Annotated in this window: 45 protein-coding genes and 7 pseudogenes; 10 read left to right on the forward strand and 42 right to left on the reverse strand. The window is 58.1% G+C overall.

The genetic code is table 11. The features are described from left to right. The 3 genes and pseudogenes from F0169_RS27940 to F0169_RS20010 all read left to right on the forward strand — a co-directional run. Nucleotides 1-467 (forward strand): HNH/endonuclease VII fold putative polymorphic toxin (locus F0169_RS27940; protein WP_241679148.1); only part of this gene is annotated, 467 nt, incomplete at its 5' end. Beyond that, complete coding sequence (locus F0169_RS20005; RefSeq protein WP_152747432.1) at nt 464-865, forward strand: Imm50 family immunity protein; 402 nt, start codon at nt 464-466, stop codon at nt 863-865. The genes F0169_RS27940 and F0169_RS20005, both read left to right, overlap by 4 nt. Nucleotides 866-1,014: 149 nt before the next feature. After that, nucleotides 1,015-1,245, forward strand: a pseudogene (locus F0169_RS20010) (DUF962 domain-containing protein); the annotation flags it as partial. A gap of 33 nt (nt 1,246-1,278) precedes the next feature. Here F0169_RS20010 and F0169_RS20015 read toward each other — a convergent pair. From F0169_RS20015 to F0169_RS20025, 3 genes and pseudogenes are all read right to left on the reverse strand, one after another. Then, entirely contained in the window at nt 1,279-2,076 is a 798-nt protein-coding gene (locus tag F0169_RS20015) for an acyl-CoA thioesterase (RefSeq protein WP_152747455.1), read from the reverse strand. 89 nt (nt 2,077-2,165) lie between these two features. After that, nucleotides 2,166-2,926, reverse strand: a pseudogene (locus F0169_RS20020) (CHAD domain-containing protein). Nucleotides 2,927-2,949: 23 nt separating this feature from the next. Beyond that, the gene (locus F0169_RS20025; protein ID WP_058412909.1) at nt 2,950-3,228 is read right to left on the reverse strand and encodes a hypothetical protein; all 279 of its coding nucleotides are present in this window, start codon (nt 3,226-3,228) and stop codon (nt 2,950-2,952) included. A 215-nt stretch (nt 3,229-3,443) separates the two neighbouring features. On the opposite strand from F0169_RS20025, the pseudogene F0169_RS20030 reads away from it, so the two are divergent. Beyond that, a pseudogene (locus F0169_RS20030) lies at nt 3,444-4,480 on the forward strand (patatin-like phospholipase family protein). A 132-nt stretch (nt 4,481-4,612) separates the two neighbouring features. Here F0169_RS20030 and F0169_RS20035 read toward each other — a convergent pair. From F0169_RS20035 to kdpF, 6 genes and pseudogenes are all read right to left on the reverse strand, one after another. Continuing rightward, nucleotides 4,613-5,302, reverse strand: a complete 690-nt coding sequence (locus F0169_RS20035; protein WP_058412911.1) for a response regulator — start codon at nt 5,300-5,302, stop codon at nt 4,613-4,615. Between the two features lie 37 nt (nt 5,303-5,339). After that, nucleotides 5,340-7,990, reverse strand: a pseudogene (locus F0169_RS20040) (DUF4118 domain-containing protein). Between the two features lie 97 nt (nt 7,991-8,087). Then, nucleotides 8,088-8,633: a potassium-transporting ATPase subunit KdpC gene (kdpC, locus tag F0169_RS20045; RefSeq protein ID WP_122250470.1), complete on the reverse strand. Its 546-nt coding sequence runs from the start codon at nt 8,631-8,633 to the stop codon at nt 8,088-8,090. A gap of 64 nt (nt 8,634-8,697) precedes the next feature. Beyond that, nucleotides 8,698-10,754: pseudogene (kdpB, locus tag F0169_RS20050) on the reverse strand (potassium-transporting ATPase subunit KdpB). A 14-nt stretch (nt 10,755-10,768) separates the two neighbouring features. Continuing rightward, nucleotides 10,769-12,463: a potassium-transporting ATPase subunit KdpA gene (gene kdpA, locus F0169_RS20055; protein ID WP_152747434.1), complete on the reverse strand. Its 1,695-nt coding sequence runs from the start codon at nt 12,461-12,463 to the stop codon at nt 10,769-10,771. 9 nt (nt 12,464-12,472) lie between these two features. Further along, nucleotides 12,473-12,562 carry a K(+)-transporting ATPase subunit F gene (gene kdpF / locus F0169_RS20060; RefSeq protein WP_003218754.1) on the reverse strand — a complete coding sequence of 30 codons (90 nt, stop codon included), beginning with the start codon at nt 12,560-12,562 and terminating at the stop codon, nt 12,473-12,475. 412 nt (nt 12,563-12,974) lie between these two features. Between kdpF and eat the strand changes: the two genes are divergently transcribed. Together eat and F0169_RS20070 are read left to right on the forward strand one after the other, a co-directional pair. Continuing rightward, nucleotides 12,975-14,339, forward strand: a complete 1,365-nt coding sequence (gene eat, locus F0169_RS20065) for an ethanolamine permease (protein ID WP_122250468.1) — start codon at nt 12,975-12,977, stop codon at nt 14,337-14,339. A gap of 110 nt (nt 14,340-14,449) precedes the next feature. Continuing rightward, nucleotides 14,450-14,617: a DUF2897 family protein gene (locus F0169_RS20070; RefSeq protein ID WP_082649030.1), complete on the forward strand. Its 168-nt coding sequence runs from the start codon at nt 14,450-14,452 to the stop codon at nt 14,615-14,617. Here the strand turns inward: F0169_RS20070 and F0169_RS20075 are convergent, their stop codons facing one another. The 27 genes and pseudogenes from F0169_RS20075 to mtnA form a co-directional block, all read right to left on the reverse strand. Beyond that, nucleotides 14,618-15,472, reverse strand: a complete 855-nt coding sequence (locus F0169_RS20075; RefSeq protein WP_152747435.1) for an urea carboxylase-associated family protein — start codon at nt 15,470-15,472, stop codon at nt 14,618-14,620. It abuts the gene before it with no gap. Between the two features lie 197 nt (nt 15,473-15,669). Beyond that, nucleotides 15,670-16,002 (reverse strand): helix-hairpin-helix domain-containing protein, encoded by a 333-nt coding sequence (locus tag F0169_RS20080; protein ID WP_152747436.1) that lies wholly within the window; start codon nt 16,000-16,002, stop codon nt 15,670-15,672. Between the two features lie 205 nt (nt 16,003-16,207). Continuing rightward, nucleotides 16,208-17,641: a hypothetical protein gene (locus F0169_RS20085; protein ID WP_152747437.1), complete on the reverse strand. Its 1,434-nt coding sequence runs from the start codon at nt 17,639-17,641 to the stop codon at nt 16,208-16,210. 184 nt (nt 17,642-17,825) lie between these two features. Beyond that, nucleotides 17,826-19,820 (reverse strand): polysaccharide biosynthesis protein, encoded by a 1,995-nt coding sequence (locus tag F0169_RS20090; RefSeq protein WP_152747456.1) that lies wholly within the window; start codon nt 19,818-19,820, stop codon nt 17,826-17,828. Between the two features lie 95 nt (nt 19,821-19,915). Beyond that, nucleotides 19,916-20,935, reverse strand: a complete 1,020-nt coding sequence (locus F0169_RS20095; RefSeq protein ID WP_152747438.1) for an MraY family glycosyltransferase — start codon at nt 20,933-20,935, stop codon at nt 19,916-19,918. After that, a pseudogene (locus F0169_RS20100) lies at nt 20,932-21,896 on the reverse strand (UDP-glucose 4-epimerase family protein). The gene F0169_RS20095 and the pseudogene F0169_RS20100 overlap by 4 nt, the downstream one beginning before the upstream one ends. A gap of 13 nt (nt 21,897-21,909) precedes the next feature. Next, nucleotides 21,910-22,830, reverse strand: a complete 921-nt coding sequence (locus F0169_RS20105) for a glycosyltransferase (protein ID WP_152747439.1) — start codon at nt 22,828-22,830, stop codon at nt 21,910-21,912. After that, nucleotides 22,827-23,327, reverse strand: a complete 501-nt coding sequence (locus tag F0169_RS20110) for an LbetaH domain-containing protein (RefSeq protein WP_241679149.1) — start codon at nt 23,325-23,327, stop codon at nt 22,827-22,829. Before F0169_RS20110 ends, F0169_RS20105 begins: the two co-directional genes overlap by 4 nt. A gap of 104 nt (nt 23,328-23,431) precedes the next feature. Next, entirely contained in the window at nt 23,432-24,436 is a 1,005-nt protein-coding gene (locus F0169_RS20115; protein WP_152747441.1) for a glycosyltransferase family 2 protein, read from the reverse strand. Nucleotides 24,437-24,441: 5 nt separating this feature from the next. After that, nucleotides 24,442-25,467, reverse strand: coding sequence for an EpsG family protein (locus F0169_RS20120; RefSeq protein ID WP_152747442.1), 1,026 nt, complete (start codon nt 25,465-25,467; stop codon nt 24,442-24,444). A 151-nt stretch (nt 25,468-25,618) separates the two neighbouring features. Continuing rightward, nucleotides 25,619-26,797 (reverse strand): glycosyltransferase family 2 protein, encoded by a 1,179-nt coding sequence (locus F0169_RS20125; RefSeq protein WP_152747443.1) that lies wholly within the window; start codon nt 26,795-26,797, stop codon nt 25,619-25,621. 5 nt (nt 26,798-26,802) lie between these two features. Next, nucleotides 26,803-27,810: a polysaccharide biosynthesis protein gene (locus F0169_RS20130; protein ID WP_058412928.1), complete on the reverse strand. Its 1,008-nt coding sequence runs from the start codon at nt 27,808-27,810 to the stop codon at nt 26,803-26,805. A gap of 15 nt (nt 27,811-27,825) precedes the next feature. Then, nucleotides 27,826-29,187 (reverse strand): lipopolysaccharide biosynthesis protein, encoded by a 1,362-nt coding sequence (locus F0169_RS20135; RefSeq protein WP_152747444.1) that lies wholly within the window; start codon nt 29,185-29,187, stop codon nt 27,826-27,828. Next, nucleotides 29,184-30,332, reverse strand: a complete 1,149-nt coding sequence (locus tag F0169_RS20140) for a DegT/DnrJ/EryC1/StrS family aminotransferase (protein ID WP_152747445.1) — start codon at nt 30,330-30,332, stop codon at nt 29,184-29,186. The genes F0169_RS20135 and F0169_RS20140 overlap by 4 nt, the downstream gene beginning before the upstream one ends. Nucleotides 30,333-30,346: 14 nt before the next feature. Further along, nucleotides 30,347-31,408 carry a DegT/DnrJ/EryC1/StrS family aminotransferase gene (locus F0169_RS20145; RefSeq protein ID WP_206670181.1) on the reverse strand — a complete coding sequence of 354 codons (1,062 nt, stop codon included), beginning with the start codon at nt 31,406-31,408 and terminating at the stop codon, nt 30,347-30,349. A gap of 45 nt (nt 31,409-31,453) precedes the next feature. Then, complete coding sequence (locus F0169_RS20150; RefSeq protein ID WP_172979493.1) at nt 31,454-32,269, reverse strand: GNAT family N-acetyltransferase; 816 nt, start codon at nt 32,267-32,269, stop codon at nt 31,454-31,456. 294 nt (nt 32,270-32,563) lie between these two features. After that, a complete protein-coding gene (locus F0169_RS20155; protein WP_172979494.1) occupies nt 32,564-33,904 on the reverse strand; it encodes a Wzz/FepE/Etk N-terminal domain-containing protein in 1,341 nt (446 codons plus the stop codon). Nucleotides 33,905-34,264: 360 nt separating this feature from the next. Next, the gene (locus F0169_RS20160) at nt 34,265-34,504 is read right to left on the reverse strand and encodes a lipopolysaccharide assembly protein LapA domain-containing protein (RefSeq protein WP_058412951.1); all 240 of its coding nucleotides are present in this window, start codon (nt 34,502-34,504) and stop codon (nt 34,265-34,267) included. A gap of 29 nt (nt 34,505-34,533) precedes the next feature. Continuing rightward, nucleotides 34,534-34,830 (reverse strand): integration host factor subunit beta, encoded by a 297-nt coding sequence (gene ihfB / locus F0169_RS20165; RefSeq protein ID WP_017848846.1) that lies wholly within the window; start codon nt 34,828-34,830, stop codon nt 34,534-34,536. A gap of 338 nt (nt 34,831-35,168) precedes the next feature. Next, entirely contained in the window at nt 35,169-36,863 is a 1,695-nt protein-coding gene (gene rpsA, locus F0169_RS20170) for a 30S ribosomal protein S1 (RefSeq protein ID WP_017136102.1), read from the reverse strand. Between the two features lie 119 nt (nt 36,864-36,982). Next, a complete protein-coding gene (gene cmk, locus F0169_RS20175; RefSeq protein WP_003172653.1) occupies nt 36,983-37,672 on the reverse strand; it encodes a (d)CMP kinase in 690 nt (229 codons plus the stop codon). Then, a pseudogene (locus tag F0169_RS20180) lies at nt 37,669-39,878 on the reverse strand (bifunctional prephenate dehydrogenase/3-phosphoshikimate 1-carboxyvinyltransferase). The gene cmk and the pseudogene F0169_RS20180 overlap by 4 nt, the downstream one beginning before the upstream one ends. A 28-nt stretch (nt 39,879-39,906) precedes the next feature. Then, nucleotides 39,907-41,019 (reverse strand): histidinol-phosphate transaminase, encoded by a 1,113-nt coding sequence (gene hisC / locus F0169_RS20185; RefSeq protein WP_152747447.1) that lies wholly within the window; start codon nt 41,017-41,019, stop codon nt 39,907-39,909. A gap of 9 nt (nt 41,020-41,028) precedes the next feature. Further along, nucleotides 41,029-42,123 (reverse strand): prephenate dehydratase, encoded by a 1,095-nt coding sequence (pheA, locus tag F0169_RS20190; RefSeq protein WP_058412934.1) that lies wholly within the window; start codon nt 42,121-42,123, stop codon nt 41,029-41,031. Continuing rightward, complete coding sequence (serC, locus tag F0169_RS20195) at nt 42,123-43,208, reverse strand: 3-phosphoserine/phosphohydroxythreonine transaminase (protein WP_058412953.1); 1,086 nt, start codon at nt 43,206-43,208, stop codon at nt 42,123-42,125. The genes pheA and serC overlap by 1 nt, the downstream gene beginning before the upstream one ends. A 109-nt stretch (nt 43,209-43,317) precedes the next feature. Continuing rightward, a complete protein-coding gene (gyrA, locus tag F0169_RS20200; protein ID WP_152747448.1) occupies nt 43,318-45,975 on the reverse strand; it encodes a DNA gyrase subunit A in 2,658 nt (885 codons plus the stop codon). A 419-nt stretch (nt 45,976-46,394) separates the two neighbouring features. Beyond that, nucleotides 46,395-47,465 carry an S-methyl-5-thioribose-1-phosphate isomerase gene (gene mtnA, locus F0169_RS20205; RefSeq protein ID WP_058412936.1) on the reverse strand — a complete coding sequence of 357 codons (1,071 nt, stop codon included), beginning with the start codon at nt 47,463-47,465 and terminating at the stop codon, nt 46,395-46,397. Between the two features lie 109 nt (nt 47,466-47,574). On the opposite strand from mtnA, the gene F0169_RS20210 reads away from it, so the two are divergent. The 4 genes from F0169_RS20210 to F0169_RS20225 all read left to right on the forward strand — a co-directional run bounded on the left by F0169_RS20210 (nt 47,575) and on the right by F0169_RS20225 (nt 51,186). Then, nucleotides 47,575-48,906, forward strand: a complete 1,332-nt coding sequence (locus tag F0169_RS20210; RefSeq protein ID WP_152747449.1) for a TRZ/ATZ family hydrolase — start codon at nt 47,575-47,577, stop codon at nt 48,904-48,906. A 63-nt stretch (nt 48,907-48,969) separates the two neighbouring features. Further along, a complete protein-coding gene (ubiG, locus tag F0169_RS20215; RefSeq protein WP_058412938.1) occupies nt 48,970-49,668 on the forward strand; it encodes a bifunctional 2-polyprenyl-6-hydroxyphenol methylase/3-demethylubiquinol 3-O-methyltransferase UbiG in 699 nt (232 codons plus the stop codon). 4 nt (nt 49,669-49,672) lie between these two features. Beyond that, complete coding sequence (mupP, locus tag F0169_RS20220) at nt 49,673-50,344, forward strand: N-acetylmuramic acid 6-phosphate phosphatase MupP (RefSeq protein WP_058412939.1); 672 nt, start codon at nt 49,673-49,675, stop codon at nt 50,342-50,344. A gap of 101 nt (nt 50,345-50,445) precedes the next feature. Continuing rightward, the gene (locus F0169_RS20225; protein WP_058412940.1) at nt 50,446-51,186 is read left to right on the forward strand and encodes a YciK family oxidoreductase; all 741 of its coding nucleotides are present in this window, start codon (nt 50,446-50,448) and stop codon (nt 51,184-51,186) included. Nucleotides 51,187-51,410: 224 nt separating this feature from the next. Here F0169_RS20225 and F0169_RS20230 read toward each other — a convergent pair whose 3' ends face one another. From F0169_RS20230 to F0169_RS20255, 6 genes are read right to left on the reverse strand one after another with little or no spacing between them, the layout of a single operon-like run. Next, on the reverse strand, nt 51,411-52,925 hold the full coding sequence (locus F0169_RS20230) for an ABC transporter substrate-binding protein (RefSeq protein ID WP_152747450.1): 1,515 nt from the start codon (nt 52,923-52,925) through the stop codon (nt 51,411-51,413). A gap of 35 nt (nt 52,926-52,960) precedes the next feature. Continuing rightward, the gene (locus F0169_RS20235) at nt 52,961-53,932 is read right to left on the reverse strand and encodes an ABC transporter ATP-binding protein (protein ID WP_122251419.1); all 972 of its coding nucleotides are present in this window, start codon (nt 53,930-53,932) and stop codon (nt 52,961-52,963) included. Then, nucleotides 53,929-54,885, reverse strand: coding sequence for an ABC transporter ATP-binding protein (locus F0169_RS20240; protein ID WP_122251418.1), 957 nt, complete (start codon nt 54,883-54,885; stop codon nt 53,929-53,931). Before F0169_RS20240 ends, F0169_RS20235 begins: the two co-directional genes overlap by 4 nt. Then, the gene (locus F0169_RS20245) at nt 54,882-55,739 is read right to left on the reverse strand and encodes an ABC transporter permease (protein ID WP_152747451.1); all 858 of its coding nucleotides are present in this window, start codon (nt 55,737-55,739) and stop codon (nt 54,882-54,884) included. Before F0169_RS20245 ends, F0169_RS20240 begins: the two co-directional genes overlap by 4 nt. Continuing rightward, complete coding sequence (locus tag F0169_RS20250; RefSeq protein ID WP_099238839.1) at nt 55,736-56,683, reverse strand: ABC transporter permease; 948 nt, start codon at nt 56,681-56,683, stop codon at nt 55,736-55,738. Before F0169_RS20250 ends, F0169_RS20245 begins: the two co-directional genes overlap by 4 nt. A gap of 3 nt (nt 56,684-56,686) precedes the next feature. Then, nucleotides 56,687-57,574, reverse strand: a complete 888-nt coding sequence (locus F0169_RS20255; protein ID WP_058412946.1) for a proline iminopeptidase-family hydrolase — start codon at nt 57,572-57,574, stop codon at nt 56,687-56,689. Nucleotides 57,575-57,671 lie beyond the last annotated feature (97 nt).

Genomic DNA, 57,671 nt, shown 5'->3' on the forward strand with positions numbered 1-57,671 from the left:
CGGGGTGGGTTGATCCGCTGGGGCTGAACGCTAATTGCCCGGGTTCAGGAAAGAAAACCCCAACCTGCGCTTCGCGCGCTGCACCGGATACTCCTGATGTCTCGCGTAAAGGGGCGTTTAGAGAAGCGAAGAGAGATGCAAGCATACCCATGTCTCAACAGCCCGACGTGTTAACAGACTCGGACTCAGGATTGAAAAAACAATACAGCAAAGTGCATATGTCAGATATAAATGACCGGAGCATTTTAAATAGTTCAGGAAGACCAATCAGTACGCGGGTGTATCAATATACGAAAGCCGACGGTTCCATGATATTGATCCAAGACCATTCGGCCGGACATAAATTCGGAGATAAAAACAGAATAGGTGATCAAGGAGCCCACTTTAATTTACGCCCTCTTGAGGCACCGCGCACCGGCAACGTCCCTGGAACGAAAGATCACTACTCCTTCAAGGATAAAAAATGAAATATTGGAATGATCTTGACGGAACCATTTTCTTTAACAAAATTTTCAGCCAACCCATAGAAATCGGTGAAATCCTTATACACACATTACGTCTAGAAAATGATCAACCGCTCTTCGGTATTGGCTTTGACATACCCGAATTCCCTGATCGTTTGCCCGAAAAATGGAAAGACGAAGGTTACAACACGTGCAGAATTGGGCTGACCTGCTTCGAAGTAAGCAACCTACAAATAGTAAACCTCCCTTGCAAAGAACTTTTCAGCGTAAAAATAGAAGAGGAGGACGGCTACTTTTTTTTCACTGCAAAATCGAAATCAGCATCCGTTGAACTCAAGAGTAAGTGGTTAACACTGTCTGGCCCATCCGCCTATATGAACGGCCCTGAACCAGAGGATTAAAACCGGTCGGACGAGGTTCCGTAAAAATGAGATAGGGTCCACAGAACGATACCTATGAGCCCCATAGCCAACGCCAATTCGCCGCCCCGCTCACCCGCCGCCTAAACTCTGCCCAACGAGTTGTTTTACCGGACAGAGGATTCACCATCATGGGCAAACGTCATCCTAATCTCCCCGCCTGGCAATGGCGTACCTACCCGCAAAGTCACCAGCACCCGACTAATCTGGCGCTGCAACTGATTGCCGTGCCGCTGATTATCATCGGGTTTCTGTTGATTGTGTCTGCGGCATTCAGCCCAAGCCTGGCGAGTTTTGCCGTCGGCGTTGTCGGCCTGCTGGCGGGTCTGGCGTTGCAGCGTCAGGGCCATCGTCTGGAATCAACCAACGACCGTTTGGAGGTTTAGCCATTAGGGTCAGGCGAACACCACCACGGTCTGGCGGCTGATCGCGATCAGTTCGCCGGTCGGGCTCCACAGTGCGGCGGCGGCATGGCCATAGCCGTCGCGGGCGTGTTCGATGTTGACGTGGTACTGGCACCAGTCGAGGGTGGTCAGGTTTGGCTGCGGCTGGATGAATTCGACGGTCCAGGTCAGTGTGCTGCCTGGCGCCGGTTGAGTCAGGTGAGGCAGCAAGGCCGGGGGCCAGGCGTCTACCAGTGCAAGAATATGCGACACGCTCAGCGGTTCTTCCTTAACATCCCCACGCAGGCGCACCCAACCGCCCATCTCGCGTGATTTGTTGCCGGTAAACGGTAGCCCGCCGACACTCCAGCGCATTGCCAGGTGCCGCATGAACTCCGGCGTGACGTCCTTGATATAGGGCAATTCCTGGCATTCGTCCCAATGTTTGAAGGTGGGCGGTGCCTCGCCGGCAACCACGATCTGCGACTCACGCGCCGAGCCAAAGCTGGCCTGTACCAGCGTCGCCACTTCGCCGCTCTGCACCACGCGGCCGAGCAACTGGCTGACGGCCTTGCCTTCGCGCAGCACTTCAACCTGGTAACTGGCCGGCACCTGCGGCGCAACGGGGCCTACAAAGGTCACGGCCATCGAGCGCAAAGGGCGCTCTGCCGGCACTTGGGCGCGCAAGGCTTCGTATTGCAACGCGGCAACCAGGCCACCAAAGGTCGCGCGGCCCTGCGCCCAGTCGGCGGGGATGGTCACGTCCAACGGGTTGCGACGGGCGGCGTCGAGTAAATCACTAAAGCGCATGGCGACCTCACAGAAGAATACCGATGCGAGGATCTTAACCATCAGGTCAATCCGGTACAGCGCCTATTCCGGCCAAAAACCGGACCGGGCTAGAAAAAATCCGCGCTGAGTTTGTCGAGCACCCGATCCGCTCGGCCTTCAGCCTTGGCCATGGTGCGATGCCATACCGCAACGCACGGCTGCAAGTCTGGCTGGTGCTCGGCCTGCGCCAACCACTGCCAGCAATCGTGCCAATCGCCCAACACACCTTGGGCTTTTTTCAGCTGCGACGTTGCGTCAGCAGGCAGCTTGTCCAGTTCCGGGTAGGCCTCGGCGGCGTAGCGCACTCGCTTGATCAGCAGCCGCAGGCGGTGGCGATCATGGCCTTCTTCCTGCAAGGCTTCAGCGAGTTTTTGCGCTTGTTTAGTCAGACGCTTCTTGATGCGCGTGCGTAAGCCCTTGAGCAATTTCTGGTGTTCAGAGGCGCGAATAAAGCGTGGGAATGCATCGAGAATCAACAACAGATGCGCCAGTTCCGCGCTTTGCGCAACGTGGCGATAGGCATCGGGTTGGAAGCGCTGGCGCCGGTCGGCGGCAGCGTGATGGCCCTGCGCGTGCAGGTACGCCGCCAGCACCTCGCGGTCGCGCAGCGGCGTGGTCAATTGGCCGACCGCGCGCGCCGAGACTTCAAGCTGTTCAACACCGGGCAAGCCACGCAAAGGCCGCAACAGGCTACGCAAGCGCGCACGGTGGTGCGCAGATCATGCAGGGCTTCATCGTCGGTGACGGCGCCGAGCCGAGCCTGGCAGCTCAGTAACCCTACTTCCAGGCCAATGACCTGAGCGACTAACTGATCAACCAACGCTGACATTGCGGTTCCCCCGACGATGAAATTTAGCGCCCGGCGCGCGACTCACGAATATAGAAGCGGGCTTTCTCGGCCTTGTTGGAGCAGCCTTCAAAGGCTTCGAATTGCTGCTGGGTCTTGGCGCCGGTCAACAGCGACAGGGCCTTGGAGTAGCTCACGGTACCGGCGAAACCTTCGGCCTTGGCCAGGTCCAGTTCATGCCACGCCGCGTCCAATTGCGTGCCACAGCTGTCACGGTATGCGGTTTTCCCGGCACAACCCGCCAGGGCCAACATGATCACAGGCACACACATCCAGGCTTTCATCGATGACACCTCAAATTAACAAAAATTGTCGTAGCGTGTAGACGTTGCCTACACCGAAAAGTGCCTTGTACGCAGCCTCAAATCAAAAGCGCTTATAGCCAAAGCATACCCGAGCACCGGCGTAATCCTGGAAAAATATTGCAGTCGCCGACGAAGATTGAAGCGGCCCCCTTAAAGGGTGCATTGTGGGCGTCTGCCTTGCGAAGGACTGGACCATGAAGAAACGTGTTGCCTTGGTGCTGGGCTCCGGTGGTGCCCGGGGCTATGCCCATATCGGCGTGATCGAAGAGCTCGAACGGCGCGGCTACGACATCGCCTGTATCGCCGGTTGCTCGATGGGCGCCGTGGTGGGCGGGATCTACGCCGCCGGCAAACTCGACGAGTATCGAAACTGGATCGAAAGCCTGGATTACCTGGATGTGCTGCGCCTGGTCGACGTGAGTTTTCGGCTGGGCGCGATTCGCGGCGAAAAAGTCTTCGGACAGATCCGCAAGATCGTCGGCGAGATCAACATTGAAGCGCTGCGCATTCCCTACACCGCCGTGGCCACGACCTGACCAACCAGCAGGAAATCTGGTTTCAGGAAGGCTGCCTGCACCAGGCCATGCGGGCTTCGGCGGCAATTCCCAGCTTGTTCACGCCGGTGATGCAAGGCAACCGCATGCTGGTGGACGGCGGCCTGCTCAACCCTTTGCCGATCGTGCCGGTGGTGTCGAGCCATTGCGATTTGATCATCGCGGTCAACCTCAACGCCACCCATCAAAAGCACTACCAACTGCCGGTGATCCAACGTCCGCCAGCGTTCAAGAGCCGCTTTAACAGCCTGGCGAAATCATTGGGTTCACACCTGCCGTTTCGCCGTAAACAAGCCGAGCAATTGATGAAGCTCGAACAAGAGGCATTGCACGCTCAGGCCGCCGAGTTCAACCCGTGGCTGGACTCGGCCGAGCCACAAATCCAGCAGCCCGCCGCCGCGCCGGAAAAGCCCGGGGCACCGAAGTCGGCCACCGGTTCGTTCATCATCGATAACGTCGGCCCGGCGTCGTTGCTGGACCTGATCAACCAGAGTTTTGAGGTGATGCAAACCTCGCTGGCGCAGTACAAAATCGCCGGTTACCCGCCGGATGTGCTGATCAACGTGCCGAAGCGGGTGTGCCGGTTTTTCGAGTTTTACAAGGCGCCGGAGTTGATCGCGCTGGGGCGCGAAATTGCCAGTGATACGCTGGATCGGTATGAGCGTGAGCAGGGCTGAGTTTGCGGGTGGGGCTGATGGCCTCGTCGCGAGCAAGCCCGCTCCCACATTCGAGCGCATTCCATAGTTGGAACTCAGTCAACTGTGGGAGCGGGCTTGCTCGCGATGAGGCCAACCCAGGCGCCGACGCACTCAGGCATTCAACAACCGATAGCCAACCCCAGGCTCGGTCACGATAAACCGTGGTTGCGTGGGATCATCCGCGAGCTTCTGGCGCAGGTGGCCCACCACGATGCGCAGGTAATGGCTGTCTTCGGTGTGGGTCGGCCCCCAGATGTCTTTGAGCAATTGCTGCTGGGTAATCACTCGGCCGGGGTGTCGCGCCAGTTGCGCCAGCACGGCGTATTCCTTGCGAGTCAGCGCCACTTCGGCGCCGTCGAGCAGCACCCGGCGATAGGCGAGGTCGACCGTCAATGGGCCAAAACTCAACGCCGCTTCCTGGGCCTCGCCCGTCGGCGCCTGGCGCAGCAACGCGCGAACACGCGCGAGAAACTCCTGGATGCCGAAGGGTTTGGTCACGTAGTCATTGGCGCCGCCGTCCAGCGCTTCAACTTTCTGCCCTTCACTGGCGCGCACCGACAGCACCAATACCGGCACCGTCGACCACTCGCGAAATTCGCGCAGCACTTGCTGGCCGTCCATGTCGGGCAGGCCAAGGTCGAGCACCAGCAAATCCGGTTTGCTCAAGGCGGCCTGGGCCAGGCCTTCGTTGCCGGTGCCGGCCTCGATGACTTTGTAGCCTTGGGAGGCCAGGCTGATGCGCAAGAATTTGCGAATTTGCGGCTCGTCGTCGATGACTAAAATCGTCGCAGTCTGGCTCATGGTGCCCCATCAAAATGCGTGTAGAAAACAGGGTAGCTCAAGGCTCGCGCTCCAGGCCAGGCTGGGTTGGCAAGGGCAGGAATAAGCTGATGCAGGTGCCCCGCCCTTCAATGCCCTCGGCGACGCTGATATGCCCACCGTGCGCGCCGACCATGCCCTGACAAATCGCCAGGCCGAGGCCGGTGCCCTGCCCGCCCCGATCACCGCGCGCGGCGGTGTAGAACATATCGAAAATTTTTGCGCGCTCGTCTTCGGGAATCCCTGGCCCCTCATCGGCCACCGCGAAAAATACCTGGTCATCGGCCACCCCGGCACTCACCTGTAAACGCCCTTGGGGCGGCGAAAACCGCGCGGCGTTTTCCAGCACATTAACCAAGGCTTGCTCGATCAACGCGGCGTGCACGTACAGCAACGGCAATTGCGCAGGCACTTGCGTCGCCACCTGCAACGGCGCCAGCACCGCGCGCAAACGGCCAAGCGCACTGCCGACAATATCGCCCGGCGAGACCCAGTCGCGCGCCAGCTTGAGCGCGCCGTGGCCGAGTCGCGTCATGTCGAGCAGGTTCTGGATATAACGATCGAGGCGTTCGGCTTCATCGCGGGTGCCTTCGAGCAATTCGCGGCGGTCCTCCAGCGGGATCGCTTCGCCAAGCGCCAACAAGCTGTCGATGCTGCCGCGCATCGAGGTCAACGGTGTGCGCAAATCATGCGACACCGAGGCCAGCAAGGCGCTGCGCAGTTGCTCGGTTTCGCCGTGCAGGCGCGCCGACTCCAGCTCCTGCGCCAGTTGCGCGCGAGCCAAGGCCTGCGCCAGCGGCTGGCTTAAGGCGGTGAGCAAACGCCGGCGCTGGCCGGTCAATTCCAGGCCGGGTTTGGGGCTGACGCCGAGCAAACCCAGCGGCCCCTCTTCGCCCGACAACGGCCACCACCACCAACGCCCGAACGGCAAGGTGCCGGTGCCCATGCCGGCCGGTTGATCGTGCTGCCAGGCCCACTCGGCGGCGGCGCTTTCGGCTTCGGTGAGGTTCAGCGCCGCGCCGGTCTCGACCTTCCAGCCGCCCTGGCCGTCACGATTGACCAGGCACAGATCGAGGTCGCTCCAGCCTTGCAGATGATGCGCCGCCGCGCTGATCACCGCCTGACGGTCAGTAGCGGCCGTGAGTTTGCGCGACAGGTCGAGCAGTTCGCTGGTTTCCTCCTGAGTATCGCGCAACGCTTGCAACTGCCGACGCTGGCGCGCGGCCAGGTTACCGGTCAGCGCCGCCATCAGCAGGAAAAATAACAGCGTCAACACGTCTTCTTCGCGCTGGATGGCGAAGGAAAAATTCGGCGGAATAAACAGAAAGTCATACGCCAAAAACGACAGCGCGGCGCACACCAGCGACGGCCCGAGGCTACTGCGCACGGCCACCAGCAAGACCGCCGCGAGAAACACCAGCGAGATATTCGGCAACGGCAATACGCTGGCCACCGCCCACGCCACCGCCGCCGCTACCACGGTTGCCACCACCGCCAGGCCGTAATCGAACCACACCAGGCCGCGCACATCCGGCATACGCGGCGGTGCGGGCATGTCGTCGCTGTCGAGGACGTTGATTTCCAGGCCGCGTGCATTGCGCAGCAAGCGCGCCGCCAACCCGCCGCCGAACAAACGGCGGCGCCAGCGCATGCGCGACTGCCGACCAACAGCAGGCTGGCGCGGCGTTCAGCGGCATGCTGGATCAGCGTCTTCGCCACCTCGCCCGCGCGCAGCAACACCACTTCGCCGCCGAGCCGCTCGGCCAGTTGCTGGGCATTTTGCAGGCGCAGGCGCGATTGCTCATCGCGCGCGCTGCCGTTATCGATATGCACCAGGCTCCACGGCAAATGCCGACGCTGGGCCACGCGGCTGGCGTGACGCACCAGCCGTTCGGCTTGCGCATCGCCGTCCACACCGACCAGCAAGCGGCCGCGCACCGCTGGCGCGGCCTGGCCGAGTTGGCGATAGCCTTGGGCCAAATCGTCGTCGACATGGGCGGCGGCGGTTTGCATCGCCAGCTCACGCAGGGCCATCAGGTTGGTCTGGGTGAAAAACGCGTCGATGGCGGCGCGCGCCTGTTCCGGCACATAGACCTTGCCGTCGCGCAGGCGCTCCAGCAGCTCACGCGACGGCAAATCGATCAGCAGCAGTTCATCGGCTTCTTGCAGCACCCAGTCCGGCAGGGTTTCACGCACCTGCACGCCAGTGATACCGCGCACTTGATCATTCAGGCTTTCGAGGTGCTGCACATTGACCGTGGTAAACACGTTGATGCCAGCGGCGAGCAGTTCCTGGATGTCTTGCCAACGCTTTTCATGCCGGCTGCCCGGCGCGTTGCTGTGCGCCAACTCGTCGACCAACACCAACTTGGGCTTGGCCGCGAGCAGGCCGTCGAGGTCCATTTCTTCAAGCATCACACCGCGGTATTCGCTGCGCAATAACGGTTGCTGCGGCAAGCCGCTGAGCAAGGCTTCGGTCTCGGCGCGGCCGTGGGTTTCGACCACCCCTGCGATCAGCCGCACGCCCTGGCGCAGTTGCGTGTGGGCGGCCTGGAGCATCGCGTAGGTCTTGCCCACACCCGGCGCAGCGCCGAGGAACACTTTGAGCCGGCCACGGCCATCGCGTGGCAGGTCGGCTAACAGGGCATCGGCGCGGCCGGAGTCGCTCATGCGTTGGGCATCCTTCACGTGTTTATGTCGAGTCTCTCACCGGTGAAATGCATTCCACCGGCGGGAGCGGGCTTGCTCGCGATGGCGACATCACGGCCTATAACTTTTCCAGCGCCATGTTCAACGCCAGCACGTTGACGACCGGCGGCCCCACCAGCGGGCTCTCGGTGTGTTCATCGAGCAGGCGCTGCAATGTAGCCACCGGCACATTGCGCGCTGCCGCCACCCGCGCCAGTTGATAGGCAATCGCCGGTGGTGGCAAGTGTGGATCAAGACCGCTGCCGGAGGTAGTCAGCAAGGCCAAAGGCACCGGCCCCTGGCCTGGCACGCGTTGCTTGTTGGCATCTTCGATAATACGCGTCGCCAGTGCCGGGTTGCTTGGGCTCAAGTTACTCGCACTGCTGGAAACCGTCGCAAACGCGCCGGCCGAGGGGCGCGGGTGAAACCAGTTGTCACCGGTAAAATCCTGGGCGATCAAACGCGAGCCGCGCACTTTGCCCTCGGCGTCGTGCACCAGGCTGCCGTTGGCCTGGTCCGGGAAAGCGACTTGGGCGACGCCGGTGACCACCAATGGGTACGCGACGCCGGTAATCAGGCTCATGAGAACCAGCAGGCTCAGGGCCGGGCGGATCATGTTGGACATTTCAGGTTCCTCAATTCGGTCATTGCAACCTGTGGGCACCGGCCTGGCGCCCACAGGATTCGGGTCACACCAGGTGCAGCGCAGTCAGCAACATGTCGATGGCCTTGATGCCCACGAACGGCACCAGAAGCCCGCCCAAGCCATAGATCAGCAGGTTGCGCCGCAGCAACGCCGCCGCGCTCGCGGCCTGCACGCGCACACCGCGCAGCGCCAGCGGAATCAGCACCACGATGATCAGCGCGTTAAACACGATGGCCGACAGAATCGCGCTTTGCGGGCTCTGCAAGTGCATCACGTTGAGCACACCCAATTGCGGGTAGATCGAGGCGAACAGCGCCGGCAGAATCGCAAAGTATTTGGCCACGTCGTTGGCGATCGAAAACGTTGTCAGCGCGCCACGCGTGACCAGCAATTCCTTACCGATTTGCACCACGTCCAGCAGTTTGGTCGGGTCGCTGTCGAGGTCGACCATGTTGGCGGCTTCGCGCGCCGCTTGCGTGCCGTCGTTCATCGCCATGCCGACGTCGGCCTGGGCCAGTGCCGGGGCGTCGTTGGCGCCGTCGCCGCACATCGCAACCAGGCGGCCGTCGTTCTGCTCGTGGCGAATGCGCGCGAGTTTTTTCTCCGGCGTGGCTTCGGCCAACACGTCATCCACACCGGCTTCGGCAGCAATCGCGGCCGCGGTCAGCGGGTTGTCGCCGGTGACCATCACCGTGCGAATCCCGAGTTTGCGCAGCTCGGCGAAGCGCTCACGAATGCCCGGCTTGACCACGTCTTTCAAGTGGATCGCACCGAGCAACTTGCCATCGGCGCACACCAGCAATGGGGTGCCGCCGCTCTGCGCGATTTTGTCGATTTCGCGTGAGAGCGCCGGCAGCAGGTCGCGGCGCTGTTGGCCGATAAACGCCAGCAGCGAATCGACCGCGCCTTTGCGGAACACCCGGCCCTGGTAGTCGACGCCGGACAGGCGCGTTTCGGCACTGAACGGCACCGAGGTCAGTTGCTCCACGGCAGGCTCGGCCTGCGGGTGTTGGCTGCGCAGGTATTCGACAATGGATTTACCTTCCGCCGTGTCGTCCGCCAGCGAGGCCAACAGCGCGCCTTCGGCCAACTCGCGGCCACTCACGCCCGGCGCTGCAATCACCGCTGTGCAGCGACGGTTACCGAAGGTGATGGTGCCGGTTTTGTCGAGCAGCAACACATGCACGTCGCCCGCCGCTTCCACCGCACGGCCCGACTTGGCGATCACATTGAGGCGCACCAGGCGGTCCATACCGGCAATACCGATGGCCGACAACAAGCCGCCAATGGTGGTCGGAATCAGCGTCACCAGCAGCGCGACCAGAAACACCAGCGGCAAGCTGCCATTGGCGAAGTGGGCGAACGGCTGCAGGGTGACAACCACCAACAGGAAGATCAGGGTCAAGCCGATCAGCAGAATATCCAGCGCGACTTCGTTAGGGGTTTTCTGGCGTTTGGCGCCTTCTACCAGGGCGATCATACGGTCCAGTGTCGACTCGCCGGGGTTGGCGGTGATGCGGATCAACAACCAGTCCGAGACCAGGCGCGTGTTGCCGGTGACGGCCGAACGGTCGCCGCCGGACTCGCGGATCACCGGTGCGGATTCGCCGGTAATCGCGGCCTCGTTGACGGCCGCGATGCCTTCGACGACCTCGCCGTCACCGGGGATCATTTCCCCGACGACCACGCGCACTACGTCACCTTTACGCAGGCTGGTGGCGGGCACGACTTTGAAGCTGCCATCGGCCTCTTTGCGGCGTGCACTGAGGCCTTCGCTGCCAGCCTTGAGGCTGTCGGCGCGGGCCTTGCCGCGACCTTCAGCCAAGGCTTCGGCAAAGTTGGCAAACAACACGGTAAACCACAACCACACGGCAATTTGCACGGCCACAAAGGTCGGTACAGCAGTGTCGGGCACAAAGCACAGCACGGTGGTGAGGATGGCGGTCAGTTCGACCACCAGCATCACGGCGAGCGTTGCAGTTGGCGCGGGTCCAGCTTGACGAACGCCTGGCCCAGCGCCGGGCGCCACAGGGCGGAAATCGAAGTTTTTTGCGGGTCCTGGGTTTTCACCGGGGCAGCATTTTTTGCAGGCATATTCATTTTCATATCCCCCTTCAGAAGCCCATGCTCAAGTGTTCAGCGATGGGGCCCAGCGCCAGCGTTGGCAGGAAAGTCAGGCCGCCCACCAGCAAAATGGTCACGGTCAACAGGGTCACGAACAGCGCGCCATGGGTCGGGAAGCTGTTCTGGCCGATCGGTGCGGTCTTCTTCATCGCCAGGCTGCCGGCCAGGGCCAGCACCGGGAGGATGTAGCCAAAGCGGCCAAGCAACATCGACAGGCTCAACATCAGGTTGTGGAACGCGGTGTTGGCACTGAAACCGCCGAACGCCGAGCCGTTGTTGGCACTGGCCGAGGTGTAGGCATAGAGCAACTGGCTGAAGCCGTGCGGGCCAGGGTTGCTGATCGCACCCGCCGGGCCAGGCAGGCTGGCGGCAATAGCGCCGAGCACCAGCGTGCCCACCGGCATCACCAGCAACGTCACCACGAGCAATTGCACTTCCTTGGCCTGTAGCTTTTTGCCGAGGTATTCCGGGGTGCGGCCGATCATCAAACCGGCGAGGAACACTGCGATCAACACGTTAAGCAACATGCCGTACATGCCGGCGCCGACGCCGCCGAAGATCACTTCGCCGACCATCATGTTGACCAATGCCACCATCCCGCTCAGGGGGTTGAGGCTGTCGTGCATACCGTTGACCGAGCCGTTCGATGCTGCGGTGGTGGTCACTGACCAGAGCACGGTGGCGGTGGTGCCGAAGCGCGCCTCTTTACCTTCCAGCGGTGCGGTTTGCTCGACGGCCGGGTTGTTCAGGGTCGGGTTGGGTTGGTATTCGGCCCACAGCGAGGTGGCGCCGCCGATCAGGAACAGTGCCAGCATGCAACCGAGGATAGCCCGACTCTGGCGCAGGTCTTTCACGTAGTGGCCGAAGGTAAACACCAGCGCCACCGGGATCAGAATAATCGCGCCCAGCTCAAACAGGTTGGCCCACGCAGTCGGGTTTTCGAACGGATGCGCCGAGTTGACGCCGAAGAAGCCGCCGCCATTGGTGCCCAGTTGCTTGATTGCTATCTGGCTGGCCGCAGGACCGAGCGGGATCACCTGATCAACACCTTGCAGGGTCACCGCATTCACATAATGCGCGAAGGTTTGTGGCACGCCCTGCCACACCAGGAACAAGGCCAACACCAGGCACAACGGCAGCAGGCCGTAGAGGGTGGCGCGGGTCATGTCGACCCAGAAGTTGCCCAAGGTCTGGGTCGACTTGCGACCGATGCCACGGCACAAGGCGACCAGTACGGCGAGGCCCGTGGCCGCGCTGACGAAGTTCTGCACGGTCAGGCCGACCATCTGGCTGAGGTAGCTCAGGGACGCCTCACCGCTGTAGGACTGCCAGTTGGTGTTGGTCATGAAACTGATCGCGGTATTGAAGGCCAGCGTCCATTCCTGGCCGGGCAATTTCTGCGGGTTCAGTGGCAGATAGTCCTGGAACAACAGGATCGCGAACAACAGCACAAACCCTGCGAGGTTGAACACCAGCAACGCCAGCGCGTATTTCTGCCAGCTCTGTTCCTGATGTTCATCCACGCCCGACAGGCGATAACACGCGCGCTCGACGGGGCCGAACACCGGCGTAAGCCAGGTGCGCTGACCTTCCATCACGTTGTAGTAGAACCGCCCCAGAAACGGTGCCGGCACCAGCACCACGGCAAAGAAGGCGATGATCAGCCAATAGTCATAACTGTGCATAGCCTGCTCCTAGTTCCGATCCGCGCGTAACAGCGCAACCAGCAGATAAATGAACAGCGCCACGGCCAATAGCAGTGACACCCCGTCCAGAACGCTCATGGAAGTTTCCCCGTTTTGCGGCGGTTGCCGCGTGTGGGTCAATTGTCGGCAGGAGTGGTGTAAAGGAACGAGAGCGAGGGTGTGGGTGGGGCGTAAAGACGGCGTAAAGAGTGGGTTTATGCCGGGTTTACAGTTGGGTTTGTGGTGGCTGGGTGGGCCTCATCGGGAGCAAGCCCCCTCCCACATGATGATCAGTGCTGGTCATAACAACCCAGTCACATCTGGGAGGGGGCTTGCTCCCGATGGCGCCAGTCAAGGCACCCTCGCACTTATCTGGTGCGCCTTCAGCGACGTTCAAACGCCAAACCATTCCCCAAACGACACCCGTGCGGCTTTACGACAATGATTCTCAGGCTGGCATGGCCGCTGCAACACCTTGAATCATTCCGAACCGTTCAGGGAGAGCAACACAATGAACACACAACTCAAACCTACCTTGGGCACCCTGCATTTGTGGGGCATTGCTGTAGGGCTGGTGATTTCCGGCGAGTACTTTGGCTGGAGCTACGGCTGGGGCGTCGCCGGTACGCTGGGCTTTTTGGTGACCTCGTTGATGGTCGCCGCGATGTACACCTGCTTTATATTCAGTTTCACCGAACTGACAACTGCGATTCCCCATGCCGGCGGACCCTTTGCCTACAGCCGCCGCGCCTTTGGCGAGAAAGGCGGTTTGATCGCCGGGCTGGCCACCTTGATCGAATTTGTATTCGCCCCGCCGGCGATCGCCTTGGCCATCGGCGCTTACCTCAACGTGCAGTTTCCGGCACTCGACCCGAAACACGCGGCCGTCGGTGCCTACATCGTGTTTATGGGCCTGAATATTCTTGGGGTAAAACTCGCGGCCACTTTCGAACTGGTGGTGTGCGTACTCGCCGTCGCCGAACTGCTGGTGTTTATGGGCGTGGTCGCGCCAGCGTTCAGCTTCAGCAACTTTGCCATGAATGGCTGGGCCGGTTCCGACACCTTTGGCGCGCCGGCGATTGCCGGGATGTTCGCCGCGATTCCGTTTGCCATCTGGTTCTTCCTCGCCATTGAAGGCGCCGCCATGGCCGCCGAAGAAGCCAAAGACCCCAAGCGCACGATTCCAAAAGCCTACATCAGCGGCATCCTGACCCTGGTAGTGCTGGCCATGGGGGTGATGTTTTTTGCCGGCGGCGTGGGCGACTGGCGCACCCTGTCGAACATCAACGACCCGTTGCCGCAAGCGATGAAAACCGTCGTGGGTGACAGCTCCGGCTGGCTGCACATGTTGGTGTGGATCGGCCTGTTCGGGCTGGTGGCGAGCTTCCACGGGATCATCCTGGGCTACTCGCGCCAGTTCTTCGCCCTCGCGCGCGCCGGTTACCTGCCGGCTTTCCTGGCCAAACTGTCGCGTTTTCAAACACCGCACCGGGCAATCATCGCCGGTGGCGTGGTCGGCATCGCGGCCATCTACAGCGACGGCCTGATCAACCTGGGCGGTATGACGTTGACCGCTGCGATGATCACCATGGCGGTGTTCGGCGCCATCGTGATGTACATCATGAGCATGCTCAGCCTGTTTAAACTGCGCAAGACCGAACCGCTGCTGGAACGTACCTTTCGTGCGCCGGGCTACCCGATCGTGCCAGGCATCGCGCTGGTGTTGGCGGTGGTGTGCCTGGTGGCCATGGCCTGGTTCAACGCGCTGATCGGGCTGATCTTCCTGGGCTTTATGGCAGTGGGGTTCATCTACTTCCAGTTGACCGCGCAAGACCGCGCCGACGCACCGGCGGATGCGATGTTGACCGGGCAATAAGCGTATCGGGGCAGAACGGAGCTACACTGAACTACTCATAAAGCCCGTTGCTCAAAGCAGCAATGACCGTGGGAAATTCTCCCACGGTTTGCTGCTCCAAGGAGAGCCCTATGCCGTGGTATGCCTGGTTGATTTTAGTGGTCGCGATCGGTTCGATTGTCGGTGGCCTGTTAATGCTGCGCGACAGCGCCAACAAGGTTGAACTGACCGATGAGCAGCGCAAGCGTGTGGCCGAGCGCAATGCTCAGGCCGACGCCAACGACGCGCAAAACCGCTAGTTACGCTGACTCCCATTCCGCCTTGGCAATCTGCAAGCCGTGCTGCCCGTTGTAGGCAGCACGCTCAGGCGAGCTCCAGCCCTGCAGTAACTCACCCTCCAACCGATAAATCTCGACACCGAGCGGACGACACACCGTCAGCGGGTCTTGCGCGTCCGGCCCCCACATCGGCAGCGACAAATCCCCACCAGGGCACGTCGACAGCGCGCAGAGCAGATCAATCTCGGCAAAAAATTCCAGGTAGTCGCCCTTCTGCGCCGGGCAAGCTTTCATGAAGTACATGTCGTCATGATTCAGGCCGGTGCATTGGAAGATGTTCAGCACGTCATGCACATCGAATTCGGTCAGGCCATGCGGCAGCACCGCCCGAGTCAAGTTTGAATGGCAATGGTGATGGAAGTCTTCGCCAGTCAGCATGCGGTTTACATAGGGGTCGCAGCGCGTGCCGAGCAAATCGTGCAAGCGCCCGCCGTGCTCATCGATACCGTACCCCGACAGGCTGTCATCGGTAATCGTCACCAAAGGCCGCAAAAACGGCAGGTTCGACCACAACCGGTCGTGGGTGCTGACATGCGCGCCTTGCAACTGCCGCGTGCGCGCCGCCCATAGCCGCTCGCGCGGGTCATTCGCGTTCCACACGTTGAAGTCACCCACCTGCGGGCCCACCGGGGTAGTGACGCGGAACACATGCCCGGCCGGCACCTTCCACGCCCTGCCCGTGCGAATCGGCACTTCAAACTGTTCGATCAACGTGCGTTTATCGGCGTGGTCACGAATGCGCTCATAGAACGCCGTGTCTACCTGCAGCGCTGAACCTTTGCTGACTTGGTAAGCGGCCGGATAGTCTTTATACATGGTGCGAATCCTCGATCAGGGTTAGGTAAACAGCGCCAAGGACAGGCGCTCCGAATCGTTCAGGTACAGGCTCATGGCCGCGTGATTGTTGAATCAATTTTCACTGAAAACCGTAATCAGTTTTCGTGCCAACGTCTCGGGTTTCAGAAAAACAAAAGGCCGGTCAACGACCGGCCTTCTGGGCTAACTTCACATCCTCAATTAATAATCAGCCTGTCGCGATTTTTCTCCAGCAGCGCTTTGCCGATGCCCTTTACTTCCAACAACTCATCCACCGCCGTGAACGGGCCATTGCTCTCCCGGTAGGCGATGATCGCCTTGGCTTTTGCGGCGCCGATACCGAAGAGGTCACGGCGCAAGACGTCGGCGTCGGCGGCGTTGAGGTTGACCTTGGTAAACTGCTCGATCTTGTTCATTTGAGCAGTGATAGGTGTTGGCGCTTCCGGCTTGATGGCCGGGGCTGCGTTAGCGGCGACGGAGAGCGTGGTGAGCAAGGCGAACATTAGCGAGGACAAGTAAGTGTTTTGCATTGGTGACGCTCCATGACATCGTTAAAAGAAAGCAGCTTTCCGAAGCTGCCTCTCAAATCTAGGCAATTTCATGGATTAGTCAAAAACAGCTAAGTTACAAAACATGAGTTCAATACTTTAAACACTTAATCATAAACACGTCACACGCTGTCATCTTATCCGCCATGAACAATGCGTTCATTAAGCGGATAAGACGCGTGGCTGATTACTGTGGCGCTACATCAATGCCTTTGGCTTTAAGCTGGCGGGTTAAATAGATCACTGCGGCTTTAAGTTGATAAAGCTCTTCGCGGTCAGACACCGAGAGGTAACCATCAGGATTGACCGCCACGGCATCCGGGTTAGTCTTTTGAATATCCTGGGCCAAGTTACCTGTTTCGTTACTGGCAATCTTCTGCCGTTTCTCGGTGACTACACCTTTTGCGTCGGTTTCTTTCCACACGATATAGCGGTCAGACACATAGATCTTGTTGGCCAGGACACGCTGCATGCTTTTGGCGTAATCCACTTCACCGTGCACCTCTTGCAGCTTGCTATCGGTTGGGGTCATGACGCGGCCAGCCTGCACATCGCCCACAAAATAACCGGAGTAGTTACTCTTGCCGCCGACTGCGTTGGCATAAACACCATAGTTGGCGTCGTTTCGACCGTCGACCATCGCACGGTAGCCCGTCGCTTGTTTGCCATCGGTTGCGAGCACCGTCGAACTGGCACCGCGCACGTCATCGGAGCCAGTCACTGCGTTACTTACCCGCGCATCGATAGCCGTCACCCGCGCGGCGCCTGTTGAAGCCGCGTTCGGCTCAATGCGTGACTCACTGACTACCAGCGGCGCGGTGCGCGAACCACCCCCCGAGACGAAGTCAGACGTGACGACGCCCATTGCCCCATTGGCGCGCTCGAAGGTGTTTGATACAGGCGAGTTATTTGTCGCGTCAGTCAGCGAGTCCACGGCTTTGGCTGCGTTGGCTGCCGAGAATGCCCTCAGTGCCGAGTCGCGCCCCCTGGAGTCGGCGAGGATCGAATAGCCCCAATCGCCGGACTTTTTCAGGCCGGCAACCGACGCATTATCAATGCTCACCGCGCCTTTCGCATAACCCAGCACGCCATAGCCAGGTCCGGCACCGTTCAAGCGCTCACCATAAACGCCGGAGCCGTCAGTTGACTCGTTTTTGCCATAAACACCATGGCCGTCGCCCGTCAGGATTTTGTAACCGGTGACGCCACTGCCGGTGCCTGTACCGCGCATCAGGCCATAAACGCCCGACCCGTCACCATTTTCCCAACGAGTCCCAATCACGCCGTTACCGGGGCCGGTAGCACGTCGGTTGCCGACGATCGCATCCGCCGTAGTCGTCCTGGTCGTTGCACCGCCTATCGCGCCACCACCTGCCCCACCGTCACCTTCGTCCAACGCGTGAAAACCGTAGCCGGACGCAAGCGGGCCAATCGCATTGTGGTACGCAAACACCGCATCAGATACGCCGTGCGTATCCTTGACCACGCGCAAGGAACTTGGCTTGTCCACAGCGTCATCGGTGACGATATTTACATGGTGGTCGGTAACTTCAGGGATAGCGTCGGCAACTACCACGGAAGGAACGGCACCCAACAACAACGCAACGGCCCAATTTTTCATCAATGATTTCCTTCAAAGTCGATTGTTCAATCATACCCGAACACGATTTGGCGAAGCTTTTACGGCCGGTATTTTTACGAAATTCGATTCAACAGCGCGTTTTGCGTCAAAAAAAAAGGCCGATCAATGTCGGCCTTTTTTTTCACATCAACGTTCTAATAGACGTTGATTAGTACAGACGCATTCAGGGTTCCAGGCGACGTTGCTGGTAAATCCAGTCGACGATTTCGCCATCAGGTGCGTAGCCACTCACGGTGTCACGCAGGAGTTGGCGAACAAGCGTGTAATCATCCTGATCCACCGCGGCGAGTAACTCTGTCAACTTGGCTTTAAGCACATCCCACGGCAGGTAGTCTTCGTTGGCGCTCATGATCATCGGGTGTTGCGTCGCCACCACGTTGTCACCGATCAACAATTCTTCGTAAAGCTTTTCACCCGGGCGCAAGCCGGAGAACTCGATGGAAATATCGCCATGCGGGTTCTTTTCAGAGCGCACGCTAAAGCCGGAAAGGTGAATCATCTTCTCAGCCAGTTCGACGATCTTTACCGGTTCGCCCATGTCCAGCACGAACACATCACCGCCCCTGCCCATGGAACCCGCCTGAATCACCAACTGGGCCGCCTCGGGAATGGTCATGAAGTACCGCGTGATCTTCGGGTGGGTCACCGTCAGCGGCCCACCGGACTTGATCTGCTTGTGAAAAAGCGGAATCACAGAACCGGAAGAACCCAGCACATTGCCAAAACGCACCATCGTGAAACGGGTCTTGTTAACGTGCGAAACGTTGGAATTTTCGCCGAATAACACCGGGGCGAGTTCGCGACTGAGCGACTGAAGCGTCAGCTCGGCCAAGCGTTTTGTACTGCCCATCACGTTGGTCGGGCGAACGGCTTTGTCGGTTGAAATCAATACAAAGTTCGCGACACCCACTTGAAGCGCAGCCTGGGCTGTATTCAGCGTGCCGATCACATTGTTCAAGATGCCTTCGGCAATGTTGTGCTCGACCATCGGTACGTGCTTATAGGCCGCCGCATGATAAACGGTATCAACATGCCAGGTTTTCATCACGTCCAGGAGCTTGGCCTTGTTGCGCACAGACCCCAGGATCGGCAACACCTTCACAGGCAACGACTCTCGTACCACGAACTGCTCGAGTTCAGACAGAATACTGTAGAGATTGAACTCACTGTGTTCGAACAATAACAGCGTGGTCGGGCCCAGCGACAGGATCTGCCGGCAAAGCTCGGAACCAATGGAACCGCCAGCGCCGGTCACGAGGACGCTCTGGCCCTTGATGCAATGCTCAAGCAGTTCGTGCTGCGCCGGTACGGCGTCGCGGCCCAAGAGGTCGGCAATGTCGACTTCCTGAATATCGTCAACCTTCACACGCCCGCTGGCCAAGTCCATGAAGCCGGGAACGCTTCTGACGTGCAGCGGGAAAACCTCCAGAAAGCCGAGAATTTCGCGACGACGCGCCCGGTTTGAAGAGGGCAATGCCAACAGAATCTCTTGGGCACCGGTTATGTCGATCATGCGCTGGATGTGCTTGGGTTTGTACACCTGCAAACCGGAGATCACACGGTCGGAAATACTCGTGTCATCGTCAATAAAGGCTACCGGGCGCATCACGCGCCCCATGCGCAGCGCGGCAACCAGTTGGTTACCCGCCGCACCGGCGCCATAGATGGCGACACGTGGCAGGCCGTCTTCACGGCTGGTGAAGGGCACATGCTGAACCGCCGCAAACCAGTCACGGAGGAAATACTGACGCATCGCCAGGCGCAGGCCGCCGACCATGATCAGGCTGAGCCACCAGTAATTGAAAATAATCGAGCGCGGAACAACCGTCTGGTGATTGCTGTACCAATACACCAGTACACCCAAGATCAGAGACGACAGGCTGACGGCTTTGATAATCGCAATTAAAGCATCGTTGCCGAAATAGCGCATGACCGCCCTGTACATTCCGAAACGAATGAACAAGGGAATCGCAACTATCGGTGCGGCAAGGAACAGCCACAAATGGTCACGCAGCGGATCGACCATGTCATCGATGCCAAGCCTCACGACAAATGCCAGCCACAACGCCGCCCACACGACAAATACGTCAGTGGATACCTGAATAAGGCGTTTCTGACGCCGCGGCAGGCCCACAAGCATTGCCCGTAATTTCTCCATAACCCCTTCGTCCACCCAGACTGCTCCTGCTAATTAAGCGCCAGCCCTCATTGTACGGTTCTCGGCGGTTTTTGACTGAAAATATCACCGTGCTGCTAATCAGCGCTCTCAAGCTTACCCGCATGAAACTTCACCGCCAACGCTACCAGCGGCAGGTAGGCCAGCAACAGGCACACAAGGCCGTCAACCTGATAGACAGCCGCAGCGATCGCCCAAGGCAGCAGCCAAGCCACGTTGATTACCACCACAGCCAATGTGACCGGGCGATGGCGCCCAAAACGCCGCGAAGCGTATTGATAGGCATGACTGCGATGAGCCTCGTAAACCTTGTCACCACGCATCAGGCGACGGATCAACGTGTAGGTTGCATCGACTACAAACACCCCGAGCAGGATCAACCAGGACCAAAATAGCTGTGAAGACGTCCACGCCGCCTGAATCGAGATAACGCCCAGCACAAGACCTAGAAACCCGCTGCCGGCGTCGCCCATGAAAATTCGTGCGGGCGGGAAGTTCCAAAACAGAAAACCTGTCACCGCCATGGCCAGTAAAAACGGCAGCCAGATCAGCTGGGGCAGGCCGACAAGCCAGTAGACTAAACAAGCCCCAAGACAGGCACAAATAGCTTCGACGCTGGCGATACCATCAATGCCGTCCATAAAGTTATAGAGGTTAAGCATCCAGACCAGATAGAACGCCGCCAGGATGTGCCCAATCCAGCCAAAATCAATGCTGACGCCCATCAGCTGAAGCGGCGGCAGCCCACCCAACCAAAAAAGCGCCCACGCCGCCGCACAGAAGTGACCGAGCAAGCGCCAACGTGCCGCGATATGACCATGATCATCCATAAACCCGATAATCGCGATCAATGCGGCCGCGCAACCCAGGCCAATCAGTACCTGCAGTGGAACCAGGTTGGCGTAACCGAGTACCGGCAAACACAAAAGAAACGCCAGTACGATCGCAACGCCTCCTCCACGCGGGGTCGCAACCGAATGCGAGCTCCTGGCGTTGGGGATGTCCATAATGCTTCTCGACAAAGCGTAACGTCTTAACGCGCCTGTCAGCACGAGCGACAGCAGAACAACGACGATAGCCAGAGACCAGTAGATCATTGATTTTTACGTTCCAAATAATGTAAAGCCGTGGCTCTAAGCGCCGCGTCAACCGACACCGGCGGCTGCCACTGCAGAACCGCCTTGGTCTTGGCGATATCGACCTGCAACGAACCCAATAGTCGCTGCGACAGGTCTTTTTTTCCGACAGCCGCAGCAGCAACTTCAACATAAAACCCGGCACGGGAAGAAGATAAGCCCGTTTATTCAACGCTTCGGCCATTTTAGTCAGCAGGCCTGTGGTGGATAAATCCTGCCCATCACTGGCTAAAAAGGTCTGATTCGCCGCCGCCGGGTGCGTAATACACGTCACGATCAAATCAACCAGATTATCAATGGCGACCAGGCTGCGGCTGTTAGCAATAGCGCCAAACGGTAAGGGAACACCCTTATCCAACCAACGCATCATACTGAGGAAGTTGGCCTTAACGCCGGGGCCGTATACCAGCACCGGACGAATAATGACGACCTCCATGCCGGTCTTTTCAGCCAGGGCACGCAGCCCGTCTTCGGCCTCCCTCTTCGACACGCCATAGGGGTCGGTGGGGCCAGGCACATCGTCAGCCGTGTAAGGACTGCCCGGCTGAGTGCCGTCGCCATTGACTTTAATCGAACTGACAAACACGAACCGCTTCACGCCTGCCGCCGCAGCTTGTGCCGCGAGGTGCAGGGTGCCGCCAACGTTGACTTTACGGAACTCGGCAAGCGGGTCGGCCACGGTATCGTTCATTACATGCACGCGCGCCGCGCAATGAACCACAACGGCTTGGCCAACCAGCGCCGTCGACCAGTCAAACGACTCGTCCAGCGAGTCAAAATTGACCGTTTTAACAGACGCAGGAATTGAATCAACGTGTCGTCGTACCGCCGCCACGCAGGGAATGTTGTCGGCGACTAACCGCTCGACTAATGCCCGGCCAACAAAACCCGACGCACCCGTTACAAATACGCTGTTCATCAGCGTAGCCCTCGCACTAATAAATTCCGAAAATGATCACGATCGCTAAAAGAAAACGATCACGAAGTCGACGCCGCGTGCAATTGAAGTTTTTCACCAGGAAACTTAATGGAACTTTCCCGGAAGTCTTTAACTCGGCAGGCAGTGTCGGCAAGTCTGCCGACAACAGCTGGGTAATTTTGGCTATTTCAGCTCTGTACCAACCAGAACGCATCAAGGAGAGGCGAGCCATAAGCGCTTTGACGCCCTCATTGGCGCCTACCTGATTATTAGCATGTTGACGATACAGTATCTTCGGGCAAGGGTCGATGTACCACGCCAGGCCCTGGGCGCGAAACCAGGCGTACATCAACCAATCATGTAGAGAAACATTATTCGCTGCGGACCAGTTATCCACCAAAAACTGTTTGAAAGCACTCGCCTCTGCCACCTTCAACACATAACTACAGCCTGGGCCTGCGGCCTCAAAGATGAAGTCATACTTTTGTTGGGCTTGTGCCTTATTCAGGATGACCTGGCGGCCGTCAGGCCAAAACGCTGTGACGTTACCCGAGTAAGCTGAAAAGCGGGTATTGGAAAGTGTTTGATGCGCTGATATGAGTTTGTCGGCGACCCAAATATCGTCTTGATCGGCGAAGGAAATATAATCATAACCACTGAAATCAACATCACGAATCAAGCGAAAGAAGTTTTTCGCCGCCCCGCCAAACTTAAGGCCATACGGCAGCGGAACAACGCGTGCGTCAGCCTCACTGAGTGCAGTCACCCATTGCTCGGTGTTATCTGACGATATATCCACACTCACAAACAACGTAACGTCGACACCTTGCTGACCAAGAATCGAGTCAACCTGCTCTTGCAGCCATTGAGTACCGTTGTAGGCCGCCATTAACACTGCCACGCGCGGCTTGCTTGGTGCAGCGCTCACTGCGCTCATACCGCCACCCACGATGAACTGGCAACGTCATAGGTTTTTATCACTTTAGCCGGCGACCCCACCGCAATGCACATTGGCGGAATGTTGCGCGTCACCACCGACATCGCACCGATAATGCTGCCCCGCCCGATGGTCACACCCGGCAGCACACACACGAACTCACCGAGCCACACATCCTCCTCAATCACAATAGGTGCCGACACAAGCTTGCGCTCGATGGGGCTCTCAAACGGCGAGGAATGGGCGTCGCTGCCTTTATAGACACCGTGGTTATGGTCACTGATAAAAACCTTGCTCGCGATCAACACCCTGTCGCCGATCTTGATCGACTCAACACTGCCCAGGTGCACGTAATCATTGATCTGTACATCGTTACCAATGTGGATGCACGTGCCGGCCTGTTCGGGGAACGCGTCAATTCTGCAGCCTACGCCCGTGGTAAAACCCTTACCGATGGCCACATGCCGCGCACCGCGCATATAAAACGGACGTCGCACAATACGCGCGCCCGGATAAAACAGCCTGCTGTACAACACGTCACAGAGCAGCTTCAAGAGCCCTCTAAAACCATACACTTTCAGCACAGTATTTAACCTATAAATCAGTAAGGAGAATAGTTGACAAGCTTTAAGGTGTTAGCCATTAAACGCAGCATTCGTGGAGACTTGGCAAGTCTCAACACCACCTTGTGTTTAACCCCAAGCAATGCCTGCACGTCCTGGCTATTGGCTGACTTCATCTCGGGCAACCCCATTAGCCTGACCACCACGTGTTCGTACTCCGAATACACCGGCATACGGAAAGCGGCGAGCACTAACGCATGGGCAATTTGCTTGGACACATGAGCAAGGAATAAGTGATGGTATTTTTGCGCCACGCCATTGTGTTCGAGAAACACAGACTCCAATCGGATGACCTCTATCAGCGCATTAAAAAACACGCCACTGATAGACCGGCTGGTGCTGTTATTTCTAATTAAGGCGTGGTAATAAACTTTGGAAACAAACGCTGTCTTCGATGAGAAAAAAGACACGGCTCTGGAAAAATACATGTCTTCACAGGCGCGGACGGCTGGAAACTCGATAGCGTGTTCCTGCAAAAATGAACGACGGTACATCTTGTTGACGGGGCTGGATAACACCGCATCATCTAACATCGCGGCCTTGAAGATTGCATCTCCCGACAAGGTTTCAAAGCGGAAACGGCTGATGTCATGAACAACCTTCTCGTCTTGCGTGACAAAATCAAGACCAAAATTAATGAAATCCAACAGCCCCTCGTTCATGCGCGAGACTAAGTCTGAGCACAGGTCTTTATCAATCCAGTCGTCTGCGTCAACAAAAACAATGTACTCCCCCGAGGCGACGCTCACACCCAAATTGCGCGCCACGCCTTGCCCGCTGTTGACCTGTTCTAAAAACTTGACGTTTTGGTCGTGCGCAAAAAATTCTTTGCAGAACGTCATCGAGCCGTCGGTGGAACCGTCGTCAACGATGATTATCTCGATATTTTTATACGTCTGCGCTTTCAAACTCAGCAAACACCGCTGCAAAAATTCGCGCACATTGAACACAGGGACAATGATTGAGCACATCGCCTCAGGCATAAGATTCACTCCCAAAAAAACAGGTAAGGCACAAAGGGCGATGGACCTTCATTAAGGCTGTCCGCGAAATTCTTCATTTTTAGAATGAATGCAATAACCGCTATCCCCAACAACGCTGCGGTGGACACGTTGGAAAGCGTGACGCGATTGCTCGACATCGAAATGATGAAATAGAGAAACGTCGCGAAGCTGACTAACTGCAAAAATCTCAAGCCTGCGTATGAAAATTGCGCAACGCCGAACATCAAGCATGCGACACCGAGCAAAATACAACAGGCCGAGAAAGTGTTTTTTCGGGTGCCGGGGTCAAGCATCCAGATGAAAAGCGCCGCCACGGTGACGATTAAAGTCGACAGCCCAGAAAAAATAGACGCCGTATAAATCTCGGAGTAATTCTGAAGCTTAGCCATGAAATACGGGTAGGCGCCGACAAACCCCACCGCGAACAGAATCGAGCAACCAATCAACACCCTCCAGCGCCGACTGTGCAGGACATACAACATAAGGCCGAGCAGCCCGCCCGAACTTTGAATCAGGCTGGCCACCACCACCCAGGCGATGAAGCGTTTCTCTTTGCCGTCCCTTAAGTAAATCAACGCCCAAAAAACGATCGCAAACGACAGTCCATAGCGGACCCCGTTCATGACCATGTCAAAATAATAAACGGGAATAATAAAGGCGCAAAAGAACAGCAGCGATTGGTTTTTCTGCGTCGCACCCATCACCAAAAAAGCCGTCGTGAGTGCGCCTAACACGGCCAATACAGCTCTTGGAGAGTCCAGGAAGCTGGAAAAGAACAGAATCAGCCCTTCAAACAAAGGCTCAAACGTACGCGTGTACTCGCCGGCCTCCGCGATGCGTTGTATTTCTTGCAAATAGACAGCCGTATCAATACCGACATTACCTCTCAGCAACGCGATCAAGATCATCGGGAGCAGGCCTATGAAAAAAAATGTACGCGGCCACCTTGTGTAGCTACCAAACAAACTCGCTATCACAAAAAACAAGGTACTCGAAACATAAAATTCCATTAAAAACCTATTCACCTAACCGCGTTAACTATTGAGATACATCTTTAAAAATTTAACGCTAAACCACACGCCTCTTGCTGTTTTTTTACGGTAAACGGCGCCAGTCTCATTAAAAAATCAACACTAACGCCTTACCCTTCGCACGCTCCCGTCATGCGGGGAGCTTAAGTTTTGCAGGGCAATCAGTTAAAAACTGTTGCAAGCCCTGACTGGCGCTGTACGTCGTTCCAAGCCCTTTCAAGACTGAGCTATCAGTTGTTGCTTTGGACTTAAACAGCTTTGTAGAAACGCGTGACAACACCCACATAAATTCCGCCCACACAGCGCCAACCACTTGAGTGATGAGCTTTGCGTAACCATAGCGTGATGCAGTGTGCCGAAAAGAACTAAACGTTTCTTTATAGGAGCGCGGAAAATACACGAAACACTTTACCAGCACGCGGCCAAAATTTGGCTGTATGTCGAGGCCGTCAGACGCTTCTACTTTTTCAACAGCTTTCAACAGCGAATAGGACCACACGGTCGGCACCGAATAAAATTCCGGGATACGTTCATCCCATATCAAATTTTTAAACGGGGCAATATGAGCGTTGTCCCTGAGCTTTCCGTAATGCCCGCCTGAACTGCTTTGCCCAGAGGTACTCATGCCTGACGCGCCCGGTATAATAACCGGATAATCTACCAGTACGCAGGCATTCGATTCATTGGCAATAAGAAAAGAGCTGTATATATCAGGGCTTACACCGCCAAATACGTGACCGTACTTCAGTTTGATCCGGCGTGCCAAATCCGCCGAGATCATACCGGCATACGCCCGGGGCATATCAAAAACGCCACCACCAAAGTTATCCAGCGCGTGGCGCATGGATGCTTTCAAGTCGTGAGGTGTTACCGAGCCGTCAAAGGGCGTGATGTGCAGGGTCGCGGAATAAGCATCGCCTTGAGTGGAGTGCTTAAAGTCATCCCAGTAATACAAGGCCGGAAAATTGAATTTCACAGAATCAATTTTTTTGCCTCGCGCCCACTCAGCGACCTGCACAACCTCTTTACCAACGAAGTCGTCATCCCCGATGAACACCAGGTACTCGCCCTCCGCTGCCTCGAGCCCGAGATTAAAGTTATCGACCACGCTGATGCCCTGGCCCGACCTGATTAACTTTAAACGCGCGGATGAGTAACTGTCCACGAAGTGGCCAGAGATCTCATCAACCGGGCTGGAGTCGCACACCACCACTTGAATATCAGACGACAATTCTAAAATCGACCTGATGGACTGCACCGCGTACTTGGCGCGGTTGTGAGTGGGTATAATCACGCTTAACAAGGTCATGCTGATTAACCGATATTCTGTTGAATATAGGTCAGCGTCAGCAGCAGCTGCTTGATCTGCTCGACCGTCAACAGCTCGGTATTGTGAGAGGTGTAATCGTCAATCGCGTTTGCTTCAGGCTGCCCTTCAATGATGAACTTGTCGTAGTTCAAATCACGGTTATCTGCAGGAATACGGTAGTACCGGCCCATGTCCTTGGCCTTCGCCATTTCTTCGCGAGACACCAGCGACTCGTACAGTTTTTCACCGTGGCGCGTACCAATGATATTGACCACCGCTTCACTGGCGAACAACTCTTTCAATGCGACAGTCAGGTCACCGATGGTGCTGGCCGGTGCTTTCTGCACGAAGATATCGCCCTGTTCGCCATGCTCGAAAGCATGCAGTACCAAGTCGACCGAGTCTTCCAGGCTCATCAAAAAGCGGGTCATGTTCGGATCAGTAACGGTCAGTGGAACACCGGCTTTGATTTTATCGACGAACAGCGGAATGACCGAGCCACGCGAAGCCATCACGTTGCCGTAGCGGGTCGCGCAAAAGACCGGGCCGCCTTCGCGAACGGTACGCGACTTGGCGATCAGAATCTTCTCGCCCATGGCCTTTGAAATACCCATGGCGTTGATCGGGTACACGGCTTTATCGGTACTCAGGAGCACCACACGCTTTACGTTATTATCAATCGCGGCGTTCAGTACGTTTTCGGTGCCGGTGACGTTTGTCAGAACCGCTTCCATTGGGTAAAACTCGCAGGACGGTACTTGCTTCAGTGCCGCCGCGTGAAAAACATAGTCAACACCGGCCATGGCGCGATTAATACTTTCATAATTTCTGACATCACCGATATGAAACTTGACTTTGGGATTGTTTAACGCAATCCGCATGTCTTCCTGTTTTTTTTCATCACGGCTGAAGACGATGATTTCTTTAACATCGGTGTTCAAAAATCTGTTCAGTACGGTGTTACCAAAAGAACCGGTACCGCCCGTAATCATCAAAACTTTATTATCAAACATCGTTGAATCCACCTATTAAATAAATATATATAGCGCGACGCCAAACACCGAGACAGATGCGACAATCAACACCGACATCAGTAGCGCCGCGCTTTTTGCGTAGGAACCGACCTCAGGGAGCCTTGACGCCCTGATCCACGAAACCACGGTCGAAGCAATGTGGTAGGCCGAGTAGGCGTAACAGACGGCTTCGATATTCTTCTCAACGGCAGCGACCGTCGCCAACACCAGCGTCACTGCTGTCAGGCAGGCAGACATCGCTGCTTGAAAACGATAATCCTTGGAAAAAATCAGCAAACTATAAGGGATAAAACCGAACGCGCCAATGGCCAGTCCAGGGAGCAATATCGCGATATAGCTTGCGATCAAGCGGTTACTTTCACTGGGTCCAACCCACAGCTCGATAATGGGTGCGCGGAACCACCACAGTATGAAGGTGGGCAACGCCGTGACGAAAAAAACCGACAGCACAAAGCGCTTCACTGTCTTCTGTGCTTGACCCAGTATCCCCTGCGCCGCCTCGCGCAAGAGTATCGGCTGAAAATACTGACTGACGGGCCCTGCCAGAATAGAAATTGGCGTCATGCATAACAGGCTTGCCAAATAGTACGGCGTTACACTGCTGGCGGAGGCGAATATGGATATGATGGGCTTATCCAACTGCGTCACCGCAGCGCCTGCAGCGGAGAATAAAACCAGCGCCCCACCCGTCTTGGTCAGTGCTATTGCATCTTTAAGTGTCGGCCGCTTTTCGTCGACTGCCGGCGTGTTGTGGGCAGAAATCTTCCGCATTACAGCAAACCGTGAGCACCACCAGTGCACAGCGGTGACCAGCAACTGAGTGATGATGAACACTTCAAGCGTCGCGGCTATATACATAAGCGCAGCGGCTGTTACACCCGCACGAACGGCCACGCCGACTATCTGGATACCACTGCCCAAGGTGTATTTTCGCCACGCGATCAAACTGCAGTAGTAGAGGTTTTGCATGACCAGCAGCCAAAACAATACGACCGCGCCGATCACCACTAGCCAGGAGGCTGAATCACCAAAGTAGGCGAGCTTCAGCACGACTGCCACGCCTAATAGAATCGCGTAAAAGCCCGAAAGGCTTAGTTCGGCTGTTTGCAGCAAGGTGCGCAGAGAACGACTGTCGTCGGACGCAACGGAAACCTCCCTCCCGGTCAGGGTCGACATACCCAAATCCATCATGACCAGAAGTGCTTGAAGCGACAGAATAACTGCCACGACGCCGAACTGTGCGCTGCCCAGTAATCGGCTGTACCACGGTAAAAAAAGGAAAGCCACCAGCAAGCTGGAAGACCTCCCCGCGTACAGCATTAACATTCGCCCAATCGCAGGCACGCGCCAGTTCATGCGCCGCTGTCGACGTGATTAATGACTGTAACGCCGACGGCTTCTTTCAACGCGCTTGCGACCTGTATCACATCATCCTCTTCCAGCCACCAACCGCACGGCACGCCGATAACATTGGCCTGCAAATAATCGGTATGGGGCAACGCACAGGCCTGCGCACTGAAGCCGCTGTAGATGTCATTGCGCTGGTGCACGATAGAGGCCATTACACCCTTGCGCTTTAACTCACTGAGTACGTGCTCTCGGTTATCGACAAACAACAAGAACACCCAGTACGCAGGCTTACTGAACTGCGACACTGCAACGGGCGTTATACCGTCTACGCCGGACAACAGCGAACGCAGGGTTTGCACATTCCTGACCGTACGTTCTTGCCTGGCATGCAGGGTCGGAATTTGCGCGCAGCCCAGCGCTGAACACAAGTTATTCAGGGTCATACCCCAACCAATCTCGGGTATGTCCGAGGCCGGGCTGATTTCACCGCTCTTGCTTCTGAAGGTGGTGAAGTCAATACCAAAACGCCTTAACTGGCGCGCTTTGGTAGCCATTGACTCACTGCGGCAAGCCAATGCACCGCCTTCAGTGGTATTGATTTGCCGGTTCGGATAAAACGAGTAAATCGCAAAATCCCCATGCGAACCCACCGGCACGCCATCGTGCTCGGCAAGCAATGCGTTGTCACAGTCTTCAATCAACGCAATGTTGTGCTTTTTGCACAACTCGCTAATTTCTTTCGCCGGTCCGGGATAGCCGGCAACGTGATACACGATCACCGCTTTGGTTTTTCCAGTGATCTTCGACTCCAGGTCGGCGAGGTCCATAGACACGGTGCCAGGGCTCACATCCACCCAAACGGGCAGCGCCTTGTGTTGTGCAATGGCGGAGTTGGTTGAGAGGCATGCAAAGGCCGTGGTCAGCACCTCATCACCTTCCTCAACCCCCGACAGATGCAAAGCCAGAAACAACGCACTGGTCATATCGACGGTTGATACAACATGCGGCAGGCCGGTGAGTTGTTTCAGGCTTTCCTCAAACTTCGGTACCCACTCGCCTCCAGCGATCCTCCCGGAGCGCAGTATGTCCAGCGCTACCGCTTCCATTTCAGGCAGGCTGACGACGCCATACAGAGGGATGACTTCAGACATCAGATGCGCTCCGCTCAACCACGTTTGAGGACATGGACGATCCGCTCGCGATCTTCATCAGACACCCACCAGCCACATGGGATATGCACCAAGCGCTTGTAGAAATCGTCCAGGCCGGGCATCGCGCCTGCAAACGGTTTAAACACCGAGTGAAAATGGTTGGGGCGGTGGAGTTTCGATGCCATCACGCCATTGGCGGCTAACAGTTTCTCAATGTCGTCCGAATCATCTGCCAACAGCGTGTACAGCCAGTAGGCCGGTTTGGCTTGCGCCTCGACAGTCGCCGGCGCAATACCTGCTATGCCGGTTAATGCCTGATCAAAATAACGCCCGTTATCGTGATGCTTTTTCAACAACGGCGAAATGCCTTCGAGTTGCTTTAACCCAATCACGGCAGCGACGTTATGCATGTTGTATTTGTAGCCTACCGTCGTAATATCGACTTCGGTACGCGGCACGCCTTTCGCCAGGCCAAACCAACGCAGCTTGCGCGCCTCTGCCATTTGCGCAGGGTCTTTCATTACCAGCATCCCACCATCTACAGTGGTCATATGCTTAATGGCTTGAAATGAATAAATCGCGTAGTCGGCCATCGAGCCAACAGGCTCGCCGCCATACTCAGCACCCAAGGCGTGGGCGCAATCTTCAATCAGCGAGATATTGTGTCGATCCGCAATAGCTCTGAGCTCTTGGAGACGCGCAGGGTAACCGGCGTAATGCACAACGCAGATGGCCTTGGTTTTTTTGGTGACTGCTGCTTCTACAGCGTCAGGGCAAAGGTTACCGGTCGTGCGCTCAACATCTGCAAATACTGGCGTCGCGCCCATTTGCAAAATAGTCGTATTGGTCGGCTCTGCCGTCATGGAGGTGGTGATGACTTCATCACCTGCACCTACGCCCGCCAACAGCATCGACAAATGAAGCGCCGCAGTGCCGCTGCTGGTTGCCAATACATTTTTCAGTTTGAAGGTTTCAGCAAATACATCTTCAAAACGATAGACATGTTCCCCTTCAGAAATCATGCCGCTGTAGAGTACCGACTCCAACGCAGGGAGCAGAATATCGCGGGGCGGCATTGCGACTTTCACGAGAGGTAGCGGTGACGTTGTAGTTGACATTTTTCAGACCCGATCAAGAAATTTGATGTTCGGAAGCTTAACCGCCGTGCGGCCACTTAAATATTTAACCATTCTGACGGCGGCTGGCTGCAAGTTGAGCGCCAATCCACTTTTTTCCAATTCAGCTATCAAAGGGTCATCTTGAGCACTATTAAGAGACCACCGAGCCGGCAGGCACGCCATCATCAGTTCGATGACATCTTTGCTGTGCCCGTCCCACTCTGCGACGGTGAGGCCGTTGTGTGACGCCAGCACAACAAGTCGCGCCTTTTCACTCGAGATCACTTGCCCACTCACCGCAAACGGCGGCAGACCGCGGGTCGAACGACTGGCTGAATCAGGCCAATCGTGGGTCGTGTACGCAAGTTTGACAGGCTGATCGAGCGCGCATTCGACAGAACCGAAGCGATCTTCCTGGTCGGTGACGAATCCTTGGTTAACGTAAACCTCCGGTTTTTGCGTCCAGAGCACCAAGGCGGCCAAATTTTCGCTCTCGGCAAACTCGACAGCGCGGGCCATTAAACGTGAAGCCAAGCCTTTTCCACGCCACTGCTCGGCGACACACACGAGCCCTACCAGCCCGATAGCGTTGCCTGAACCATTATCCAGAGACCTTACGACCAGGGCGGCAAGCGTTTCGTTCTCCGCTTCAGGGTTGATGAATTCAATGCAGAACACACTTTCGTCGCACGCCAGCCACGGAAAATGGGTAGCCAGGTCGATACCTCGCCCTCGGGAAGCAAAAAAAACCTCCCAAAATAGCGCACGTGCAGATTCAGGGACCCCTGAAGAGATAATTGGCTTCAACGTAAGACCCATCCGACACAACTCCATTTCTCAACTCATCACGACGCAACGGGCAAAATTTCACTGCTCCCGTCGGGGCACCGTATCAAAACCCTCAACCCTGGCAAACCGTCAAAAAACCTGACGATCAATAAAGCAAAACTTGAGCAAACCACCCGACGATTGGAGCTTCTCAGCCATTCACAGTTCCGGGCGCCTGAAGCAGTATCAGCGCCGGAATATGTTGATCTCGCTTGAAAGAGATTACCTGATTAGCCATCTGATAATTCGCTCACGCTACGAAAGGTGAGCGAGGCTGGAAAATGCTCAAAGCGACCTAAGGCTTGTTTGCCAGCGCCGGCGTGGCTTTATCCTTCGCGAGCGCAGGCTCAGAGGTAAAAAAAACCGGCCGCGCCGCAGCAAACTGCGGGCGACCGCCACTGCACCACCTAGCGCAAGACCTGCGATCAAACCGATCAAAAGGATCAGCAATTTTCTCGGTTTGACTGGACGCAGTGGCTGTAAAGCCTGCTGATCTACAACGGCGAGCTTGAGCTCATCCATATTTGTGTTGAAAAACTTCAACCGTACGACTTCAGCACGCAGCGGCTCTACACCCGCGAGAAAAATATCTTCATTTTTACGCTGGCCCAGCACTTCGACTTCACGGTTGGCCTTGAGCAACTGCAGCTCTTTGGCAATTTGAGCGATACGCCCTTCAGTAAAGTCATCTGACTTGCGCGCCAACAACGCCGCGCGCTCAGCTTGAAGCGCTTCAACCCCCATAAAGTAGAGCGGGATTTGCTGATTGTTTATCTCTGTTCGCATGATGCTACCGCTTTCACGGCGCGACTCGCCCAACGATGTCGGCGAGGAAGGTTTTTCTATGCCCAACGATTTGGCGATGCCTATCGCCTCATTTAATTGAGCGATGCGGTCAGCCCGTTGGATTTTCAGCTGCTCACGAAGCGCTTTCAGTTCGTCCGTCAATTGAGCACGCCGGAGGCTGTCTACTTCTTGCAAAGAAGCGATCTTGGCTTCCTTGGTATTGAGATAATTGGCCCGTGCGGCGTCGAGCTTACCGGATATTTCATTGAGCCTATTTTGTATGATGACAGTCAAGTCAGCCGCAATTTGCTTACGCTCAGACGCGATGGCATAGCCCACGAAATTGTTAAGAATTGCAACGCCATCAACGCCTTGCGGATAATTCATCTCTAGCCTGATGAAAGCGCTGATAGAGTTAGACGTCTTTGCGTCGGGCATTACGAGCTTGATCGAGTTTTGATTAAACGCTTCGAAACTTTGCTCAAGGCTGCGCCCTGGACGAACAAAGCTCTTGAACAATTGTTGATTCTCGCGAAAAAACCCCAAGCGCGTCTCGTACGACTCCAGCGCCGCGCCCACTTTTAAAAGCGCCTCCCCGGAAGACAGCTTATAAAGCTCGGACCGATTCAACGCATCCAGCTCATTGATAGCGGCAGGACGCAAAACGCTGCTTACCTGATATTCCGGGGTCACCGAAAACGCGTAAATGCCGGCCACCAACACAGCGCCAGCGGCGAAAAGTGCGATGAGCTTTTTTTGCTGCAAGACGGATTGAAAAAGCGCGACGAGGTCGATTTCGTCGGACGGGGGCACCGATGGCGCTCGGAAATTACTACTCACAACAAAAACCTGCCTTCAAGGAGAAACTGCGGGCTCGTTATGCAGACGATTTGCGGTCTTTATTTATAATTATGTGAATACCGCTCACAACCCGGCGTCTCTGCTAGGTCAGGAACACACAAAAATGCCTGTTATCGAGAATGCCGAGCATTTTGCCATCTATCGCCTACATTACAAGTCTTGACAAGTATGTAGGGTATTTCCTTACGCCTATAAGGAAATTTCCGATACGCGCAAATATGACATACAGCCAGCGTTTTGAGAGGAGTCTTCGATCAAATTGATCGTCAGTACGCCAAGTTGCCCGACGAACGGATGAGCGGGCACCTTACGATACGGGCCAATCGAAATGGCCGGATGCTAAGCCCTGTGCTTCAGGCGCCGACTACTTTTTAGGCCGCTCAGCAACACAAGCGCAGGCCCCACTAGCAGACCAATGATCAGCGCCAACACCACAAACAGCGAAACAGGCAAGGACGGTGTAGCCCACCCAATAAACGACAAAGCTGTGTGTTGCTGGTTTTCCAGCACGAACGCCAAAACCGCGAACGCGATAACCAACACAATCAACACTGCAAAAACGCGCTTAACCCCACGCATAATCATCTCTCCCTCAAAACCAGTCACTCTCAGACGTTTTCTTCCTCGTCTTCGTTCACTCGATCACGCAACTCTTTGCCCGGCTTGAAGTGGGGTACAAATTTACCGTCGAGGCTGACGGACTGACCCGTTTTTGGGTTACGGCCAACACGCGGCGCACGATAATGCAGTGAAAAACTACCAAACCCGCGAATCTCGATACGATCACCGGTAGCCAGGCACTGCGACATCTGTTCAAGCATGGTCTTGATGGCCAACTCAACATCTTTCGATGAGAGCAGCCCTTGATGGGTGACAATTCGTTCGATCAACTCCGACTTCGTCATATTTTTCCCTTCTTTTTCAAGCAGCTAGGAAAAGCGCTTCCGAGGTTTTAGCATGGCCGGAGGATTTTGAACAGCCCGAGTATTGACTTATATTCAAAGCGTTAGGACGCAGCTCCGCGAACCACGGCTGGGCGCGCACCCGCGCCTTGCTCGCATGTAAGGCCGCAGGACAGCCAAAAGAGAGAATACCGCCACATAGAGCCCATAACCACGCACACCTTACCAGCACAGCCATAGCGCGCCAGAGCAGATCGTTACGCCTTATTGGCAACCAGCACCAAATTTCAGGCACAAAAAAGGGCGACCGAAGTCGCCCTTTTTCTATGGTCTGACAGAACTTAGTTCTGTTTTTCCATTTGTGCACGCAGCAGGTCGCCCAGAGTGGTCGGACCCGAAGCGATGTCAGAGGTAGCTGGCTTGTCGCGCAGGCTCTGAATAGCTTCTTTCTCTTCGATCTCGTCTTTCGACTTGATGGAGAGTTGGATCACGCGGCTCTTGCGGTCAACGCTGATGATCTTGGCTTCTACTTCCTGGCCTTCTTTCAGAACGTTGCGCGCGTCTTCAACGCGGTCACGGCTGATTTCGGAGGCTTTCAGAGTCGCTTCGATATCGTCGGCCAGAACGATGATGGCGCCTTTGGCGTCAACTTCTTTCACAGTGCCTTTAACGATTGCGCCTTTGTCGTTCTCTTGAACGTACTCGGAGAACGGATCGCTTTCCAGTTGCTTGATACCCAGGGAGATGCGCTCGCGCTCTGGGTCAACCGACAGGATAACGGTGTCCAGCTCGTCGCCCTTCTTGAAACGACGAACAGCTTCTTCGCCAACTTCGTTCCAGGAGATGTCGGACAGGTGAACCAGGCCGTCGATGCCGCCGTCCAGACCAATGAAGATACCGAAATCGGTGATCGACTTGATGGTGCCGGAGATTTTATCGCCCTTGTTGAACTGGCCAGAGAAATCTTCCCATGGGTTAGATTTGCACTGTTTGATGCCGAGGGAGATACGACGACGCTCTTCGTCGATGTCCAGAACCATAACTTCCACTTCGTCGCCGACTTGTACGACTTTCGAAGGGTGGATGTTCTTGTTGGTCCAGTCCATTTCGGAAACGTGTACCAGGCCTTCCACGCCTTCTTCCAGCTCAGCGAAGCAGCCGTAGTCGGTCAGGTTGGTAACACGCGCGGTAACGCGAGTGCTTTCTGGGTAACGCGCTTTGATAGCAACCCATGGATCTTCGCCCAGCTGCTTCAAGCCCAGGGAAACGCGGTTACGCTCACGATCGTACTTCAGAACCTTTACATCGATCTCGTCGCCAACGTTGACGATTTCGGAAGGATGCTTGATACGTTTCCAAGCCATGTCGGTAATGTGCAGCAGGCCATCGACGCCACCCAGATCGACGAATGCGCCGTAATCGGTGAGGTTCTTGACGATACCTTTGACTTGTTGGCCTTCCTGCAGGGATTCCAGCAGAGCTTCACGCTCGGCGGAGTTCTCTGCTTCCAGGACGCTGCGACGGGAAACGACAACGTTGTTGCGTTTCTGATCGAGCTTGATGACCTTGAATTCGAGTTCTTTGCCTTCCAGGTGCGTGGTGTCGCGCACAGGACGAACGTCGACCAAAGAACCTGGCAGGAACGCACGGATGCCGTTAACGTCGACAGTGAAGCCGCCTTTAACCTTACCGTTGATAACGCCCTTGACCACTTCTTCAGCTGCGAAGGCTGCTTCGAGAACAATCCAGCATTCAGCGCGCTTGGCTTTTTCACGGGACAGCTTGGTTTCACCGAAACCGTCTTCAACCGAGTCCAGAGCAACGTGAACTTCGTCACCGACATTGATAGTCAGGTCGCCAGCATCGTTGTAGAACTGTTCCAGCGGGATCAGAGCTTCAGACTTCAGACCAGCGTGAACGGTTACCCAGCGAGCTTGGTAATCGATATCAACGATAACACCGGTGATGATGGAGCCTGCCTGAAGGTTCAGGGTTTTTAGGCTTTCTTCAAAGAGTTCCGCAAAGCTTTCGCTCATTTTAATTCCTGTTGATAAGGGCGAAGAATACGCCCATCTCCACACCCCAGACGGTGTGGGTTAGTTTCAATTAGAAGAAGCACCGCAGGACTATGACTGGTCCCCTGCAGCCTTCTTGGTCACCCGGCAATATCGCGAATGGCGATTTCACTCAAGATGCGTTCCAGCACCTGCTCGATGGACAACTCCGTGGAATCCAGCTGAATAGCGTCAGCCGCCGGCTTAAGCGGGGCTACCGCGCGCTGGGTATCACGCTCATCGCGTGCACGGATCTCATCTAGCAGACTCGACAGACTAACACCATCGACTTTGCCCTTCAACTGCAAGTAACGGCGACGCGCACGCTCCTCGGCACTGGCAGTCAGGAAAATCTTCAGCGGCGCTTCGGGAAATACCACAGTGCCCATATCGCGGCCATCGGCCACCAGGCCCGGCGGCTCCTGAAACGCCCGCTGGCGCTGCAGCAAGGCGTCGCGCACGGCCGGTAGCGCGGCCACTTGGGAAGCCCAGGAGCCGACTTGCTCGTTACGCAGATCATCGGTCACATCGTCGCCTTCGAGGATGATGCGTTGCGGATGACCTTCCGTCGCGCCGACAAACTGCACATCCAGGTGCGCTGCCAGCAGCTTCAGGGATTCTTCGTTGGTCAGGTCGACGCCGTGGTTGCGTGCGGCAAACGCCAACAAGCGATACAGCGCGCCGGAATCCAGCAGGCACCAGCCGAGGCGCTTGGCCAGGATGCCGGCGATCGTGCCTTTGCCCGAGCCGCTTGGCCCGTCGATGGTAATCACCGGTGCTTTGATATTCACAATTGAGCCTCTTGGGCAACACGGATGCCGACGTCGGCACACAGTGTAAGAAAATTCGGAAAAGATGTAGCGACATTGGCGCAGTCACGAATACGAACAGGCGCCGCCGCCCGCAGGGAAGCCACGCTGAACGCCATGGCAACCCGGTGATCGCCATGAGCGTGCACGTCGCCGCCGCTGATCGGGCCACCGTCAATGATAATCCCATCGGGCGTCGGTTCACACTTCACGCCCAGCGCCAGCAGACCGTCGGCCATAACCTGGATGCGGTCAGACTCTTTGACCCGTAGCTCTGCGGCACCGCGCAACACCGTGCGCCCTTCAGCACACGCCGCCGCAATAAACAGCACCGGAAATTCATCAATCGCCAACGGCACCAAGGCCTCGGGAATCTCGATGCCTCGCAGCGCAGCGGCGCGCACACGCAGATCAGCAACCGGCTCACCGCCGACTTCGCGCGGGTTTTGCAGGGTGATGTCGGCACCCATCAACCGCAGAATATCGATTACTCCGGTGCGCGTCGGGTTGATACCGACATGTTCCAGCACCAGCTCGGAACCCTCGGCAATCGACGCCGCCACGAGGAAAAACGCCGAAGAAGAAATATCCCCTGGCACCTCGATACGCGTTGCGCTCAATACATGGCCTGATTCCACTGATGCCGTAGCACCCTGTACCTGCACCGGATAGCCGAAGCCGCGGAGCATTCGCTCGGTGTGGTCACGGGTCGGCGCAGGTTCGGTGACCGCGGTTGTACCCTCGGCGTACAGCCCCGCCAGCAACAGGCAGGATTTGACCTGAGCGCTGGCCATCGGCAGCGCATAGGTCAGGCCTTTCAGCGCCTGACCACCGCGAATGGTCAGCGGCGGACGCCCGTGCGGCGCGGTGTCGATGACTGCACCCATTTCCCGTAATGGCTCGGCCACGCGGCTCATCGGGCGCCTGGACAGCGATGCATCACCGGTCAGCACACTGTCGAAGCGTTGCGCCGCCAGCACGCCGCAGAGCAGGCGCATCGACGTACCGGAATTACCCAAATAGATCGGCCCCGGCGCTGGCCTCAAGCCATGCAGGCCCACGCCATGAATAGTCACGCGCCCATGGTGCGGGCCTTCAATCACCACGCCCATGTCGCGGAACGCCTGCAGGGTCGCCAGCGCATCTTCGCCTTCGAGGAAACCGTCGATCTCGGTCACGCCATCAGCCAGCGAGCCGAGCATGATCGAGCGATGAGAGATCGACTTGTCACCCGGCACCCGAATACGCCCGCTCAAGCGCCACCCGGGTTGGCAATAAAGGTCAGCTTATCGGTGTTCACTGCAGTTTCCACATAGGCCCGGCGCGCCAGGATCTTGCTGAAATGCTCGCGCGCCACCCGCGCACGGGTGAACACGCCCAATAATTGATGGCCATCACCCGCATCAACCGCGTCGCGCAAAGCGTCGAGGTCACTGCGGAAGGTGTCCAGGGTGCGCAATACCGCCTCGCGATTGGCGAGGAAGATGTCGTGCCACATCACCGGATCGCTGCCGGCAATGCGCGTGAAATCGCGGAAGCCACCGGCGGCGTAGCGGAAAATATCGAGGTTCTCGTTGCGCTTGGCCAAAGAGTCCACCAGACCAAAGGCCAACAGATGCGGCAAATGGCTGGTCGCCGCCAACACTTCGTCGTGGCGCTCGACCTGCATATGCTCGACATCCGCGCCCAACTCGCGCCACAGACGATCCACCACCGCCAAGGCTGCAGGGTCGGTTTGTGCAAGCGGGGTCAAAATCACCTTATGCCGACGGAACAACTGCGCGTTGGACGCCTCTACCCCGCTCTGCTCGGAGCCGGCAATCGGATGGCCCGGCACAAAACGCGCGGGCATACCCCCAAACGCCTGTTGCGCCGCGCGCACTACATTACCCTTGGCACTGCCGACGTCCGTCAGAATCGCCTGCCCCAAGTCCATACCGGCGAGCAGCGCGAGCAACTTCTCCATCGCCAGAATCGGCACGGCGAGCTGGATCACATCCGCACCCTGGCACGCGAGCGCGAGGTCTGCTTCACAGCGATCGACCACCCCCAACTCCACCGCCAGCCTGCGCGATTGCGGGTCCAGGTCGACACCTACCACTTCGCCACACAGCCCGCTTTCACGCAGGCCCTTGGCGAAGGAGCCGCCGATCAACCCCAGACCGACCACCACCAGGCGACCGATCATAGGCACAGCAGGTTGCAATGCAGTGACATCAACCACGAGCCAGAACCTTGGCCAGTGCCTCCAGGAAGCGTGCATTCTCGGCCGGCAAGCCGATGGTGATACGCAGATGGTTGGGCATGCCGTAATTGGCCACCGGGCGCACGATCACGCCTTCGCGCAGCAAACCCTGAAACACCGGCGCAGCCACTTGACCGAGATCGGCGCAAATAAAGTTGCCCCTGGAAGGAATCCAGCCCAGGCCCAACTCACGCAAGCCTTCCTGCAGCTGCAGCATGCCGCTTTGGTTGATGCGACGGCTTTCTGCCAGGTAGTCGGTATCCTGCACCGCCGCACAGGCCGCCGCGAGGGCGAGGCTGTTGACGTTGAACGGTTGGCGCACGCGGTTCAGCACGTCGGCAACCACCGCCGTCGACAAGCCGTAGCCGACCCGCAGCGACGCCAGGCCGTACGCCTTTGAGAACGTGCGCGAGACCAGCAGGTTTGGGTACGCCGCCAGAAAATCCAGGCCATCCGGCAGGTCGCCACCTTCGGCGTACTCGATGTAGGCCTCGTCCAGCACCACCAGCACGTGCTCCGGCACGTCTTGCAGGAAGTCGTTGAGTGCTTGCGCATCAAACCAGGTGCCGGTCGGGTTGTTCGGGTTGGCGATAAACACCACGCGGGTCTGGGCGTCAATCGCCGCCAGCATGGCTGGCAGGTCATGCCCCCACGCTTTGGCTGGAATAACCCGTGCATCGGCGCCGACGGCCTGGGTCACGATCGGATACACCGCAAATGCGTGGTCGCTGAACACCGCATTCAAGCCGGGTGCCAGGTAAGCACGCCCGACCAACTCAAGAATGTCGTTGGAACCGTTACCCAGCGTTACCTGGTTCAGCTCAACGCGGCACTTTTCGGCCAGCAAAGACTTGAGGGCAAAACCATTGCCATCCGGATAACGCGTCAGCTCGGCCAGCGCATCACGAATCGCCGCCAATACCTTGGGGCTTGGGCCCAGCGGGTTTTCGTTACTGGCCAGCTTTACAATGCTGGCCGGGTCGAGATTCAACTCACGCGCCAGCTCATCCACAGGCTTGCCTGGAACGTAAGGCGAGAGTTGTTGCACGCCCGGCTGCGCAAGGGCGAGGAAGTTGCCACTCATGTTAAAGCCTCACAAAACCGCTTTCGGGTAAGAGCCGAGCACCTTGAGTGCGACGGCTTCCTGACTGATTTTCTCCAGCACACCTTTGACCAGCGGGTCACGGTGGTGGCCGATGAAGTCGATAAAGAACACATAGGTCCATTTACCGCTGCGCGAAGGGCGCGTTTCGATTCGCGTCAGGTCAATCCCGTTGTCGTGGAACGGCACCAGCAGCTCATGCAGCGCGCCGGGCTTGTTGCTCATCGAGACGATGATCGAAGTCTTGTCGTCGCCGGTTGGCGGCACTTCCTGGCTACCGATCATCAAAAAGCGCGTGGAGTTGTCCGGGCGGTCTTCGATTTTTTCAGCCAGGCGCGTCAGGCCATACAGGCCCGCTGCCATATCGCCGGCAATCGCCGCCGAGTTCCACTCACCCTTGACCCGCTTGGCCGCTTCGGCGTTGCTGGACACCGCCACGCGCTCGACATTCGGGTAATGCGCGTCCAGCCACTTGCGGCACTGGGCCAACGACTGCGCGTGGGAATAAATACGGCTGATGCTGTCGGTTTTGGTGCTCTCGCCCACCAGCAGGTGGTGGTGGATGCGCAGCTCGACTTCGCCGCAGATCACCATGTCGTGCTCAAGAAAGCTGTCCAGCGTGTGGTTGACCGCACCTTCGGTGGAGTTTTCCACCGGCACCACGCCAAAGTTCACCGCGCCGGCCGCCACTTCACGGAACACTTCATCGATTGCCGCCATGGGCTTGCTGATCACCGCGTGGCCGAAGTGCTTCATCGCAGCGGCTTGGGTGAAAGTGCCTTCAGGGCCGAGATACGCCACTTTTAGTGGCTGCTCCAGGGCCAGGCACGACGACATGATTTCACGGAACAAGCGCGCCATTTCTTCATTGCCCAACGGGCCTTGATTACGCTCCATCACGCGCTTGAGCACCTGCGCTTCACGCTCAGGCCGGTAGAACACCGGCACTTCGCCTTCCGCCAGCGATGCCATTTTTACCCGTGCAACTTCCTGAGCGCAGCGCGCACGCTCACTGATCATCTGCTGGATTTTTTCATCCAGGCTGTCAATGCGAACACGCAGAGCCTTGAGTTCTTGATCAGACATTAGCCATGTTCCTTTTCGAACTCCGCCATGTAGGCAACCAGCGCGTTGATCGCGTGGATGTCGACAGCGTTGTAGATGGAGGCACGCATGCCACCTACCGAACGGTGGCCCTTGAGGTTCAGCAGGCCGCGCGCGTCGGCGCCGGCCAGGAAAGGTTTGTCCAGGCGGTCATCAGCCAGGCGGAACGGCACGTTCATCCACGAGCGGTCGGGCACGTTGATAGGGTTGCTGTACAAGCCACTGGCGTCGATGAAGTCGTACAGGGTGCGCTTTTTCACCTCGTTAAGCTTGCCCATGGCGGCAACACCGCCCTGCTCTTTCAGCCACTCGAAGACCAGGCCGGAGAGGTACCAGGCGAACGCCGGCGGGGTGTTGTACATCGAGCCGTTGTCGGCCGCGACCTTGTAATTGAGCATGGTCGGGCACAGCGAACGCGCACGACCCAGCAGGTCTTCACGAACGATGTTGACCAGAATGCCGCTCGGGCCGATGTTCTTCTGGGCACCGGCGTAGATCATGCCGTATTTGGACACATCGATCGGGCGCGAAAGAATGTCCGAAGACATGTCGCACACCAACGGTACGTCACCCACTTGCGGTACCCAGTCAAACTCCAGGCCGCCAATGGTCTCGTTCGCTACGTAATGCACGTAGGCCGCGTCCGCAGACAGCTTCCACTCGTTCTGACCAGGAATGGCGAAGTAGTCGTAAGGCTTGGCGGTGCCCGCCACATTGACGTTGCCGTAACGCGAGGCTTCTTCAATGGCCTTCTGGCCCCAGATACCGGTGTCGATATAGTCGGCGGTGCCGCCTTCAGGCAGCAGGTTCAGCGGGATCTGGGCGAACTGCTGGCTCGCGCCGCCTTGCAGGAACAGCACTTTGTAGTGGGAGGGTATGCCCAGCAAGTCGCGCAGATCCTGCTCGGCTTTGGTGGCAATGGACACGAACTCATCGCTGCGATGGCTCATTTCCATCACAGAGAGGCCTTTTCCATGCCAGTCGAGGAGTTCACCCTGCGCACGCTGCAGGACTGCTTCAGGAAGCGCCGCGGGACCGGCACAGAAGTTATAGGCTCTCTTGCTCACATCCAATCTCACTTTGATCTGGTGGTGGTCACGCAAACATATTCAGTCGACATTTCCGTGCGGACAAACAACAAGGGGGCGAATCTTCATCCGCCCCCTGTGTGTCCGCTTATTCCTGCGGTTCTTCTTCGTCTGCGGCAGCATCGAGGGCTGGCTCGTCGACGTTTTCATCGCCGGTTGCGAGGACCTCGCCATCAAGCGCTTCATCGTCTTCCAGCTCTTCGCCTTCAACTTCCGACGGTTCCTGCACACGCTCCAGGCCGACCAGTTTTTCGTCTTTGGCCAGCTTGATCAGTGTCACACCCTGAGTATTACGGCCCAGGCTCGACACTTCAGCGACACGGGTACGTACGAGGGTGCCCTGGTCGGAAATCAGCATGATTTCTTCGCCATCAAGCACCTGCACCGCGCCGACCAGACGGCCGTTGCGGTCGTTGCTGACCATGGCGATCACACCTTGGCCGCCACGCTTGTACTCCGGGAACTCGCTGATAGCGGTACGTTTGCCATAACCACGCGCCGAAGCGGTGAGGATCTGGCTGCCTTCTTCCGGGATCAGCATCGAAATCAGCTTCTGCCCTTCCGGCAGGCGCATGCCGCGCACACCGCGGGCGGTACGGCCCATGGCGCGAACGTCGGATTCCTTGAAGCGTGTCACTTTACCGCCATCGGAGAACAGCATGACTTCACGCTCGCCGTCGGTGATGGCGGCCGAAATCAACACGTCGCCTTCGTCCAGCTCCAGAGCGATCAGGCCCACGCTGCGCTGACGGCTGAAGGATTCCAGCGGGGTCTTCTTCACGGTGCCTTTGGCGGTCGCCATGAAGATGAAGTGACCTTCGGTGTATTCGTCGACCGGCAGCATGGTGGTGATGTATTCATCACTGTCCAGCGGCAACAGGTTGACCAATGGGCGGCCACGGGCTGCGCGCGAGGCTTCCGGAATTTCGTAGGTTTTCAGCCAGTACACTTTGCCTTTGCTGGAGAACAGCAGCAGCGTGGTGTGGCTGTTGGCTACCAGCAGGTGAGCAATGTAGTCCTCATCTTTTACGCCGGTCGCCGATTTGCCTTTACCGCCACGACGCTGGGCCTGGTACGCAGCCAACGGCTGGGTCTTGGCATAACCGCCGTGAGAGATGGTCACTACGCGCTCTTCTTCCGGGATCATGTCACCCAGCGTCAGGTCGAGACGTGCATCGAGGATCTCGGTGCGGCGCACGTCGCCGTACTCGGCGCGGATCACTTCGAGTTCTTCGCGGATCACTTCCATCAGGCGCACGGCGCTGTTGAGGATGCGGATCAACTCGCCGATCTGGTTAAGGATCTCCTGGTACTCGGCCAGCAGCTTCTCGTGCTCAAGACCGGTCAAACGGTGCAGACGCAGCTCCAGAATGGCCTGAGCCTGTTCCGGCGACAGGAAGTACTTGCCTTCGCGCAGACCGTATTGCGGGTCGAGGGTCTCCGGGCGGCAAGAGTCGGCGCCGGCGCGTTCAACCATCGCCACTACAGCGCTGGATTCCCACGGCATCTTGATCAGCGCTTCTTTGGCTTCCGACGGGGTCGGCGAGGCTTTGATCAGGGCAATAACCGGGTCGATGTTCGACAGTGCAACGGCCTGGCCTTCAAGGATATGCCCGCGCTCACGCGCCTTGCGCAGTTCGAACACGGTACGCCGGGTGACCACTTCGCGGCGGTGACGCACGAAGGCTTCCAGCAGGTCCTTGAGGTTCAGGATGCGCGGGCGGCCGTCGATCAGCGCAACCACGTTGATACCAAACACGCTTTGCAGCTGGGTCTGGGCGTAGAGGTTGTTAAGGATCACCTCGGGCACTTCGCCACGACGCAGCTCGATCACCACGCGCATACCGTCTTTGTCGGACTCGTCGCGCAGCTCGGTGATGCCTTCCAGCTTCTTCTCTTTAACCAGCTCGGCGATCTTCTCGATCAGACGCGCCTTGTTCAACTGGTAAGGCAATTCGGTAATGACGATCTGCTGACGGCCACCGACCTTGTCGATGTCTTCGATCATCGAGCGGGCACGCATGTAAATGCGCCCGCGACCGGTGCGGTAGGCTTCGATGATACCGGCACGACCGTTGATGATCGCAGCGGTCGGGAAGTCCGGACCGGGAATGTATTGCATCAGCTCATCGATGGTCAGCTCAGGATTGTCGATGAGGGCCAGGCAACCGTCGATGACTTCACCGAGGTTGTGTGGCGGGATGTTGGTGGCCATGCCCACGGCGATGCCGCTGGAACCGTTGACCAGCAGGTTGGGAATACGCGTTGGCATGACCGCCGGGATCATTTCGGTGCCGTCGTAGTTCGGCACCCAGTCCACGGTTTCTTTATGCAGGTCGGCCAGCAGCTCGTGCGCCAGCTTGGTCATACGCACTTCGGTGTATCGCATGGCCGCGGCGTTGTCGCCGTCGACCGAACCGAAGTTGCCCTGGCCGTCTACCAGCAGGTAGCGCAGGGAAAATGGCTGCGCCATCCGAACAATGGTGTCGTACACCGCAGTGTCGCCGTGAGGGTGATACTTACCGATCACGTCACCGACAACACGGGCAGATTTCTTGTACGGCTTGTTCCAGTCGTTACCCAGCTCGCTCATCGCGAACAGCACACGCCGGTGCACGGGCTTCAAGCCATCGCGCGCATCAGGCAGTGCCCGCCCGACAATTACGCTCATCGCGTAGTCGAGGTAGGACTGTTTCAGCTCGTCTTCGATATTGACCGGGAGGATTTCTTTGGCCAGTTCGCCCATGAGAAGCCTGATTCCTTTTTCGGGTGAAACCTCGTCACATCCTATGGGACAAACGAAGCTCGCCGCTGCCGGCAGAGTGCCTGACAACGACTTACGACAAATCAACGAGTTATGACACGGATCTGCACGTTACAGGCAACCCCTCGGGGCAGCCCTGGAAACCGCCGGATGTTATCACAATCGCCGCCACGCACCTATCCCCCTGATGCGCATGGAGCATAGTAAGTTGGCAGATAATACGCTTGAGGGCGACGAGAGGGGCTCAGAGGTGGGGTCGTGCGTTTTTTTGGGGGCAGATCCGAAAGGTTTATTGGCCTTAACGGCCTATCGCAGAGCCGCTCCCACATGTTGAATGTGTTCACACATCAAGTGTGGGAGCGGGCTTGCTCGCGATAGCGATTCAACAGGCGCCGCAGCGATCAATGCAAGCGCTTGCGGGACATCAACTTGGCCAATTTGGCCGCATCGGGCCGCTCGACGATGCCTTTTTCAGTCACGATCACATCAATCAGATCGGCCGGGGTGACGTCGAACACCGGGTTATAAGCCGCCACATCCAGGCGCTGCCCCGGTACCTCCAGCAACTCGCCGGCATCACGCTCTTCAAGGGCGACGTCATCGCCAGAGGCGATCAGCAGGTCGAGCGTTGAACTCGGCGCCACCACCATAAAGCGCACGCCATGGTGCATGGCGCAGACAGCCAACTGATAGGTGCCGATCTTGCTGATCACATCACCATTGGCGGCGATGCAGTCGGCACCGACAATCACCCAGGTCACGCCTTTGGTCTTGAGAATATGCGCGCCGGCCGAGTCGGCATTCACCGTGACCGGGATGCCCTCGCCCGCCAGCTCCCAGGCGGTTAACCGCGAACCCTGCAACCACGGGCGGGTTTCATTGGCGTAGACCTGCTCGACCAAACCCTCCAGGAAGGCTGCGCGAATCACCCCGAGGGCCGTACCGACACCGCCCGTGGCCAGGGCACCGGCGTTGCCGTGGGTCAGGATCGCCTGCGGGTTACCCTGATGCTTGCGAATTCGATCGAGCCCAAATTGAGCCATGACGACGTTGGCTTCGCGGTCGCTTTCATGGATAGCGATGGCTTGCGCCTCCAGCACCGCCAGCGGGTCGGCGTGTGGCTTGAGGCGGTCGAGGCGCTCACGCATGCGGTTCAGCGCCCAGAACAGGTTCGCTGCAGTCGGGCGGGCCTCGGCCAGCAGCGCGTAGTCTTCTTCCCACGCAGCCTGCCAGTCACCGCCCTCGGCGAATCGCGCGCGGGCGGCGAGCACCAAGCCATAGGCGGCGCTGATACCGATGGCCGCTGCGCCGCGCACCACCATCGAGCGAATGGCCGCCGCCACGGCCTCGACCGTGGTGCAGACCACCCAGTTTTCCCGGGACGGCAAGGCACGCTGATCCAGCAGGTGCAGTGCGCCATCACGCCAGTCGATGGCCTTCACTTTCTCCGCAGCCAACAGTCGGTCGCGCATCCCTTACCCCGTACTCATGAACAAAAGCGGCCGATTATAGCGATCCGCCAGCCAAGGCGCTCGGGTATACTTCGCGCTTCTTTTATAGTTCCTCGGGAAGAAGCCTGCGATGACCCCCACTGCCGCCCCGCTCGACGTGTTGCTGCTGCCCACCTGGCTGGTACCTGTCGAACCCGCTGGCGTGGTACTCAAGGAGCATGGCCTGGGCATTCGCGATGGGTGCATTGCGTTCATCGGGCCGCGCGCCGCGGCCTTGAAGCTCGCCGCCAACGAGGTGCGCGAGCTGCCGGGCATGCTGCTCAGCCCCGGCCTGATCAACGCCCACGGGCATGCGGCGATGAGCCTGTTTCGCGGCCTGGCCGATGACCTGCCGCTGATGACCTGGCTCGAAAAGCACATCTGGCCCGCCGAGGCCAAGTGGGTCGATGAAGCCTTCGTGCGCGACGGCACTGACCTGGCCATCGCCGAGCAGCTAAAAGGTGGCATCACCTGCTTCAGTGACATGTACTTCTACCCCAAGGTCGCCAGCGACTGCGTACACAATAGCGGCATGCGCGCGCAGATCGCGATCCCTATCCTCGACTTCCCGATTCCCGGCGCGAGCACGGCCGACGAGTCGATTCGCCAGGGCATCGAGCTGTTCGGCGACCTCAAGCACCACCCACGCATCAAAATCACCTTCGGCCCCCACGCGCCGTACACCGTGTGCGATGCCAACCTCGAAAAAATCCGTGTGATCGCCGAAGAACTCGACGCGGCGATTCACATGCACGTGCACGAAACCGCCTCTGAAGTGCAGCAAGCCGTGGAGCAAACCGGTGAGCGCCCACTCGCGCGCCTGGGCCGCCTTGGCTTGCTGGGCCCACGCTTCCAGGCCGTGCACATGACCCAAATCAGCGAGGACGACCTGGCGTTACTGGTAGAAAGCAACACCAGCGTTATTCATTGCCCGGAGTCCAACCTGAAACTCGCCAGCGGCTTCTGCCCGGTGGAGCGTTTGTGGCAGGCAGGGGTCAATGTGGCGATCGGCACCGATGGCGCGGCCAGCAACAATGACCTCGACCTGTTGGGCGAAACCCGTACCGCCGCGATGCTGGCCAAAGCCGTCGCCGGCTCGGCCACAGCCCTCGACGCCCACCGCGCGCTGCGCATGGCTACGCTCAATGGTGCGCGCGCCATGGGCCTGGAAAGCCAGATTGGCTCGTTGGAGGTCGGCAAGGCCGCCGATATGGTGGCGTTTGATTTGTCGGGGCTGGCGCAACAACCGATCTACGACCCGGTCTCACAACTTATATATGCCACCGGACGCGATTGCGTGAAACACCTTTGGGTCGCCGGCAAGCAGTTGCTCGACAACCGGCAATTGACCCGCATGGATGAACCCCAGTTGACCGCCACGGCCATTGCCTGGGGCCAACGCATCAGCGGGCACAGCGAATAACGCAGGTGTTGAAACCACGCTTCGACACCTGCAAACCGATTTATCAGATTTAGAGGATTCACCATGAGCAACGTCGACCACGCCGAAATCGCCAAATTCGAAGCCTTGGCGCACCGCTGGTGGGACCGCGAAAGCGAGTTCAAACCGCTGCACGACATCAACCCGCTGCGGGTCAACTGGATTGACGAACGCGTCAACCTCGCCGGCAAGAAGGTACTCGACGTCGGCTGCGGCGGCGGCATCCTCAGCGAAGCCATGGCCCAGCGCGGCGCCAGCGTAATGGGCATCGACATGGGCGAAGCGCCACTGGCGGTGGCGCAATTGCACCAGTTGGAATCCGGCGTGAACGTTGAGTATCGCCAGATCACCGCCGAAGACCTCGCCATCGAATTGCCGGAACAGTTCGACGTGGTCACGTGCCTCGAAATGCTCGAACACGTGCCAGACCCGTCGTCAGTCATCCGCGCGTGCTTTCGCATGGTCAAGCCGGGCGGCCAAGTGTTCTTTTCTACCATCAACCGCAACCCCAAGGCTTACCTGTTCGCGATCATCGGCGCTGAATACATCATGAAGTTGCTGCCGCGCGGCACGCATGACTTCAAAAAATTCATCCGCCCAAGCGAGCTGGGCGCCTGGAGCCGTCAGGCCGGGCTGACCGTCAAAGACATCATCGGCCTGACCTACAACCCGCTGACCAAGCATTACAAGCTGGCCAGCGACGTTGACGTCAACTACATGATCCAGACCCTGCGCGAGGAGTAAGCCTGTGAAGTTGCGAGCGGTTCTCTTCGATATGGACGGTACGCTACTCGACACCGCGCCGGACTTTATCGCGATCTGCCAGGCCATGCGTGCAGACCGTGGCCTGGCGCCGATCAACGACCAGCACATCCGCGATGAAATCTCCGGCGGCGCACGCGCAATGGTTGCCGTGACCTTCTCGATGGACCCGGAGTCACCCGGCTTTGAAGCGCTGCGCGAGGAGTTTCTGGAGCGTTACCTCAAAGGCTGCGCGATCCACAGCAAGCTGTTCGACGGCATGGCCGAGTTGCTCGAAGACATCGAGAAAGCCAACCTGGTCTGGGGCGTGGTCACCAACAAGCCGCTGCGTTTTGCCGAGCCGATCATGCAGCAGTTGGGCCTGGCCGAGCGCTCGGCGCTGTTGATTTGCCCTGATCACGTGAAGAACAGCAAGCCCGACCCGGAGCCGCTGATTCTGGCGTGCAAAATGCTCGGCCTCGACCCGGCCAGCGTGTTGTTCGTGGGCGATGACCTGCGCGACATCGAGTCCGGTCGCGACGCCGGCACCCGCACCGCAGCGGTGACTTTTGGCTACATCCACCCGGACGACAACCCGCGCCACTGGGGCGCCGATGTGGTGGTGGACCACCCGCTGGAACTGCGCAAGGTGCTGGATAACGCACTGTGCAGTTGCTGAGTGCTCACGGGGCTTAATGACAGATGAAGATCCCCCACAGGGGATTCGTAGTGTTTTCAAGTTCGTTGCTGGCAACCCACTGAGTTTTGTCGAGGTTATGTATGTTTGATTACTCCGCACGTCCAGAACTGCTCAAAGGCCGGGTGATTCTGGTGACCGGTGCCGGGCGCGGGATTGGCGCGGCGGCGGCGAAAACCTATGCCGCGCATGGCGCCACCGTGCTGTTGCTGGGCAAGACCGAGGCCAACCTGGCTCAGGTGTATGACGAGATCGAAGCGGCCGGCCAGCCACAACCGGTGGTGATTCCATTCAACCTGGAGACCGCCCTGCCGCATCAATATGATGAACTGGCAGCGATGATCGAAAAGGCCTTCGGCCGCCTCGACGGCCTGCTGCACAACGCCTCGATCATCGGCCCACGCACGCCGATCGAGCAGTTGTCCGGTGAGAATTTCATGCGGGTGATGCACGTCAACGTCAACGCGATGTTCATGCTGACCAACACCTTGCTGCCGCTGCTCAAGCTGTCTCAGGATGCGTCGGTGGTGTTCACCTCCAGCAGCGTCGGGCGCAAGGGCCGTGCGTATTGGGGCGCTTATGGCGTGTCGAAGTTTGCCACCGAAGGCCTGATGCAAACCCTGGCCGATGAGCTGGACGAGGTGGCGTCGGTTCGCGCCAACAGCATCAATCCGGGTGGCACACGCACCAGCATGCGCGCCCAGGCGTACCCCGGTGAAAACCCGATGGAAAGGCCGGCGCCGGAAGAGATCATGCCGGTGTACCTGTACCTGATGGGGCCGGACAGCACCGGCATCAATGGGCAGGCGTTTGATGCGCAATAAAAACTGACACAGCGCTCATCAAACGACAAATAAGCTATTCCCTGTGGGCGCGGGCTTGCTCGCGATTACGCTGTGCCAAATAAGTATTTTTTCAACTGACACAGCGCAATCGCGAGCAAGCCCGCTCCCACAAAAAGCAGACGTGCTGAGTATGCAAAAGTCGCTTTTGATCTGATAAGCGCCGCGTTAAACCGGGATGGCCGTATTGCAGCGCTGTTGGGATCTTAGTTTTTGACCACGTCTTCCAGGGTGAAACGGCCCAATGGGTTCTGCAGGAAATTGCTCACATTCTTGCGAGAGATGTTGATGTAGGGGCTGTAGTACAAGTCGATCCAGTTCACGTCCTGTTTCGCCAGTTTCTGCAGCTCGACATACATCTGCTCACGCTTCACCGGGTCGGCCTCGATGCGTGCCGCCGTCACCAGCGCCTTGACCTTGTCGTTCTTGTAACGGGTCATGTAGTTCTGGTTGGTGTCGTGGCCCAACACGAAGGTGGTCTTCTGGTCCGGGTCGAGAATATCGTTGGTCCAGTACATCACCGAAATATCGTACTCACCGTCCACCAGCATCTGCCAGCTTTGGGTCGGGTCAACCTTCTGCAAGTTGGCGGTTACGCCGACCTTGGCCAACTGGTCCTTGATGATCACCGCAATCTGCTCGTCGGCCTCGTTGCCGGCGTTAACCACGTAGTTGAGCTTCAAGTCCTGCGCACCGGCAGCGGCCAACAGCTTCTTGGCGGCCGCGGGGTCATACGGGCGTTGCAGGTTGTTGGCGTAGTGGTACAGCGAACCTTTGGGAATGTAGGAATAGGCCACGGTGCCCTGACCGTACGTGGCGGTCTTGACCAGCGATTGTTTGTCGATGGCCATGTCCAACGCTTCACGCACTTCCTGTTTGGCCAGCAGGCCATGGGCGTGGTTGATCAGCAAGTGGTCTTCACGGGTGGACGGGTCGGCGTGGATCACCACGTTCTGGTCTTTTTTCAGCTCTTCTACACGCGAAAACGGTACAAAGATCGCTGTGTCGAGTTCGTTGTTCTGCACCATACGCATGCGCGTATTGTCGTCGGTCACCGACACCCATTCCACGCCATCCAGGCTCACGTTCTTGGCCTGCCAGAAGTTCGGGTTCTTCTTGAGGATGACGCGGTCACCCTTGCGCCATTCCTCCACGGTAAACGCGCCGGAGGTCACCGGGTTTTCCGAGTAGGCGTCTTCGCCCATCTTGGTCATGGCTTTTTCCGACAGGATCGACACCGTCGGCGAGGCCAATTGCGAGAGGAACGCCACTGCCGGGGTTTTCAGGGTGACCACCAGGGTTTGCGGGTCGCTGGCCATCGCGGTGCTGATCAGGCTGAACGGGTCGCTCCACAGCGAGGCCTTGTTGTCGCGGATACGCAACAGGCTGAACGCGGCGTCTTCGGCGGTAATCGGCGAACCGTCGGAGAACTTCGCATCGCGCAGTTTAAAGGTGTAGGTCAGGCCGTCCGCAGAAATCTCCCAGCTTTGTGCCAGGCCCGGTTCCATCTTCGTGCCCAGGTTGTCCACGCGTACCAGCGTGTCGTAGACGTTGGCGAACACCCATGTGTCGCGGTTCTGCGCACTTTTGATCGGGTCAAAGGTGGTGCTGTCTTCACGGCAACCGATGGTCAACACGCCGGCGGCGTTCGCCAACCCGGCGGTGAGCGACCAGGCGGTCAATGTAACGGCGGCGAGCAATTTCAAGTGACGGGATTGCATGTCATAACTCCTTGTCTATGAATGGCAGAAATGGGTCAAAGCAAAGGCTCTTCAAGCACGCAACTGTACCGATGCTCGTGCAGGAAATGGGTCGGCGGCAACACCACGGAACACATGCTCCGGGCGTGTCGGCAGCGTGGGTGAAAGGCGCAGCCTGTGGGCAAATTCAGCGGGCTCGGCGGCTCACCGGGCAATGGCTGCGCAGGCAAGCGCCGGTGTGGGTCGATCTCGGGAATCGCTTCGATCAACGCTGCCGTATACGGATGGCGCGGTGCGGTAAATACCGCCTCCACCGGCCCCTCTTCAACAATTTTGCCCAAGTACATCACCGCCACGCGGTCGCACAGGCGACGCACGATAGCCAAGTCATGCGCGATAAACAGGATGGCCAGGTTCATGCGCTGTTGCAGTTCCAGCAACAGGTTGATGATCTGGCCCTGGATCGACACGTCCAGCGCCGCCACGCATTCATCGGCAATGATCAAGCGCGGCTCCACCGCCAGCGCCCGCGCGATGCCGACGCGCTGGCACTGGCCGCCGCTCAGGGAGCCGGGTTTGCGGCTGGCCAACTCAGGGCGCAGGCCCACCAATTCGAGCAGCTCAACCACGCGGGCGGGGATTTGCTGCGGGGCGACTTTGCGCTGTACGCGTAATACTTCGGCGAGGGTTTCACCCAGAGTCTGGCGCGGGTTCAGCGCCGCATACGGGTCCTGGAAAATCATCGCAGTTTCGTGGCGCAGGCGGGCGATATCGATGCTGCTGCCGTGGGCCATGTCGACACCGTCAAACAACACTTGCCCGGCGCTGATCGGGTTGAGGTGCAAAATCGCTCGACCGAGGGTGCTTTTGCCGCTGCCGGACTCACCGACCAACCCCAGGGTTTGACCCGCCGCGAGGTTCAGCGACACACCGTTGACCGCCCTCACCCACTGTTTGTTGAGGCCGAACAGGCCGCTGCCGGACGCCGCAAAACGCACCTCAAGGTCCTTGATCTGCAACAGGCTCATGGGCGAACTCCCAAGGGATAGTGGCAGGCCACCCGCGCGCCTTCCGGCAGCAGCTCGGTGCACACAGCGCCGACGTGCGGGCAGCGCGGGCTGAAGCGGCAACCGGCGGGCAGCGCATCCAGCAACGGCGGCTGGCCGGCAATCGTGCGCAGCAAGGCGTGGCCGCTGCTGTGCGCGGGCTGGCAATCGATCAGGCCCGCGGTGTACGGGTGTTGCGGATGCGCCAGCAGCGCATACTTGCTGCCGTGTTCGCACAGGCGCCCGGCGTACATCACCGCGATGGAGTCGCAGGTTTGTGCGACCACGCCGAGGTCGTGGGTGATCATGATGATCGACAGGCCGCGCTGGTCGCGCAGGTCCAGCAACAGGCGCAGGATTTGCGCCTGCACCGTCACATCCAGCGCCGTGGTCGGCTCGTCGGCAATCAGCACTTTCGGGTTGCAGCCCAGCGCGACGGCGATCATCGCGCGTTGGCGCATGCCGCCGGAGAACTCGTGCGGGTAGTTATCGACACGCGCCTTGGGGTCGGGTATGCCGACCTGGCGCAGCACTTCGATGGCGTGCAGGCGCGCGTCTTTTTTCGACACGCCTTGGTGCAGGCGAATGCCCTCGGCGATCTGTTCGCCGATGCGCATCAGCGGGTCGAGATGGCTGCTGGGGTTCTGGAAGATCATGCCCAGTTGCCCGCCACGCACAGCGCGCATGCCGGCATCGCTGAGTGGCAGCAAATCCTGACCGGCCAGCCGCACCGCGCCGCCCTGCACGCGCAGATTGGGCGACGGCAGCAAGCGCATCAGCCCGCGACAGGCCATGGTTTTGCCCGAGCCGCTCTCGCCCACCAGGCCAAGGATTTCACCTTCGGCGAGGTCGAAGGACACCCGGTCCACCAGGGTCACATCGCGCCCGCTGTTGTTGGCAATCACGCTCAGGTCGCGCACTTCAAGCAGACTCATGAGCGGTCCCCCAGCACTTGCGCCACACCGTCGGCAAGCAGGCTGAACCCCATGGCCAGGGTCACAATCGCCAGGCCGGGAAAGGTGCAGATCCACCACGCGGTGGTGATGAACGCCTGACCTTCGGCGACCATCGTGCCCCACTCGGCAGTCGGCGGTTGCACGCCCAGGCCAAGGTAGCTCACGGCGGCGCCATTGAGCAGCACCAGCACCGCGTCAGACATGGAAAACACAATCGAGCCGAACAGGGCGTTCGGCAACAAGTGCCGGAATAAAATGCGCCCATGGCCAAAACCCAGGCTCTTGGCCGCCAGCGCGAAGTCGCTTTCCTTGAGCACCAGGATTTGCGAGCGGATCAGCCGCGCATACGACACCCACCCGACCAACGCCATGGCGATATAAAAGCTCTTCAAGCCCGGCCCGAGGATGGCCATGATCGCCAGCATCAACACCAGGAACGGGAAGGCCAGGATCACGTCGATCACGCGCATGCAAACGCTGTCGAAACGCCCGCCGATGTAGCCCGAGACCGCACCGACAAAGGTGCCGATCATGAACGGGAAGATCACGCCAATGATGGCCAGTTGCAGGTCAACCCGCGCGCCCCAGATCACCCTGGAAAGAATATCCCGGCCGTAGTTATCCGTGCCAAATGGGTGGGCCAGGCTGGGTGCCAATAAATTCAAATCGGTGTGTTGGGCAATCGGGTCATACGGCGCAAGCCACGGCGCGAACAGCGCCAGGACGAACCACGCCGACAGGATCAACACGCCCCACGCGGCGGTCAGGCGGCCGTTGCGAAACCCAAAGCGCAGGCGCAAACGCCACGGGGCAATCAGCGGTCGGCTGCTCATTGCATCTTCACCCGTGGGTCGAGCGCTACCGTCGCCACGTCGGCGACAAAGTTGACCACCACCGTCGCGCAGGCCAACACCATGGCCACGCCCTGCACCACCATGTAATCGCGGGTAAAGATGCCGCGCACCAGCAACTGGCCGATGCCGGGAATCGCGAACAGGCTTTCAATCACCACGGTGCCGCTGATCAGCCACCCAATGTTCACCGCCAACAGGTTAACCGCCGGCACCAGCGAGTTGGGCAACACATGGCGACGGAACACGGCAGCCTCCGATAACCCGCGCGCACGGGCGGCGGTGACGTGATCGGCCTGCAACTCCATCAACATGCTCGCGCGCAGGTTGCGCACCAGCACCGCCGACAGCGCGAGGGCGATGGTCAAACACGGCAGCACCATGTGGTGAGCCTTATCGACGAGGGTGCGCCCGTAGCCGGACACCGGGAACAGGCCCCATTGCACACTCAGCAACAAAATCAACATCAGGCCCAGCCAGAACGCCGGCATGCCCAGCCCGACCGTGGTGAACAACCGAATCAGCGTATCCGCCCAGCGGCCTTTATTGCGCGCCGCCAGCGTTGCCAGCGGCACCGCGATCAACAGCGCCAGCAGCACACTGCCGAGCACCAGCACCAGGGTCGGCTCGATGCGCGTGACGATCAGCTTCAGCGCGTCAACCTTGTACAGCAACGATTGGCCGAGGTCGCCTTTAAGCAGGTTTTTGAGGAAGTAAAAATATTGCAGCCACAACGGCTGATCAAGGCCGTATTGGGCGCGAATTTTCAGCAACGCGTCTGGCGTGCTGCGCGAGCCCAACAGCGCACGCGCCGGGTCGCCGGGGATGGAACGCACCAGCACAAAGGTAATCAGGCTGATGCCAAACAGCACCGGCAGCAATTGCAGCGGCCGGGAAAGTACAAATCGGTAACGCGCCAGGTTCATCCGTCAGCCCCGGTGGCGAGCGAGAAAGTCCAGCAGCACGGGGAAGTACGCCTGGGGCTCCTCATAAAACGGCATGTGGCTGCTGTTCGGGAACACGTGTAACTCGGCGTGTTTGGCGGCAAGTTTCATGCGCAGGGCGCAAGCGGGCGTGAGTTCATCGTGCTGGCCGGTGGTGATCAGTATCGGCATGGTGAACGCGGCCATCTCGGCGAGACGGTTCCAATCCTTGAGATTACCGATATAAAGGAACTCGTTCGGGCCTTGCATGGTTTCGTAAGGCCCCATGTTCCAGTCGCCGAGCGAGCGTTTGACCGGCTCGGGCCATTCGTCCAAGCGGCAAACGTGGCGGTAGTTGAGCAAGGTAATCGCGGCTTGATACTGCGGGTGATCGAGGGTGCCCATGGCTTCGTGGCGCTGCATCATGGCCACGGTTTCACTGCCGAGGGCGCCGCGCAAGCGTTGGAGTTCTTGAGACAGGTGCGGAATGTCGCCAACGGTGTTTTCGAGGATCAGGCTTTTCAGCGCGTCGGGGTAATGGATGGCGTATTCGATGCCCAGCCAACCGCCCCAGGAATGCCCCAGCAGGTGCACGCGGCCGAGGTTCAGGGCTTGGCGTACGCGCTCGACTTCTTCGACATAACGACTGATTTCCCACAGCGAAACGTCGGTCGGTCTGGCTGATGCGCCGGTGCCAAGCTGGTCAAATGCAACCACTCGCAGGTTATGCGCTTTGAGCCAGCCATGGGCGTCGCGCAAGTAGTCACACGGCAGGCCTGGGCCGCCATTGAGACACAAGAGCACCTCATCGCCTTCGCCGAAGCTGTAGACCACGAGGTTATGGCCGTCGACTTGCACGTTGTACTGCTGGTCGGGGTCAATTTCACGCCACATGCATACATTCCTTGTGTTGTATCGGCCTGGCAGGCAGCGGCCGTTTATCAGGCCAACATTACCGAGGATGCCGTGCGTCCATAACCTAGTATTTCTT

The organism is Pseudomonas kitaguniensis, from assembly GCF_009296165.1.
GTDB lineage: Bacteria > Pseudomonadota > Gammaproteobacteria > Pseudomonadales > Pseudomonadaceae > Aquipseudomonas > Aquipseudomonas kitaguniensis.

Bases quoted from the DNA above. Each gene is read 5' to 3' on its own strand.
- kdpA (WP_152747434.1), bottom strand. From the start codon at position 12,463: ATGCACAGTTATGACTATTGGCTGATCATCGCCTTCTTTGCCGTGGTG.
- F0169_RS20115 (WP_152747441.1), bottom strand. From the start codon at position 24,436: ATGCCTGAGGCGATGTGCTCAATCATTGTCCCTGTGTTCAATGTGCGC.
- F0169_RS20075 (WP_152747435.1), bottom strand. From the start codon at position 15,472: ATGTATAAAGACTATCCGGCCGCTTACCAAGTCAGCAAAGGTTCAGCG.
- ubiG (WP_058412938.1), top strand. From the start codon at position 48,970: ATGAGCAACGTCGACCACGCCGAAATCGCCAAATTCGAAGCCTTGGCG.
- F0169_RS20120 (WP_152747442.1), bottom strand. From the start codon at position 25,467: ATGGAATTTTATGTTTCGAGTACCTTGTTTTTTGTGATAGCGAGTTTG.
- gyrA (WP_152747448.1), bottom strand. From the start codon at position 45,975: ATGGGCGAACTGGCCAAAGAAATCCTCCCGGTCAATATCGAAGACGAG.
- F0169_RS20095 (WP_152747438.1), bottom strand. From the start codon at position 20,935: ATGATCTACTGGTCTCTGGCTATCGTCGTTGTTCTGCTGTCGCTCGTG.
- F0169_RS20015 (WP_152747455.1), bottom strand. From the start codon at position 2,076: ATGCGCTTTAGTGATTTACTCGACGCCGCCCGTCGCAACCCGTTGGAC.
- F0169_RS20150 (WP_172979493.1), bottom strand. From the start codon at position 32,269: ATGGGTCTTACGTTGAAGCCAATTATCTCTTCAGGGGTCCCTGAATCT.
- eat (WP_122250468.1), top strand. From the start codon at position 12,975: ATGAACACACAACTCAAACCTACCTTGGGCACCCTGCATTTGTGGGGC.
- F0169_RS20250 (WP_099238839.1), bottom strand. From the start codon at position 56,683: ATGAACCTGGCGCGTTACCGATTTGTACTTTCCCGGCCGCTGCAATTG.
- F0169_RS20230 (WP_152747450.1), bottom strand. From the start codon at position 52,925: ATGCAATCCCGTCACTTGAAATTGCTCGCCGCCGTTACATTGACCGCC.
- F0169_RS20160 (WP_058412951.1), bottom strand. From the start codon at position 34,504: ATGCGTGGGGTTAAGCGCGTTTTTGCAGTGTTGATTGTGTTGGTTATC.
- F0169_RS20130 (WP_058412928.1), bottom strand. From the start codon at position 27,810: ATGTTTGATAATAAAGTTTTGATGATTACGGGCGGTACCGGTTCTTTT.
- F0169_RS20210 (WP_152747449.1), top strand. From the start codon at position 47,575: ATGACCCCCACTGCCGCCCCGCTCGACGTGTTGCTGCTGCCCACCTGG.
- F0169_RS20145 (WP_206670181.1), bottom strand. From the start codon at position 31,408: ATGCCGCCCCGCGATATTCTGCTCCCTGCGTTGGAGTCGGTACTCTAC.
- F0169_RS20085 (WP_152747437.1), bottom strand. From the start codon at position 17,641: ATGAAAAATTGGGCCGTTGCGTTGTTGTTGGGTGCCGTTCCTTCCGTG.
- F0169_RS20070 (WP_082649030.1), top strand. From the start codon at position 14,450: ATGCCGTGGTATGCCTGGTTGATTTTAGTGGTCGCGATCGGTTCGATT.
- F0169_RS20255 (WP_058412946.1), bottom strand. From the start codon at position 57,574: ATGTGGCGTGAAATTGACCCCGACCAGCAGTACAACGTGCAAGTCGAC.
- F0169_RS20125 (WP_152747443.1), bottom strand. From the start codon at position 26,797: ATGACCTTGTTAAGCGTGATTATACCCACTCACAACCGCGCCAAGTAC.
- kdpF (WP_003218754.1), bottom strand. From the start codon at position 12,562: ATGAGCGTTCTGGACGGGGTGTCACTGCTATTGGCCGTGGCGCTGTTC.
- F0169_RS20105 (WP_152747439.1), bottom strand. From the start codon at position 22,830: ATGAGCGCAGTGAGCGCTGCACCAAGCAAGCCGCGCGTGGCAGTGTTA.
- F0169_RS20025 (WP_058412909.1), bottom strand. From the start codon at position 3,228: ATGAAAGCCTGGATGTGTGTGCCTGTGATCATGTTGGCCCTGGCGGGT.
- F0169_RS20035 (WP_058412911.1), bottom strand. From the start codon at position 5,302: ATGAGCCAGACTGCGACGATTTTAGTCATCGACGACGAGCCGCAAATT.
- F0169_RS20225 (WP_058412940.1), top strand. From the start codon at position 50,446: ATGTTTGATTACTCCGCACGTCCAGAACTGCTCAAAGGCCGGGTGATT.
- kdpC (WP_122250470.1), bottom strand. From the start codon at position 8,633: ATGTCCAACATGATCCGCCCGGCCCTGAGCCTGCTGGTTCTCATGAGC.
- F0169_RS20090 (WP_152747456.1), bottom strand. From the start codon at position 19,820: ATGGAGAAATTACGGGCAATGCTTGTGGGCCTGCCGCGGCGTCAGAAA.
- rpsA (WP_017136102.1), bottom strand. From the start codon at position 36,863: ATGAGCGAAAGCTTTGCGGAACTCTTTGAAGAAAGCCTAAAAACCCTG.
- mtnA (WP_058412936.1), bottom strand. From the start codon at position 47,465: ATGCGCGACCGACTGTTGGCTGCGGAGAAAGTGAAGGCCATCGACTGG.
- F0169_RS20245 (WP_152747451.1), bottom strand. From the start codon at position 55,739: ATGAGCAGCCGACCGCTGATTGCCCCGTGGCGTTTGCGCCTGCGCTTT.
- F0169_RS20080 (WP_152747436.1), bottom strand. From the start codon at position 16,002: ATGCAAAACACTTACTTGTCCTCGCTAATGTTCGCCTTGCTCACCACG.
- hisC (WP_152747447.1), bottom strand. From the start codon at position 41,019: ATGAGTGGCAACTTCCTCGCCCTTGCGCAGCCGGGCGTGCAACAACTC.
- F0169_RS20240 (WP_122251418.1), bottom strand. From the start codon at position 54,885: ATGAGTCTGCTTGAAGTGCGCGACCTGAGCGTGATTGCCAACAACAGC.
- pheA (WP_058412934.1), bottom strand. From the start codon at position 42,123: ATGTCTGATCAAGAACTCAAGGCTCTGCGTGTTCGCATTGACAGCCTG.
- F0169_RS20140 (WP_152747445.1), bottom strand. From the start codon at position 30,332: ATGTCTGAAGTCATCCCTCTGTATGGCGTCGTCAGCCTGCCTGAAATG.
- F0169_RS20135 (WP_152747444.1), bottom strand. From the start codon at position 29,187: ATGAACTGGCGCGTGCCTGCGATTGGGCGAATGTTAATGCTGTACGCG.
- F0169_RS20005 (WP_152747432.1), top strand. From the start codon at position 464: ATGAAATATTGGAATGATCTTGACGGAACCATTTTCTTTAACAAAATT.
- ihfB (WP_017848846.1), bottom strand. From the start codon at position 34,830: ATGACGAAGTCGGAGTTGATCGAACGAATTGTCACCCATCAAGGGCTG.
- F0169_RS20235 (WP_122251419.1), bottom strand. From the start codon at position 53,932: ATGAGCCTGTTGCAGATCAAGGACCTTGAGGTGCGTTTTGCGGCGTCC.